Annotated in this window: 52 protein-coding genes and 1 riboswitch (1 of these 53 only partly in view); of the genes, 31 read left to right on the top strand and 21 right to left on the bottom strand. The window is 52.0% G+C overall.

All coding sequences use genetic code 11. From position 1 onward, the window contains the following. Positions 1–611, bottom strand: partial view of a glycerophosphodiester phosphodiesterase family protein gene (locus AZF00_RS16995; RefSeq protein WP_008252465.1) — the 5' portion only. It extends 148 nt beyond the left edge of the window; the window shows 611 of its 759 coding nt (coding positions 1–611); it begins with the start codon at positions 609–611; its stop codon lies off the left edge, out of view. A 631-nt stretch (positions 612–1,242) separates the two neighbouring features. Next, the gene (locus AZF00_RS16990; protein WP_062384374.1) at positions 1,243–3,132 is read right to left on the bottom strand and encodes a VacB/RNase II family 3'-5' exoribonuclease; all 1,890 of its coding nucleotides are present in this window, start codon (positions 3,130–3,132) and stop codon (positions 1,243–1,245) included. A 343-nt stretch (positions 3,133–3,475) separates the two neighbouring features. On the opposite strand from AZF00_RS16990, the gene AZF00_RS16985 reads away from it, so the two are divergent. Then, a complete protein-coding gene (locus tag AZF00_RS16985; protein ID WP_008252461.1) occupies positions 3,476–4,861 on the top strand; it encodes a PhoH family protein in 1,386 nt (461 codons plus the stop codon). Positions 4,862–4,986: 125 nt separating this feature from the next. Continuing rightward, positions 4,987–5,235 carry a hypothetical protein gene (locus tag AZF00_RS16980; RefSeq protein ID WP_062384371.1) on the top strand — a complete coding sequence of 83 codons (249 nt, stop codon included), beginning with the start codon at positions 4,987–4,989 and terminating at the stop codon, positions 5,233–5,235. 13 nt (positions 5,236–5,248) lie between these two features. Here the strand turns inward: AZF00_RS16980 and AZF00_RS16975 are convergent, their stop codons facing one another. From AZF00_RS16975 to argS, 5 genes are all read right to left on the bottom strand, one after another. Continuing rightward, positions 5,249–5,632 carry a gamma-butyrobetaine hydroxylase family protein gene (locus tag AZF00_RS16975; RefSeq protein WP_062384368.1) on the bottom strand — a complete coding sequence of 128 codons (384 nt, stop codon included), beginning with the start codon at positions 5,630–5,632 and terminating at the stop codon, positions 5,249–5,251. A 93-nt stretch (positions 5,633–5,725) separates the two neighbouring features. After that, positions 5,726–7,045 carry an ATP-dependent protease ATPase subunit HslU gene (gene hslU, locus AZF00_RS16970; RefSeq protein ID WP_062384365.1) on the bottom strand — a complete coding sequence of 440 codons (1,320 nt, stop codon included), beginning with the start codon at positions 7,043–7,045 and terminating at the stop codon, positions 5,726–5,728. 26 nt (positions 7,046–7,071) lie between these two features. Continuing rightward, a complete protein-coding gene (hslV, locus tag AZF00_RS16965; RefSeq protein WP_008252455.1) occupies positions 7,072–7,611 on the bottom strand; it encodes an ATP-dependent protease subunit HslV in 540 nt (179 codons plus the stop codon). Between the two features lie 93 nt (positions 7,612–7,704). Further along, positions 7,705–8,307, bottom strand: a complete 603-nt coding sequence (locus tag AZF00_RS16960) for an SPOR domain-containing protein (RefSeq protein ID WP_008252454.1) — start codon at positions 8,305–8,307, stop codon at positions 7,705–7,707. Positions 8,308–8,310: 3 nt separating this feature from the next. Then, positions 8,311–10,065, bottom strand: a complete 1,755-nt coding sequence (argS, locus tag AZF00_RS16955; RefSeq protein WP_008252453.1) for an arginine--tRNA ligase — start codon at positions 10,063–10,065, stop codon at positions 8,311–8,313. Positions 10,066–11,119: 1,054 nt separating this feature from the next. Here argS and AZF00_RS16950 point away from each other — a divergent pair. Beyond that, the gene (locus tag AZF00_RS16950; RefSeq protein WP_143829474.1) at positions 11,120–12,652 is read left to right on the top strand and encodes a hypothetical protein; all 1,533 of its coding nucleotides are present in this window, start codon (positions 11,120–11,122) and stop codon (positions 12,650–12,652) included. 720 nt (positions 12,653–13,372) lie between these two features. On the opposite strand, the gene AZF00_RS16940 is transcribed toward AZF00_RS16950, so the two are convergent. Beyond that, positions 13,373–15,556 carry a primosomal protein N' gene (locus tag AZF00_RS16940; protein ID WP_062384358.1) on the bottom strand — a complete coding sequence of 728 codons (2,184 nt, stop codon included), beginning with the start codon at positions 15,554–15,556 and terminating at the stop codon, positions 13,373–13,375. Between the two features lie 212 nt (positions 15,557–15,768). Here AZF00_RS16940 and rpmE point away from each other — a divergent pair, with 212 nt between their 5' ends. Together rpmE and AZF00_RS16925 are read left to right on the top strand one after the other, a co-directional pair. After that, complete coding sequence (gene rpmE / locus AZF00_RS16930) at positions 15,769–15,996, top strand: 50S ribosomal protein L31 (protein ID WP_008252447.1); 228 nt, start codon at positions 15,769–15,771, stop codon at positions 15,994–15,996. A 286-nt stretch (positions 15,997–16,282) separates the two neighbouring features. Beyond that, complete coding sequence (locus AZF00_RS16925; RefSeq protein ID WP_008252446.1) at positions 16,283–17,530, top strand: malic enzyme-like NAD(P)-binding protein; 1,248 nt, start codon at positions 16,283–16,285, stop codon at positions 17,528–17,530. A gap of 76 nt (positions 17,531–17,606) precedes the next feature. Here the strand turns inward: AZF00_RS16925 and AZF00_RS16920 are convergent, their stop codons facing one another. Further along, positions 17,607–18,509, bottom strand: a complete 903-nt coding sequence (locus AZF00_RS16920; RefSeq protein ID WP_008252440.1) for a LysR family transcriptional regulator — start codon at positions 18,507–18,509, stop codon at positions 17,607–17,609. A 113-nt stretch (positions 18,510–18,622) separates the two neighbouring features. On the opposite strand from AZF00_RS16920, the gene AZF00_RS16915 reads away from it, so the two are divergent. From AZF00_RS16915 to AZF00_RS16895, 5 genes are read left to right on the top strand one after another with little or no spacing between them, the layout of a single operon-like run. Continuing rightward, positions 18,623–19,843: an acyl-CoA dehydrogenase family protein gene (locus AZF00_RS16915; RefSeq protein WP_008252438.1), complete on the top strand. Its 1,221-nt coding sequence runs from the start codon at positions 18,623–18,625 to the stop codon at positions 19,841–19,843. Between the two features lie 55 nt (positions 19,844–19,898). After that, complete coding sequence (locus tag AZF00_RS16910) at positions 19,899–20,717, top strand: SDR family oxidoreductase (RefSeq protein ID WP_008252436.1); 819 nt, start codon at positions 19,899–19,901, stop codon at positions 20,715–20,717. Further along, positions 20,704–21,777, top strand: a complete 1,074-nt coding sequence (locus AZF00_RS16905; RefSeq protein ID WP_008252434.1) for a phosphotransferase family protein — start codon at positions 20,704–20,706, stop codon at positions 21,775–21,777. Before AZF00_RS16910 ends, AZF00_RS16905 begins: the two co-directional genes overlap by 14 nt. Then, positions 21,777–22,472, top strand: coding sequence for a histidine phosphatase family protein (locus tag AZF00_RS16900; RefSeq protein ID WP_008252433.1), 696 nt, complete (start codon positions 21,777–21,779; stop codon positions 22,470–22,472). Before AZF00_RS16905 ends, AZF00_RS16900 begins: the two co-directional genes overlap by 1 nt. Positions 22,473–22,486: 14 nt before the next feature. Further along, positions 22,487–23,233: an SDR family oxidoreductase gene (locus AZF00_RS16895; protein WP_008252432.1), complete on the top strand. Its 747-nt coding sequence runs from the start codon at positions 22,487–22,489 to the stop codon at positions 23,231–23,233. 157 nt (positions 23,234–23,390) lie between these two features. Here AZF00_RS16895 and ettA read toward each other — a convergent pair whose 3' ends face one another. Continuing rightward, positions 23,391–25,052 (bottom strand): energy-dependent translational throttle protein EttA, encoded by a 1,662-nt coding sequence (ettA, locus tag AZF00_RS16890; protein ID WP_008252431.1) that lies wholly within the window; start codon positions 25,050–25,052, stop codon positions 23,391–23,393. A 393-nt stretch (positions 25,053–25,445) separates the two neighbouring features. On the opposite strand from ettA, the gene AZF00_RS16885 reads away from it, so the two are divergent. The 11 genes from AZF00_RS16885 to purT all read left to right on the top strand — a co-directional run bounded on the left by AZF00_RS16885 (position 25,446) and on the right by purT (position 34,510). Beyond that, entirely contained in the window at positions 25,446–25,655 is a 210-nt protein-coding gene (locus AZF00_RS16885; protein ID WP_008252430.1) for a hypothetical protein, read from the top strand. A 212-nt stretch (positions 25,656–25,867) separates the two neighbouring features. Next, the gene (gene glyA, locus AZF00_RS16880) at positions 25,868–27,130 is read left to right on the top strand and encodes a serine hydroxymethyltransferase (RefSeq protein ID WP_008252429.1); all 1,263 of its coding nucleotides are present in this window, start codon (positions 25,868–25,870) and stop codon (positions 27,128–27,130) included. Positions 27,131–27,264: 134 nt separating this feature from the next. After that, positions 27,265–27,741 carry a transcriptional regulator NrdR gene (nrdR, locus tag AZF00_RS16875; protein WP_008252428.1) on the top strand — a complete coding sequence of 159 codons (477 nt, stop codon included), beginning with the start codon at positions 27,265–27,267 and terminating at the stop codon, positions 27,739–27,741. Then, positions 27,741–28,871: a bifunctional diaminohydroxyphosphoribosylaminopyrimidine deaminase/5-amino-6-(5-phosphoribosylamino)uracil reductase RibD gene (ribD, locus tag AZF00_RS16870; protein ID WP_008252427.1), complete on the top strand. Its 1,131-nt coding sequence runs from the start codon at positions 27,741–27,743 to the stop codon at positions 28,869–28,871. Before nrdR ends, ribD begins: the two co-directional genes overlap by 1 nt. Then, on the top strand, positions 28,872–29,546 hold the full coding sequence (locus AZF00_RS16865) for a riboflavin synthase (protein WP_008252426.1): 675 nt from the start codon (positions 28,872–28,874) through the stop codon (positions 29,544–29,546). A gap of 24 nt (positions 29,547–29,570) precedes the next feature. Next, entirely contained in the window at positions 29,571–30,701 is a 1,131-nt protein-coding gene (ribBA, locus tag AZF00_RS16860) for a bifunctional 3,4-dihydroxy-2-butanone-4-phosphate synthase/GTP cyclohydrolase II (RefSeq protein WP_008252424.1), read from the top strand. A 25-nt stretch (positions 30,702–30,726) separates the two neighbouring features. After that, a complete protein-coding gene (gene ribH / locus AZF00_RS16855; protein WP_008252422.1) occupies positions 30,727–31,188 on the top strand; it encodes a 6,7-dimethyl-8-ribityllumazine synthase in 462 nt (153 codons plus the stop codon). 113 nt (positions 31,189–31,301) lie between these two features. Next, entirely contained in the window at positions 31,302–31,799 is a 498-nt protein-coding gene (nusB, locus tag AZF00_RS16850; RefSeq protein WP_008252420.1) for a transcription antitermination factor NusB, read from the top strand. Positions 31,800–31,819: 20 nt separating this feature from the next. Beyond that, entirely contained in the window at positions 31,820–32,794 is a 975-nt protein-coding gene (thiL, locus tag AZF00_RS16845; RefSeq protein WP_008252418.1) for a thiamine-phosphate kinase, read from the top strand. A 12-nt stretch (positions 32,795–32,806) separates the two neighbouring features. Next, positions 32,807–33,277, top strand: a complete 471-nt coding sequence (locus AZF00_RS16840) for a phosphatidylglycerophosphatase A family protein (protein WP_008252416.1) — start codon at positions 32,807–32,809, stop codon at positions 33,275–33,277. A 33-nt stretch (positions 33,278–33,310) separates the two neighbouring features. Next, on the top strand, positions 33,311–34,510 hold the full coding sequence (gene purT, locus AZF00_RS16835; RefSeq protein ID WP_008252413.1) for a formate-dependent phosphoribosylglycinamide formyltransferase: 1,200 nt from the start codon (positions 33,311–33,313) through the stop codon (positions 34,508–34,510). A gap of 194 nt (positions 34,511–34,704) precedes the next feature. Here the strand turns inward: purT and AZF00_RS16830 are convergent, their stop codons facing one another. The 4 genes from AZF00_RS16830 to AZF00_RS16815 form a co-directional block, all read right to left on the bottom strand. Beyond that, positions 34,705–35,322: a hypothetical protein gene (locus AZF00_RS16830; protein ID WP_008252411.1), complete on the bottom strand. Its 618-nt coding sequence runs from the start codon at positions 35,320–35,322 to the stop codon at positions 34,705–34,707. Positions 35,323–35,326: 4 nt separating this feature from the next. Further along, positions 35,327–36,052 (bottom strand): hypothetical protein, encoded by a 726-nt coding sequence (locus AZF00_RS16825; protein ID WP_008252409.1) that lies wholly within the window; start codon positions 36,050–36,052, stop codon positions 35,327–35,329. 564 nt (positions 36,053–36,616) lie between these two features. Further along, the gene (locus tag AZF00_RS19830; protein ID WP_414730017.1) at positions 36,617–36,892 is read right to left on the bottom strand and encodes an Ig-like domain-containing protein; all 276 of its coding nucleotides are present in this window, start codon (positions 36,890–36,892) and stop codon (positions 36,617–36,619) included. 384 nt (positions 36,893–37,276) lie between these two features. Further along, a complete protein-coding gene (locus AZF00_RS16815) occupies positions 37,277–37,519 on the bottom strand; it encodes a hypothetical protein (RefSeq protein ID WP_008252407.1) in 243 nt (80 codons plus the stop codon). Positions 37,520–38,067: 548 nt separating this feature from the next. Then, a riboswitch (TPP riboswitch) is annotated at positions 38,068–38,178 on the top strand. 115 nt (positions 38,179–38,293) lie between these two features. On the opposite strand from AZF00_RS16815, the gene thiC reads away from it, so the two are divergent. The 4 genes from thiC (at position 38,294) to AZF00_RS16795 (ending at position 42,636) form a co-directional block, all read left to right on the top strand. Further along, complete coding sequence (gene thiC, locus AZF00_RS16810) at positions 38,294–40,189, top strand: phosphomethylpyrimidine synthase ThiC (RefSeq protein WP_008252405.1); 1,896 nt, start codon at positions 38,294–38,296, stop codon at positions 40,187–40,189. Between the two features lie 241 nt (positions 40,190–40,430). Continuing rightward, entirely contained in the window at positions 40,431–41,495 is a 1,065-nt protein-coding gene (thiO, locus tag AZF00_RS16805; protein WP_062384352.1) for a glycine oxidase ThiO, read from the top strand. 28 nt (positions 41,496–41,523) lie between these two features. After that, a complete protein-coding gene (thiS, locus tag AZF00_RS16800) occupies positions 41,524–41,727 on the top strand; it encodes a sulfur carrier protein ThiS (protein ID WP_062384349.1) in 204 nt (67 codons plus the stop codon). Positions 41,728–41,838: 111 nt separating this feature from the next. Further along, positions 41,839–42,636, top strand: a complete 798-nt coding sequence (locus AZF00_RS16795) for a thiazole synthase (protein ID WP_062384348.1) — start codon at positions 41,839–41,841, stop codon at positions 42,634–42,636. A gap of 22 nt (positions 42,637–42,658) precedes the next feature. On the opposite strand, the gene AZF00_RS16790 is transcribed toward AZF00_RS16795, so the two are convergent. From AZF00_RS16790 to AZF00_RS16775, 4 genes are all read right to left on the bottom strand, one after another. Next, positions 42,659–43,555 (bottom strand): tyrosine-protein phosphatase, encoded by an 897-nt coding sequence (locus AZF00_RS16790; RefSeq protein WP_062384345.1) that lies wholly within the window; start codon positions 43,553–43,555, stop codon positions 42,659–42,661. An 81-nt stretch (positions 43,556–43,636) separates the two neighbouring features. Continuing rightward, positions 43,637–46,102, bottom strand: a complete 2,466-nt coding sequence (locus tag AZF00_RS16785) for a TonB-dependent receptor (RefSeq protein ID WP_062384342.1) — start codon at positions 46,100–46,102, stop codon at positions 43,637–43,639. Positions 46,103–46,299: 197 nt separating this feature from the next. Beyond that, on the bottom strand, positions 46,300–47,529 hold the full coding sequence (locus tag AZF00_RS16780; protein ID WP_062384340.1) for a hypothetical protein: 1,230 nt from the start codon (positions 47,527–47,529) through the stop codon (positions 46,300–46,302). After that, positions 47,526–48,416 carry a substrate-binding domain-containing protein gene (locus tag AZF00_RS16775; RefSeq protein ID WP_156474873.1) on the bottom strand — a complete coding sequence of 297 codons (891 nt, stop codon included), beginning with the start codon at positions 48,414–48,416 and terminating at the stop codon, positions 47,526–47,528. The genes AZF00_RS16780 and AZF00_RS16775 overlap by 4 nt, the downstream gene beginning before the upstream one ends. 214 nt (positions 48,417–48,630) lie before the next feature. On the opposite strand from AZF00_RS16775, the gene AZF00_RS16770 reads away from it, so the two are divergent. The 4 genes from AZF00_RS16770 to AZF00_RS16755 all read left to right on the top strand — a co-directional run bounded on the left by AZF00_RS16770 (position 48,631) and on the right by AZF00_RS16755 (position 53,133). Continuing rightward, positions 48,631–49,461, top strand: coding sequence for an LLM class F420-dependent oxidoreductase (locus tag AZF00_RS16770; protein ID WP_231856170.1), 831 nt, complete (start codon positions 48,631–48,633; stop codon positions 49,459–49,461). A 60-nt stretch (positions 49,462–49,521) separates the two neighbouring features. Next, a complete protein-coding gene (locus AZF00_RS16765; RefSeq protein WP_062384331.1) occupies positions 49,522–50,457 on the top strand; it encodes a pirin family protein in 936 nt (311 codons plus the stop codon). A 124-nt stretch (positions 50,458–50,581) separates the two neighbouring features. Further along, positions 50,582–52,381 carry a monovalent cation:proton antiporter-2 (CPA2) family protein gene (locus tag AZF00_RS16760; RefSeq protein ID WP_008252385.1) on the top strand — a complete coding sequence of 600 codons (1,800 nt, stop codon included), beginning with the start codon at positions 50,582–50,584 and terminating at the stop codon, positions 52,379–52,381. Next, the gene (locus tag AZF00_RS16755; protein ID WP_062384328.1) at positions 52,378–53,133 is read left to right on the top strand and encodes a sulfite exporter TauE/SafE family protein; all 756 of its coding nucleotides are present in this window, start codon (positions 52,378–52,380) and stop codon (positions 53,131–53,133) included. Before AZF00_RS16760 ends, AZF00_RS16755 begins: the two co-directional genes overlap by 4 nt. Positions 53,134–53,170: 37 nt before the next feature. On the opposite strand, the gene AZF00_RS16750 is transcribed toward AZF00_RS16755, so the two are convergent. The 3 genes from AZF00_RS16750 to AZF00_RS16740 form a co-directional block, all read right to left on the bottom strand. Beyond that, positions 53,171–53,578 (bottom strand): PaaI family thioesterase, encoded by a 408-nt coding sequence (locus AZF00_RS16750; RefSeq protein WP_040804316.1) that lies wholly within the window; start codon positions 53,576–53,578, stop codon positions 53,171–53,173. Between the two features lie 83 nt (positions 53,579–53,661). Further along, positions 53,662–54,144: an STAS domain-containing protein gene (locus AZF00_RS16745; protein ID WP_008252379.1), complete on the bottom strand. Its 483-nt coding sequence runs from the start codon at positions 54,142–54,144 to the stop codon at positions 53,662–53,664. A 6-nt stretch (positions 54,145–54,150) separates the two neighbouring features. Continuing rightward, a complete protein-coding gene (locus AZF00_RS16740) occupies positions 54,151–55,344 on the bottom strand; it encodes a SpoIIE family protein phosphatase (protein WP_008252375.1) in 1,194 nt (397 codons plus the stop codon). 157 nt (positions 55,345–55,501) lie between these two features. On the opposite strand from AZF00_RS16740, the gene thiE reads away from it, so the two are divergent. Continuing rightward, the gene (gene thiE, locus AZF00_RS16735; RefSeq protein ID WP_008252373.1) at positions 55,502–56,989 is read left to right on the top strand and encodes a thiamine phosphate synthase; all 1,488 of its coding nucleotides are present in this window, start codon (positions 55,502–55,504) and stop codon (positions 56,987–56,989) included. Further along, the gene (locus AZF00_RS16730; protein WP_008252371.1) at positions 56,986–57,627 is read left to right on the top strand and encodes a retropepsin-like aspartic protease family protein; all 642 of its coding nucleotides are present in this window, start codon (positions 56,986–56,988) and stop codon (positions 57,625–57,627) included. Before thiE ends, AZF00_RS16730 begins: the two co-directional genes overlap by 4 nt. Positions 57,628–57,671 lie beyond the last annotated feature (44 nt).

The raw sequence follows: 57,671 nt of genomic DNA, 5'->3' as shown, positions 1-57,671 counted from the left end.
GGCAGGCAGCGCAAATCTGCCTCGGGTGGTACACAGTGCTTATCGCAAAAAATAACTTCGGGCTTGAGTGCGGCGAGGGTGGCCAGCTGCCAGTCTGGCCAATAATCAAAGACGGCCGCAAAGCGCTGCCAACCCGCTTGTTGGGCATAAATTAAGGCATCAAGCTCAAAGCTAATGAGTAGGCAGCGGTCGGCCACTGGCCTGAGTACCTTAATGACGGCATCGACTACCTTAGCGGTACCAAAATGATTGAGACTTTCGGCCTTTATTTCAACGTAGGCATTTGCGTTGGGGTAGGTGCGTAATAAGTCGACGATGTCCGCTAGCAAGCACATTGGGTTATTGTGAAATTTGTCGCCAAGGCGTTCTGCTTCTGCGGCATTTAAACTGAGTAAGGCCTCGGCGCTAAAATCCCAAATCAAGCCTTCGCAGCCACACATCCGGTCTAAGTTAGGGTCGTGGAATACAAAGGGTACACCGTCGGCGCTGAGCTGAACGTCTAGCTCAATATTGAGCGCACCAACGGCAAGCGCCTCTTGGAAGGCAATTAGCGTGTTCTCGGGGTAGTGTTGGCGCCAGCCGCGATGGGCAATAAAATTAGTGGCCTGCATAGGATCCCCATTGATGTGCCATAACGATGGCTAATGGTTTTTACTGTAGCGCTAAATCGCGCTTTGTGGGAGGGCATTTTGGGCGTTGTCGCCCTGTTAATAAACAAAGAATGTACTGATGCTCGGTATGACCGTAGCAGCCGATCATGGCATCGTTACATTCTGTTTTTATTAGGTAAAGGTCTGCTGGAGAAGTAGCTATTAAATGCGTGCTGGCCGCCGAAGTGATTCCAAGGGTTTGGAGTAGTAAAAGATCGAACAGATGGCGTAGATCGTAGCCCTGCGGAGGCAGGGGTAGGAGCGGGGTGAATACGTTTGGCGCAGGCGTCTAAGCCCAAGCTTCTTAGGCGGAAATAGACTCCTGCCTGCGCAGGAGTGACGTTCAATTATGGTGCGGGTGATGTCCAATTAGGGTGCGGGTGATGTCCAATTAGGGTGAGGGTGACGTCCAATTAGAGTGAGGGTGGCGTTCAATCTTCGCAGGAGTGGTGCGCAGGCGGCCGATAAGGTCGGATATCGGTGCTGCCGTCCCTGCGCGTCATCTCTGAGTAGACCGGGACGGCTATCCTGCTAGACCTTCGACTTCAGACATTCTCTTGCGCGAATATCTTGGCATTTTACTAACTTTCGCTCAGGCCAGGATAAACATCAACTTACGCTGAAAATCATCGAGCTCAGATACCTTTACATTCACGATCTGCTCTAGCTGATAATTGCTGTGGGCACTGTGCAGGCGCAGGGTGTCGGCGTCGAAGCTTAATTTTTCGGTAATGGTGCGGGCCTCAACAAAGCCGCTAATACCGTAATCTACCAATTCTACGGTGAAACCACCGCCATTGACGTGGGCAATGCGGGCCGGGTAAACCGTGTCGCTAGTGTTCGTGGCAAGGTACTGGTATTGCAGCCACTGCTCCATCTGATTGCTGGCTTGACGGCCGTTGCGCAGGGCTTCTTGTAAGCTCGTTGCGGTTTCTTCATCTGGGCGCTGAATGCTTTCGCCGCGAAGCTTGGCGCGAATACAGCGCTGTACTATAAGGTCGCTGTATTTGCGCAGTGGCGAGGTAAACGTGCTGTAGCGTTCTAGGCCAAGGCCGAAATGGGGCTTTGGCTCAGCACTAATGCTGCCGGGCTGAAGCATGCGGGCAAATATACTGCGCAGTGGGAGGCTGGATTCGCTCGCGTCACAGGCTTTAATGAGGGCTTTATAACCCTCTAGGCTGCTTATGTCGCAATCAATCAGCTCAGGTAATTCTTTGGCGATCACTTTGCGTACATTGTCGAGACGGTCTTCACGCAAACCCGCGTGGCTTACGAACAGTGCTGGGGCGTCGCCTAACCATTCCGCCACACTGCGGTTAGCGGCAAGCATGCACTCCTCCACCAATCGGTGGGCGTCGTTGCGCTCAACTTTAATAATGGCTTCGATTTTACGGTGCTCGTTGAGCTGAAAATGGAAGTCTGCTTGTTCTGGCATCACAATGTGATGTTCGCGGCGATAGCGGTTTAAGGCTTGGCTGGCGGCGTAAAGCTCGTTTAGTGCTGGGTAGCCTAAATCCATTTTGCCGTGAATATGGGCGTGTACATCGGTGTAACTTAGCTTGGCGTGGGAACGGATCAGCGCCTCGCTAAATTGAATGTCACTAATATCGCCATCAATACCAACCTGCAGGGTGCAGACAATCGCGGCGCGATCTTCGTCAGCGAGCAGTGAGCAGGCGCCCTGCGAAATGCTATTGGGTATCATCGGCTGGGTAAAGCCTGGCAGGTAAACGCTGCTGGCGCGTTGTTTGGCGGCGATATCAGTCGGGCTGCCCGGCGCTATTACCGCGCCAGGATCGGCAACGGCAACTTTTAGCAACCAGCCTTGCGCATTGCTTTGAGCCCATAGCGCGTCGTCTAGGTCACGGGTTTCTGCCGAGTCGATGGTGACAAACGGTAAATCCCGCAGATCTTCGCGGCCGTCTAAGTACTTATCTTCGGTTATACCGCAGCTCGCGGGCCAGTCTCTAGGCAGTTTGAATTTGCGCTGAGTGTATTTGCCTTCGATACCGGGTTGATCGGGACTGCCGATATTTTCAAGTACCTTTACTTGGGATTTGCCGTCTTTAAAGGGGTGCTGTGCCACTTGGCAGTACAGGAGATCGCCTTCGGCGCATTTTTTCCGCTGTGAAGGCGGAATAAACAGCAATTTGTTAAAGCGCGGCAAGTCGGGTTCTACAAAATGGCCCTGGCCCCGCACCACATAACGACCGGTGAAACAGTCCAGTGGGCTGTCGATCAGTTTTTCCAGCTCGGCTTTAAATTTGCCCTTGTCGTCGGTGTGCACCGTAATCTTTACGCGATCACCGGGAAATACCCGCTGCATATCGTCTGGCGCCAGAAATACATCGCGGTTGTCGTCGAGGCGAACAAAACCGAAGCGGCGTTGACTGCCGCGAACTTCGCCCTCACCTTGGTCTTTGGTTTCAACAATATGAGTTTTGAGTTGGCGGAGTTGCTGCAGGGCATTTTTGTCGAGCATGGAGGCCTGGTACCTGTATTCGGGTCGCTAAAAAGGGGTACAGGGTAGCGGAAATGCGCTGCTGAGTCTTCCGATATCAAAGTAATAACGGTTGACATTGATGGCCATCGCTTTTAATAATCAAGCTACGCTGTGTTGTATGGAGCGGGCTGTTGCCGCCAAACTCTTATAGCCTACGGGCTGACAGTAACAAACCTTTCGCGCTTCGCGTCTACGCTGCGCCGTCGCTACCGTTTTACACCCTTCTTTTTGATGCCCTTGTTTATTCCCGGCCCCATTGTGCTCAAGCTTCGAAGACGATGATGTGCCGATTTTTCGCTATGTTGCCAACAGAGAGTCCCCTATGGAAAAAATCTTTGTTCTTGATACCAATGTTCTATTGCATGACCCGATGGCGCTAAGCGCCTTTCAAGAGCATCGGGTCGTTATCCCGATGACAGTGCTGGAGGAACTCGATCACATCAAGGACAGGCGCGACAAGGATGTGAGTCGCGAAGCGCGAATTGCCATTAACGCTATAGATAAAATTTTATTCAACGCCAGCCCCAAGGCAATACAAGAAGGGGTGCCCATTCCCTCTGCCCGTAATAACGACTTGAATGGCAGCCTGGCTATATTTCCAGATCAATTGATTAACCACGACACTGGTGCGCCCTATCTCGATGGCAGTGAACATCAGGCCAACGATAACCGGATTATAAATGTTGCCCTGTATTTGCAGTTAAAAGCTCCTGAAGCCTATGTTTGCTTGGTCACCAAAGACATCAATATGCGCCTCAAGGCCAAAGGCTCCGGCTTGGAGAACGTCGAGGACTACCGTAAAGATCGAGTGTTAGAAGACATTCAGTATATGGCCAAGGGCTATGAGCATTTGGCGGGAACATTGTGGGAGTCAGTCGATAAGGTCGACACTCTGCGGGAGGGCAGTCAAACCATCCATGTGCTCAACCGGGAGCTGTTGCCGAAGGCGCATATTAATCAGTTTGTTTACGACGACAATGATTTTGTCGGCATGGTGCGCTCACTTGATGAGCATAAGCTAGAGCTGCTCGATCTCAGTCGTGATCAGTTGATGCACCAGCGCATGTGGGGCTTGAGTCCGCGCAATTTTGAACAGGCCATGGCGTTTTTTCTCATCGCGCAAAGTCATATTGATATGACGGTGATGACGGGCCCTGCTGGTTCCGGTAAAACGCTAATCGCGCTCGCGTATGGTTTGCACGCCATTTTAGAAGAAAAACGCTATGACAAAATGATTGTGGCGCGCTCTACGCCGCCGATGGCTGAAGACATAGGTTTCTTGCCTGGTACTGAAGAAGAGAAAATGGCGCCTTGGCTGGCGGCCTTTGAGGATAATTTGGAGGTTTTACACGGCAGCGATGAATCGCCTTACAGTAGCATTGAGTACGTAAAAGACAAGGCGAATATTCAATTTAAGTCACTGAATTTTATGCGAGGCCGCTCCTTTAATAATGCCTATATTGTCATTGATGAGGCTCAGAGCCTCACGCAGTTTCAATTAAAATCCATTATTACCCGGGTGGGGGTGAACTCAAAAATCGTGGTCTTGGGCAATTTAGCGCAGATCGACAACAAATATATTTCGCCGTTGACCTCGGGGCTTACGTATCTTGTTGAAAAATGTAAGAATTTCGAACATGCGGGAATAATGCACGTCAACGGCATTGAGCGCTCGCGACTGGCGGCATTCGCTGAAGAAAATCTCTAAGCCTGGGGCGCGGCTAATGCGTTTGTTGGGGTTTTAATAATGTCAATACGGTGAATCCGAGCTAGAGCTTGACGCGACTTAAGACTAACGTTAACTCGCTAAAGACTGAAACTTGGAGGGCGTTTATGGACATGACACACGATAAGCGTAAAGCAGCCCCCGGGGTGCCCGATAATGCCTTGAGCATGCTGACAGATTTGCAAAAAATCGCTTTGCGGCGCATCGAAAATTTCGGTTGGCAGTTGAAGTTTATCCGCCATCCGAGCTTTGAGCCGCCATTAGTGGTGGTTGAGAACTCGACCGGTGTCAATATTGGCGTTTTAGAAGAAGACGGTGGGGTAAACTTAAATCCGCAAATTATCTTGCGCGACTAATCCCTGTTATCGCTTAACCAAAAAACTTAACCACCTGCTGGTCGGGGTCACGGCTGGCCTTGGCATCGTGAAGCTTTTGTAAATATGCTTCCCACTTAGCCTCTTTGGTTTCGCACAGCTCCCGCAAATAAGCCCAAGAAAAAATACCACTGTCGTGGCCGTCGCTGAACACCAGCTGCAACGCGTAATTGCCCACCGGAATTAGCTCAGTAATCTTCACGTGCATTTTGCCGGTTTGCAGCGTCTCCTGTCCCGCGCCATGACCCCGCACCTCAGCCGAGGGCGAATGCACCCGCAAAAACTCAGCGTCCAAAGCAAACTGCTCACCGCTGGCGTAAGTGAGTTCCAGCTGCTGGGACTGCTTGCGAAATTTAATGTCGGTAGGCGCTTGGCTCATGGTGGTGTCCGTTGGTGGCTAGATGCTGGACGGGAGACGGGAGACGCAAATTCAGTAACAGCGTTTTCCGTCTCCCGTGGCGCGTTTTGCGTATCAGAGAATAAAGCGGCTCAAATCCTCATCCTTCGCCAATTCACCCAATTGCTCATTAACGTAATCGGCATCAATTTTTACTGGGTCTTTGATGTCGCCAGCGTCAAAGGAGATTGATTCCAGTAGGCGTTCGAGCATGGTATGGAGGCGGCGAGCGCCGATGTTCTCAGTGCGCTCGTTCACTTCCCACGCGGTTTCGGCTATGCGGCGAATACCATCGGCGGTGAATTCAATGCTCAAGCCTTCGGTTCCTAGCAATGCCTGATATTGCTCAGTCAATGAGGCGTGGGGCTCGGTGAGAATGCGCTCAAAATCTTCAGGTGTTAATGCTGAAAGCTCTACCCGAATCGGCAAGCGGCCCTGCAGTTCTGGGATTAGGTCCGATGGCTTGCTGAGATGGAAGGCGCCTGAAGCGACAAACAAAATATGGTCGGTGCGAATGACGCCGTGCTTGGTGCTGACCGTACAGCCTTCAATGAGCGGCAATAAATCCCGCTGTACACCTTCGCGAGACACATCGGCGCCACCGGTTTCTTGGCGCTTGGCGACCTTGTCTATTTCATCAATAAAGACAATGCCGTTTTGCTCGGCGGCTTCTACCGCACGGGCTTTCAGTTCCTCTTCATTGATTAGCTTGGCGGCTTCTTCGTCTTGGAGCTGTTTGGCGGCGGCTTTAACGGTTAGGCGACGAGTTTTTTTGCGGTCACCGCCCATTTTGGAGAACATGCCTTGTAGCTGATTGGTCATTTCTTCCATGCCCGGCGGGGCCATGATTTCTACGCCTATCGGTGCCATATTGAGTTCTATTTCAATTTCTCGGTCGTCGAGTTCGCCTTCTCGAAGTTTTTTGCGGAATAGTTGGCGAGTAGTGGTATTGCGCTCTTCGTCAGTGGCCTCGCCACGGGCAGCTGGCAATAAGGCGTCGAGAATGCGCTCTTCGGCGGCGTCAGCGGCGCGGTGGGCCACTTGCTCCATCGCCTGTTCGCGATACAGCTTAATCGACACATCAACTAGATCGCGGATAATGGATTCCACGTCTCGACCGACATAACCTACTTCGGTGAATTTGGTGGCTTCAACCTTAATGAACGGCGCGTTGGCGAGTTTGGCCAGACGGCGGGCAATTTCAGTTTTGCCGACACCGGTGGGGCCAATCATTAAAATGTTCTTGGGGGTGATTTCGTCGCGCAGCTCTTCATTAAGCTGCATGCGTCGCCAGCGATTGCGCAGGGCAATGGCCACCGCGCGCTTGGCATCACTCTGACCAACAATGTGTTTATCTAATTCGTGAACAATTTCACGGGGTGTCATGGTCGACATGGAGACTCCGAAGGCGCCCTTGGGCGCTAGTATTCCAAAGATTCAATGGTGCGGCTGTGGTTGGTGTAAATACAGATATCACCAGCAATGGTCAGGCCTTTTTCAACAATATCACCGGCGCTAAGCTCGGTGTTGTCCATGAGTGCCCGGGCCGCCGCGGTGGCAAAGGAGCCGCCGGAGCCAATGGCAATCATATTGTCTTCGGGTTCGATGACGTCACCATTGCCGCTGATAACCAGGGTGGTTTCTTTGTCGGCGACAATCAGCAGGGCTTCGAGTTGGCGCAGAGAGCGCTCGCTGCGCCAGGCCTTGGCGAGTTCAACAGCGGCCTTGGTGAGCTTGCCGGAGTGTTTTTCGAGTTGAACTTCGAAGAGCTCAAACAGGGTAAAAGCATCGGCGGTGCCGCCAGCGAAGCCAGCCAGCACTTGCTCTTTGTACAGGCGGCGGACTTTGCGGGCGTTGCCCTTCATCACAGTGTTGCCCATGGTGACTTGACCGTCGCCGCCGATAACGACCTGATTATTCCGGCGAACCGAGAGTATTGTGGTGCCGCGAAACTGTTCCACGCGGGACTCCTTATAATTGATAGGGAAAAGCGAGTGTGAACAGAGTTAGTGGGGTTGGCCCTTGAGGTTTTCAAGGGCGCGGGGAGCTTATACTTAGTTCTTTTGGCGAATAACCAGGGTATCAATACTCTCGTTAATCAGCTTGCTGCGGGCATCACTCAAGGTGTTGTGCGATTGGAAGGGGCCAACATAAACGCGGTGCCAGCGCTCGCCGTTTGCTTCAACTGATTCTACTTTGGCATCGAGGCCGAGTAGCAGAATCTGGGCGCGGCGCCGATCTGCATCAGCGCCTTGGCGGAAGGAGCCGGCCTGCAGAATATACTTTTCCATATTGGGGTCAGGCTTGGCATCAACCGGTGGGCGGTCGTTTTTGGGTGCGCTTGCCGCCGCGACCGGCTTGGGTGCAGGGCGCTCGTCATTGACAATGACTTCGCGCTCAGGGAGCAATGTGAAGAAATCGAATTTGGTGTTTGTGGTCACTTCTTTGCGGTCAGCTTTGACCTTGGCCTCGGCGGCGCTCTTGGCGGCAGCTACCTTAACGTCATTATTGGGTTGTTTGCTCAGTGCGCTGAATACCAAAACCGAGCAAATTACCCCGGCGATAAAGCCTGTGCCGAGCAATACCGACGCAGGCAGGCCGCTGCTGGCGGGGCTGCGAGTGGCGCCGCGACTGGTTTTTTTGGGAGCTTGTGCCATGCCTTACATTTCCTCTGGTGCCGACACGCCTAATAAGCTCAGGCCGTTGCGCAAGACTTGTTGTACTGCGCAGGCCAAGGCAAGTCGGGCGTCGCGCACAGCGACATCTTCGCCGAGCATTTTGTGTGCGTTGTAATAGGTGTGAAAGTCGCCAGCCAATTCTCGTAAATAATGTGCCAAGCTGTGGGGCTCAAAGTGCTCGGCGGCGCTGGCCAGTGTCTCAGGGTAGCGTGACAATTTTACTAACAGGTCTTTTTCGGCTTCATTATCTAGCTTGGCTAAATTGGCAAGGCCCGCCGCTGGCGTCCATGTTTCGCCCTGCTCAGCGAGTTTGCGCAGAATGCTGGCTACCCGAGCGTGGGCGTACTGAATATAGTAAACCGGATTGTCCTTGGTCTCGGACTTCGCTAATTCCAAATCGAAATCGGTGGCTTGGTCGGCCTTGCGCATAATATAGAAGAAGCGCGCGGCGTCATTGCCAACGTCTTCACGCAGCTCGCGCAGGGTCACAAACGAGCCCGAGCGGGTCGACATTTGTACTTGCTGGTCGCCGCGATACAGCGACACAAACTGCACCAGCCGCACCACGAGTTTTTCGGGATCGATGCCCATGGCTTGCAGTGCTGCTTTAACCCGGCAGATATAGCCATGGTGATCGGCGCCCCAAATATTGACCACGGTGTCGAAGCCGCGCTCAAACTTATTGAGGTGGTAGGCAATGTCGGAGGCGAAATAGGTGGTTTGACCATTGTCGCGCTTCACCACGCGGTCTTTGTCGTCGCCAAAGCGGGTCGACATAAACCACAGGGCGCCATCGCGCTCTTCAATAAAACCATTGTTCTGTAATTTGGCGATGGCGCGGGCGACCTGATCGGGGTTCTGGGTCAGGCTGCGCTCAGAAAACCACTGTTGGTATTCGATGCCGAATTCGGCCAAATCGCTGCGAATATCGCCAAGAATGGCATCTAAGCCCTTGTTAAACGTAATCTGGTAGTTGTCGCCAAGTAGCGCTTTGGCGCGGTTGATAAGGCCGTCGATATGTTTTTCTTTGTCGCCCTCGGGGGCGTCAGCGCAAACGCCAGCAAAGGCCTCAGCGGCGGAGTGGCGCAGAATTTCGCCGTGCTCGGCCAGCAGCTCGCGGCCATAGTCGGCAATATAGTCACCCTGGTAGCCATTGCTGGGGAAGGTGATGGTTTCGCCGCAGGCTTGCAAATAGCGCAGCCATACGCTGGTGCCGAGGATATCCATCTGGCGACCGGCGTCATTCACGTAATATTCACGGCACACATCGTAGCCAGCGGCTTCCAGCATATTGGCAACGCTGGCGCCGTAGGCTGCGCCGCGACCGTGGCCAACGTGCAGCGGGCCAGTCGGGTTGGCAGAGACAAACTCAACCTGCATCGATTTATTGCGGCTGGGGTGACGGCCAAACTGCTCACCCTGAGCGAAAATATCGTGTAAAACCTGATAGTTACTGGCTTCGTCAACGAAAAAGTTAATAAAGCCGGGTCCGGCGATGTCGACTTTAACAATATCGCTGGTCTCGGGCAGGGCATCGACAATGAGTTGGGCAATGGCGCGGGGGTTAGACTTTAAGGGCTTGGCCAAGGTCATCGCGATATTGCTGGCAAAATCGCCGTGGGCCTTGTCGCGGGTGTGCTCCACCTGAATATTTGCCACCAGATCTTCCGGCCAAGCGTGGGCGCTGCGCAGGGTTTGCAGGGCCTGATGGATATGTGCGGCAACTTTTTCTTTCATGGCGTGGGGCTAGCTCTCTGGCGCGAAACAAGGCCGCGTATTATCCCTGTTTACGGGCGGCGCGGCTAGTGTCCGAACCGTAGGTGGCGGCTTAATAAACAGAAGTGTATTGTTTTCGTCAAAAAAATTGGCTAATTGGCACTGCTGGGCTTGTTAAAACCCACGCTGTCGGGTCGATATTTTCTGATCAGCTCGGGCACCTGAAGTTGCCGTTATTCAGCACGCCAAAGCATACTGGTGGTAGTAGGAGAGCCGGTGATTGCTGAGCGAAATTAGTGCTTTGGCGGCATTGATTTGGCGCGAGGCGGGGCGGATGAAATTATGGGGTGGGCAGGGTGAGAAATTCTGTCAGAAGAGGTGAAGCTAAAGGAGCCAGAGAATTAAGAGATGAAATTAGGTGACAACATGAGTGGCTAATCTAAGCTATGATTTGCAGAGATGCCGTCGGAGTTGGGTGCATAAATTCAGGCGTTGATACGGTAGCAGTCTTGAAAAAACATTATTTGATGTGGTAGGGTTTTTTGGCTGCAAATTTTTAGATCTATTTAGTGACAAGGATTGTCGCAATGAGTGTCATAACGATCATAAGAAACCTTGTGGTTATACTTGCCATAATTTGGCGAATTAATCTCATTGGGTCAAGTGTAGGTAAGGGCCTAAGGTGGGTGATGGTTGCCCTCCTTGGGCAGTTAAGTGGCAATATAATTTTATTGGTTAACCTGTTTTTTCCGGACAGTGCCGATTTTTCTAATAAGTATGTCTTCGAATTATCGACTCGCTACCGTTGCGTGTTGGTCGCAATTTCTTCCTGTGCGTTAATTGGATGCGCGAGATCAATGTATTACTTCTTATCTGATTGTTGCTGGTTTCTGAGTGCCAGTGCACCCTTTTAATATTGGTGATTACCTGTCGTGGTGGGTAATGGTTTAAATAATAGTGCCTGGATTTTTGGGTGCATAATAATAGTTCAGGTTAATTTGCGTAGGCATTAAGTTTGCGCAATTATAATTTAATTAAATGGAGGGGTTATGGCTATTAAATAGGAATGGTTGGGGTGATGGATTGTAAACATTACCGCTTTTCAATTACTCATACTCAAAAGGATTTGATTATGTATAAAAAGATGATTGTGATTTTCGCGGTAGCTCTGCTGCTGTTGAAGGGATCGCTTGCGCTTTCGGCTGAAAGTGTTGAGACAGCAGCTGCCGATTATGTGGCAAATTTACTTGCTAATGATTCGGGGTATCCGATAGGCGACCCTCAGGAGCTTCAAGAGAATATAGTTAAATTATACGGAGAGTTAGAAGGAGTTGGGATTGCAACAACGGATCAAATTGATGCGTTTGTTAAATCACTTGGTGCTCGGAAGTTGCTAGATAAAAAAGTTGTAAGGAAGGCATTTTGGTCACTGATTTCTACTTCAACGGAAGGTACTTGGGGTGATAGGCAGGCACTTGCTATTTTCTTGCTGCACCCATATGCGATGGAGAGTGGGGCTTGCAGTGTTGATAAAATAAATCCAAGTGCCATCAATTGTGCCTTCGCAATTGAACCAAGGGAGGCTAGCGTCGCGCTTAAAGTCGGGGGGCAAACCTTAGAGTTAGACTCGAACTCTGACTTAGCTTACATACTAGCAATAAACCCTGATGATTCATCAGCGTCAGCTTCTAGCACCGGCTATACAAACTACAATGATGGTGACGGAAGTAGTGATTATGTCAATGTGTCAGATTGCTATAACTATGACTATTGGTGGGCTTACAGTTACAAATGGGAAAGCAATTTCGGGGGCATAAAGGCTTGGGCAGAAGCACTTGCATTTGCGAAGTTGCAATTGTTTACGAATATGGCCGATACAGCATTTTTAAATATCCCGATTGGCTTAAGGTGTAATTGGTTGTGCACGACCAGTTTTCTAGTAAATTGCCTTGACAAAGTTGTGGCAAACGATACGTCAGGAGCTGTGCAGTGTCTTGCTAGCCATGTTTCGAAGGAGGGCTTCAGTATCCATAAGTCGGGTAGCTATCATCAGCATGTTACTGCAGCGGGGCGATGTCTTGTGGAGCAGGCAACCGCGACTTCTCGGCCACACTTTAAAGCTTATCAAGAGGGTACGTTTGATGGCGATTACGAGCTCCCCCCTGAGGTGGAGGCATATATTTCTAAGGGTGATTTGAAGTTTGGAACTAACCATCAAGTTGCTGCGGCAGAGGATTTGAGTTATTCCGGTCGGAGCATTTACCCTTTGCCAACACGCGCGGCTCTCGCAAATATTGCGCTTCCGCTATATACAGCACCGCTTGCTGTGCAAGGCTATTCCACCTGGACGCATGATTTTTCAAGAATAGCTGGATGGGATTTTAATATTATATTTAATGCTCAGGATGCCCTGCCTTCCTCCTTGGATATGGCTGTGGATGGTAAGTGCGAGACGGTATGGCGACATCCAAGTGATAGTAGTCTCTACGCTCGCGGAGACCAATTTCAGATCTTTCATGGGCCTAGTTATGCGCTGGGGCAATTCGACGTGATAGTTGGGTGGCATACTTATCACCCGGTTTATGCTTGTACAGATAATTTCTTGTAAGATTTTTTGCGGCATCAAGTATGGTGCCGTTTTTTTAAAATTTGATATTCATATTGCCGTTTCTAGAAGTTTTATGGAGGTTGAGTATTTGTTTTCGGAAATGACTTGGTGATCGCGGTATCGAGGGTATTTACATGTTTCGCATTACATTTTTATTTCGCGCGCTCTGCTCGGTACTTGTGCTGACACTTGTCGCTTGTACGTCGGTAACTAATGTTAAACCCGGGGTTAATGCTTCTTTGTATTTGGCTGTTAATGAGAGGTATTTGATACGATTCAAAGATGGGTCGCTTGAAAAGGTGAAAGTTGTTAGGGTCGGAAGGTTGGACTTTAGTGACTCTAGCGGGCATACCCATTATTTTGATCAGGTATCAGAAATTAGCAGGGAAGAATTTAGTGGCTTAAAGACTGTGGGGTTTGTAATTGGAAGCTTAGTTTTATTTGCACTGATAGGCCAGTTCCTAGTTGAAGACACATTGAGGAAAAGTGAGGATTAATTCCTGTAGTTTGCCAAATAAAGAGAGTGGTTGGACGGTTTGGAGTGTTTTTTGAAAATGTTATCGGAGTGGATTGTGAGCATAAAGTAGTGCTATATTTTTGTCGCTGCTGCGAATTCCTATTTTTAAAATGGTAAAAGTGCACAGGCTAATCATTCTGTTTTGAGCGGCAAGTTTTATAGTTAGTGGTAGTGTTCAGAAGTTAGTCCTTGGTTATTGCCTACTAAAACAAATCTATCGGGTCTACATCGACCGACCAGCGCAGGCTTTTGTGCTTGGACAGTTGGTCGCCGGTGTGGCAGGCAATGGCGAGTTGGCGGTGTAGGGTGGGGCGGCGCTCAGCTTGGAGAATGAGCGCGGCGCGAAAACGTCCGGCTTTGCGGGTCATGGGTGCGGGTAGGGGGCCGACTATGCTCCAAGTGTTGTCGCTGGGGGCGAGTTCGCTGCGAATTGCGGCTAAGAAGTCTTCGGCGCAGCGCAGGCTGCTAGCGTCGGCGCGAATCACGGCGCTAAAGCTCACTGGTGGCAGGCTCAGTAATTGGCGCTCGGCCAGTAACTGTTGGGCAAAGGGTTGGTAGCCCTCGCTCACCAGTGCCAGCAGGGCAGGGTGATCTGGGCAGTGGGTTTGTATATAAACTCGGCCGGGTTTGTCGGCGCGACCCGCGCGACCGGCTACTTGTACTAGTAATTGGCCGCTGCGCTCGGGGGCGCGGAAGTCGGCGCTGAACAGGCCGCCGTCAATATCAATAATGCCGACGAGGGTGACGTCGGGGAAATGGTGGCCCTTGGCCAGCATTTGGGTGCCAACCAGTATGCTGGGGCGGCCGTCGCGAATACCATCGACTAAACTTTGCATGCTGCCCTTGGCGGAGGTGGTGTCGCGGTCGATGCGAATCACGTCAACCTCGGGGAAATGGCGTTTAAGGCTTAGCTCTAAACGCTCGGTGCCTGGCCCCTGAAAAATCAACTGGCTGTTATGGCACTGGGGGCAAATGTTCGGCAGGGCTTCGCGGGCGTCACAGTGGTGGCAGCGCAGCTCGCGGCGGCCGAAGTGGGCGGTCATTTTGGCGTCGCAAGCGTGGCAGTTGGCTACCCAGCCGCAGCCATGGCATTGCAGTAAAGGTGAAAAGCCTCGGCGGTTGAGGAAAATTAAAACCTGATTGCCTGCTTGCAGGGTGTCGTGGGCGGCGTCGAGCAGGGTTTTGCTGAGGCCTTCGTCGAGGTTTTGCTGGCGAATATCCAGAAGGCGAATATCAGGTTTGCTGGCGATGCCTGCGCGCTCGCGCAGCTCAAGTAATTGATAGCGGTCTTGGGCGGCGTTGTGCAGGCTATCGAGGCTTGGCGTGGCGCTGCCGAGCACCACGGGGCAGTTGTGGTCGGCGGCGCGCTTAACCGCGATGTCGCGGGCCGAGTAGCGCCAGCCCTCCTGCTGTTTGTAGGATGCGTCGTGCTCTTCATCGACAATGACCAGCCCGAGTTTTTGAAATGGTGTAAACACCGCCGAACGGGTGCCAAGCAGAATTCGGGCGCGGCCGCTGCTAATGTCCTGCCAGCTGCGATAGCGCTCGCCGTCGCTAAGACCTGAGTGCAGGGCGCGCACTTGGCCGGGAAAGCGGCTTTCAAAGCGCTCTAAGGTCTGCGGGGTTAGGCCAATTTCAGGAATCAGAGTGAGTACTTGCTCGCCCCGCGCCAAGCACTCGGCAATGCTGCGCAAATACACTTCGGTTTTACCACTGCCGGTGACGCCGTCAAGCAGGTAGCGCGCAAATTGGCCGAGGCTATTGCTGACGGCTGATACGGCGTGTTGCTGTTCGGCATTGAGTGCAAGTTCGGTGTTGTTTGCGTCGATACTTGGCGCGGCCGGGGTGTCGGCTTGCTGTAAATAGCCGCCATTAATCAGGGCGTTGAGTACCGCATTGCTGTAGCCAAGGTCTTTGATTTGGCGGCGAGACAGTTGTCCCGCTTGTCGAATTACCGCTAATAAGCTGATCTGCTGGTGGGCGCGAGAGGCCGGTTGCGGCAGTTCCTCCCAGTTGGCGCTGAGCTGCCAGTACTGGGCGGGCTTTTCTTTTGGGGGGCTGGCTTTGCGCAGTACTACCGGCAGCATTTGCGCAAAACAATCACCAACTGGGTGGTGATAATAGTCGGCGGCCCAGCGGCCGAGCTGGACTAATTCGGCTGCTAGGCTAGGCTGTTCGTCGAGGACTTTTAAGACGGCTTTTAATTTATTGCTGGGTATGTCGCAGATGACATCAAGCGCGATAACAACGCCCACTAATTGTTGGCGGCCGAAGGGGATGCTCACGCGCAAGCCAATTTCTGCGTCGCGCCCCAAACTCTCTGGCCATAGGTAGTCAAAACCTCGGCGCAGAGGGCAGGGGACGGCGACGGTGACGAGTTTTGACATAAAGCGGCGGCTATTTGGGCGTGTGAAAACGCCAGTGTATAAGAATTATGGCTTGGGGCGGAGCGAAGTTTTTGCGCAGCAGCGCGCTCAGCTTGCTTCTTGGGATAATTCTGTTAACATTCGCCGCCTGAATTTCAAGCTAATTTTGAAAGTAGCAGCCTGCGCGGTGCCCGGCAAACGATCGGGTGGCGGCGTCCATTGAGGAAAGACCCATGAAAGCAGATATCCATCCAAATTATGTTGCCATGAGCGTGACTTGCAGCTGTGGTAACGCCTTTGAAACGCGTTCTACTCTGGGCGATGCCCTGCACGTTGACGTTTGTTCATCCTGCCACCCGTTCTACACTGGTAAGCAGAAAATGCTTGATACCGGCGGCCGTGTTGATAAGTTCCGCAAGCGTTTTGGTTCTCGCGGCGCAGTGGCGGCACCTACCGAGTAATTTCCCGGTAGTGCTTAGTGGCTGCGCAGGCAGCCACCATAGAAATGCCCGGTGCTCATCTGACCGGGCATTTTTGTTTGTGAGCTTTGGGTTTAGGTCGAATCTCGCATTAATACGCTAAGCTTGTCGTTACCCGCGGTGACAGTAAATGTTGTCGTTGAATACAAGAATGCCTTTAAAACCCAGCTGTGACGGGCTTTGTCACATACAGTGACTTGTTACTGCAAGTTCTTTTCTATATGCTTTCTCGCCTCTCTGAGAATGCATTCATATTGGGATTAATCGAATGTCCAAAGATGTTAAGCAGGCGGCTCTGGATTACCACTCGCTCCCGACACCAGGCAAAATCGGCATTATGCTGACCAAGCCTGCCGAAACCCAGTACGACTTATCATTGGCCTACAGCCCCGGTGTGGCCGAGCCAGTGCGGGAAATTGCCCGCGATCCTGCTAATGCTTACAAATACACCAGTAAGGGAAATTTGGTTGCGGTTATTTCCAACGGTACTGCTATTTTGGGTTTGGGCGATTTAGGTCCCTTGGCCAGCAAGCCGGTAATGGAAGGCAAGGCGCTTTTGTTTAAGCGCTTTGCCGATATCGATTCGATTGATATTGAAGTTGACGCAGAAGACAGCCAAGCATTTATCGACACCGTTAAGCGTATTTCCATTACCTTCGGCGGCATTAACCTTGAAGATATCAAGGCGCCCGAGTGTTTTGAGATAGAGCGAGTTCTGAAAGAGCAGTGCGATATTCCGGTTTTCCATGACGACCAGCACGGCACCGCCATTGTGACGGCAGCCGGCATGTTGAATGCGCTGGAAATTCAGGGCAAAAACCTAGAAACCGCCAAAGTAGTTTGTCTTGGTGCAGGGTCTGCTGCTATCGCTTGCATGCGTCTGCTGGTTAGCCTTGGCGCTCGTTACGAAAATATCTTTATGATTGACCGCAGCGGCGTGATTTATCCTGGCCGCGACGGTGTTAACGAGTATAAAAAAGAGTTCCAAAACGATACTGAGGCCCGCACCCTGCAAGATGCGATTAAAGACGCCGATGTATTCGTGGGTTTGTCGGGAGCGGATCTGCTCAGTGCTGAGATGCTCTTGTCGATGGCGCCAAAGCCGATTGTGTTCGCCTGCTCTAATCCAGACCCAGAGATTCAGCCCGAGTTAGCGCTGTCAGTGCGCAGCGACTTAATTATGGCAACAGGGCGCTCCGACTACCCGAACCAGGTTAATAATGTCTTGGGTTTTCCGTTTATTTTCCGGGGTGCGTTAGATGTTCGTTCCACGGCCATTAACGAAGAAATGAAAATTGCTGCGGTGCACGCGCTTCGTGAATTGGCGAAAGAGCCGGTTCCGCAGGTTGTTATAGATGCCTGTGGCGTGACGGAATTGGCCTTTGGTCCCGATTACATTATTCCTAAGCCGGTAGACCGCCGTTTGCTAGGCAAAGTGTCGGCGGCGGTTGCGCAAGCGGCTGTTGACACTGGCGTCGCTAATTTGCCGTATCCGGCGCATTATCCGCTGAGCTAGACGTTAGATATCAGACGCTAAAACAAAGCCGCCGTAATTTAGCTTACGGCGGCTTTTTTATGGCGCTGAGTTTGGCTTAATTCTTATCGCCGTTCTGGGCGATAATCTCTTGAATACGTTCTCTTAACCATTGGTGGGCGGTGTCATTATTGGCGCTGCGATGCCAGTACATCTGCATTTCCAGTGCGGGCAGTTTTAGTGGCAGTGGGTGACTTTGCAGGGGTAAAAACTGTTGGAAACGCAGCGCCAAATGCCGTGGCAGGGTCAATAATAAATCTGACTCGGCAACGATATGGCTGGCGGAATAGTAACTTTGGCCACGTAAAATAATATTGCGATTTAGGCCCTTGCGGTTGAGAGCGGCATCTTCAATCACGCTGCCCCGGCTGCGACCAGACACCGCAATATGTTGGGCTTGCAGATAGTTTTTCAGGCTTAGCGCCGCTGCTTCCAGCGGATGCCCCTTGCGCATCATCACCCATAGATCATCTTTAAATAAGAATTGCTGTTGAATGCTGGGGTCAACGGCTTGCGGGATATCGACCGCCATTGATATTTCGCCGCTGATTAATTGGCGGCTGAGTTGATCGCGAGCTAGGCGCTGACTTTGTAAGCGTATGCCCGGCGCGTACTCCTGCAATTGCTTAATTAGGCTGGGTAGGGCGACGAACTCCATTGGGTCGCCCATACTAATAATAAAGCGGCGCTTAGACGTGGCGGGGTCGAACTGCTGGCCGCGATGCAAACTCTCTTGGAGTGAAATTAATGAATTGCTGATGTCGGCGGCAATACTGTCGGCTAGTGGGGTGGGGGCAATACTCCGGCCACGGCGAGCAAACAGTGGGTCGTCAAAATGCTCGCGCAAACGTGCAAGGGCATTGCTCACCGCCGGTTGGGTAATGTGCAGGTCTTTGGCGGCCTCGGTAAGCGAGTTGGCGCGGTAGACCGCGTCGAATACTTTGAACAGATTGAGATCCATAGGCTTAGCCGCTTAATTCATTCGCAGTAGTGATGATATAACATTTATAAAATAAATTAGACTGATATTTAAACTGGCCGTATGTTTGATGGAATAACTGAGGAGAGTACGTCATGGATTTTAGTCACAGCCCACGCTGCCAAGAATTGATCGATCAGGTGCGCGCCTTTATTAAAGATCGCGTAGAACCCTTAGAGGCTGAGCTGCTACCTGCAATGCTAGCTAGCCGTGACGGTGGCGACTGGACTAAATGGCGGGTCGATCCGAGAATTGAAGCCCTTAAAGCGGAAGCGAAAGGCTTGGGTTTGTGGAATTTCTTCTTGCACGACGCTGAGCGCGGAGCCGGTTTGTCCACCTTGGAATACGCGCCCTTAGCCGAAGAAATGGGGCGCTCGCATATTGCCGCCCAAATTTTTAATTGCAACGCCCCAGATACCGGCAATATGGAAGTGCTGTGGAAGTACGGTAGCGAAGCGCAAAAGCAGCAGTGGTTAGAACCCCTGCTCGAAGGCAAGATTCGCTCGGTATTTTTCATGACCGAGCCAGATGTCGCTTCTTCAGATGCGACCAATATGGAAGCCACCATCATTGAAGATGGCGATGACCTCATTCTCAACGGTAAAAAGTGGTGGTCGTCTGGGGTGGGTGATCCGCGCTGCGAAATTGGTATTTTTATGGGGGTGAGCAATCCGGAGGCGGCGCGTCACAGCCAGCACTCAATGGTGCTGGTGCCAATGAAAACGCCCGGCGTGGTCATTAAACGAATGTTGCCGGTGTTCAATGCCTACGATGCGCCTGAGGGACACGGTGAAGTGTGGTTTGAGAATGTACGCGTGCCCAAGAGCAATATGATCTTGGGTGCCGGGCGTGGTTTTGAAATTGCCCAAGGGCGGCTTGGGCCTGGCCGGATTCACCACTGCATGCGGGCCTTGGGCGCCGCAGAAAAAGCCTTAGAGCTCATGATTAAGCGCGGCAAGTCACGTATTGCCTTTGGTAAACCCCTCATTAATTTGGGCGGCAACCAAGAGCGCATTGCAAACTTGCGTATCGCAATCGACCAAGCGCGCCTGCTGACCCTCTATGCGGCATGGAAAATAGACAATGTTGGCGCGCTGGCCGCGCTGACTGAAATTTCTGCGATTAAAGTTGTTGCGCCCAATGTGCTGCAAGACGTGGTCGATGCCGCCATTCAAATTCACGGCGGCGCTGGGGTTTCCAACGACACACCGTTGGCGGGCATGTTTGCCATGGCTCGGGTGTTGCGTCTGGCCGATGGCCCCGATGAAGTTCATCGCGGCCTGATTGCCAGAATGGAATTAGCTAAATACAAATAGGCTGCGGCCAAAACCAAGTATTAATAACAGGGCCTCACGCGGGAGCAAGAAAAATATGGATTCAAAACGGGTTTTTATCACGGGTGGTGCGTCTGGCTTGGGCTTGGCGTTAGCTAAATGCTTTGCCGACGCCGGTTATTGGGTGTGTATTGGCGACGTAAACGACAGCCGGGGCGCAGAGGCGTTGGCCGAATTGCAGGCCAAGACTACCGCGCACTATTGCAACTGTGATGTCACCCAAGAGAGCGCATTGCAAGCCGCTGCCGACTGGCTGCTCAGTGAGTGGGGCGGTGTCGATGTGGTGGTGAATAACGCGGGCGTGGCCTCGGCGGGGGGCATTACCGAATTTCCCCTGAGCGACTGGGAGTGGATAGTTGATATTAATGTGCTGGGCGTGGTGCGCGGCTGTAAGGTTTTTGCAAAACTGATGCAGGCTCAGGGCAGTGGTCACTTGGTGAATGTTGCCTCGTTGGCGGGTTTGATTTCGCCGCCGAAAATGGCGTCCTACTGTGCGACGAAGGCGGCGGTAGTGGCGATATCTGAGGTGCTGACCTTGGAGTTAGACCCAGACAATATTGCGGTGTCGGTGGTTTGCCCGAGCTTTTTTCGCACCAATTTGGCAGAGTCAGTGCGGGCTTCAGACCCAGACTCCCAAGCAGCGACTCAGCGCCTGGTGAACAAGGCCAAGCTCAGTGCCGACGAGATCGCCAGCCGCGTCTTTGCCTCTATTGAAAAGCGCGAGTTTTATATTTTGCCTCACCCTGAAGGGCGCAAAATTTGGCGCCTAAAGCGCTGGTTACCGTTTCCGCGTTTTCGCGCCATGATGCTCAAGCAAACCAATCGCATGATGAGTAAGCGCGATGCCAGAAAATAGTGGCTTAATTGATGTTGCCGGTGGTGTGCGCAGCGGCGAGGAGCTGGATATCGCTGCGGTGGATGCCTGGCTAAAACCGCGGATTGCGAATTTAAGTGGTGAGCCCGTGGTGACGCAATACAGCGGTGGTGCGTCGAACTGGACCTACCGCCTAGAATACCCAAGTCACGATCTCATTCTGCGGCGGCCGCCCAAAGGTACCAAGGCGAAGTCTGCCCACGATATGGGACGGGAACACAAAGTGCAGGCCGCTTTGGCCCCGGTGTTTCCCTACGTGCCAGAGATGCTGGCGTTTTGTGATGACCCGGCGGTAATCGATTGCGATTTTTATGTAATGCGGCGTATTCCGGGCCTGATTCCCCGCGCCAATATGCCCAAGGGCTTGGTGCTGAGCGCAGAGCAGACTCGAGATTTATGTCTTTCCGTGGTCGACAAGCTCGTCGCGCTTCATCAAGTGGATTACCGCGCGGCGGGCTTAGAAGACTTGGGCAAGGGCGAGGGCTATTGCGAGCGGCAGGTTAAGGGCTGGAGCGGACGGTATAGCAAAGCCAAAACTTGGAATGTGCCCTCGTTTAAAAAAGTGATGAGCTGGCTGGCTGCCAACACCCCCAGCGACGTGCGCAGCTGCGTGATTCACAACGACTTCCGGTTTGACAATGTGGTGCTCGACCCCGCCAATCCGAGCTCGGTTTTGGGTATTCTCGATTGGGAAATGGCAACCCTTGGCGACCCGCTAATGGACTTGGGCAGCGCTTTAGCCTATTGGGTTCAGGCCGATGATGACCGCTTTATGCGCTCGACGCGACGCCAGCCAACGCATTTGCCTGGCATGTTAAGCCGCGACGAAGTGCTTGAATATTATAGCGACAAGATGGGCCTGAAAATCGACAATTGGGCATTTTACGAGGTGTTTGGCTTATTCCGGTTAGCGGGAATCATTCAGCAAATTTACTATCGCTACTACCATAAGCAGACGAATAACCCGGCGTTTAAAAACTTCTGGGTGGTGGTTTGGTATCTCGACCGTCGTTGCCGACGCATTATTCGAGAGCAGCGCTGATGCCCGCGCTGTATCTAATTCGCCACGGTCAGGCCTCGTTCGACGCAGAAGATTACGATCAGTTGTCCTCGCTGGGTGAGCAGCAGGCGGCGCATTTAGGTCGCGCTTTTGCGGCAACGGCGCTACGCCCTCAGCATATTGTCTGTGGCGGCATGAAGCGCCATCGGCAGACGGCAGAGCATTGTTTAGCGGGCTTGAACGGAGAGTCCGTTAGCGAGGTGGATTGGCAAATAGACCCCGACTGGAACGAGTACGATCATCTCGATTTACTGCAGGCATACACCGCCGCACCCGGGCAGGGTGAGCAGATGGTGGCCGATATGGCGGGTGAAAATCCCCGCGTCGGATTTCAGCGTCACTTTGCCAAGGCAATGCAACGCTGGGTCAGTGGTCAATACGATGATGAGTACGCCGAAAGTTGGGCGCAGTTTAGCGCCCGTATTCGTCGCGGTTTAGACGCGGCGAGTCGCAATGCCAAAGGCAATGTCTTTGTTTTTACCTCGGGTGGTGCGATCTCGGCGGTGTGTGGGCAAGTACTGGGTTTAAACGCTAACGCTAGCGCCGAGTTGAGTTGGCAATTAGCCAACGCCGCCTATAGCAAAATTCTCAGCGGCCAGTCGGGCCTCAAATTGCTCAGTATTAATGAGCACAGCCACTTCGATGGCCGTCATCGCGAACTCCTTAGTTATCGTTAACACGGAAATTTATTATGCGTAAAAATATTCTTATTACTGGCGCGAGCTCGGGCTTGGGTGAAGGTATGGCCCGTGAGTTTGCCGCCAAGGGGTGTAATCTCGCCTTGTGCGCTCGCCGTATTGAGCCCATGCAAACCTTAAAAGCGGAGCTAGAAGCTGCGCACCCCGGCGTAAAGATTTTCATTCGTGAGCTGGATGTTTGTGATTACGAAAAGGTTTTTGAGGTTTTTCGCGCCTTTCGCGACGATCTTGGCAATCTAGACCGAGTGATTGTGAACGCGGGTATGGGTAAGGGCGCATCCTTGGGTACTGGCCATTTTGCGGCGAATCGGCAAACCGCAGAAACTAATTTTATTGGCGCGCTGGCGCAGTGCGAAGCGGCGCTGGAAATATTTCGCGCCCAAAACAGTGGTCATTTAGTCACCGTGTCGTCTATGAGTGCAGTGCGCGGCGGCGCACGCGCATTAAATGTTTACGCCGCTAGTAAAGCGGGCCTGCGCAATATGACCGAAGGTATTCGCGCCGACATGATCGGCACGCCGATTAAAGTTAGCTGCATACTGCCGGGCTTTATTCTTACACCAATCAACTCGGGTCTTAAAAAAGCGCCGCTGCGGGTGGATTTAAAAACCGGTTGTAAAGCAATGGTTAAGGCCATAGAAAAAGAACCCGCCGAAGCCAAAGTGCCAGGCTGGCCCTGGGTTGCCGTGGGGTTTGCAATGAAGGTATTACCTTTGAGCGTTGTGTCGAAGATGACCTAGCGCGGCAAGATGCTTGCCCCTGCCTTCGCAGGGGTGACCGGGAGACAGTAAACGCAAAAGCAGGTTAGCGCGCTGTGAGTCATACCTGCGAAGGCAGGTATCTATGTGAGCAAAGCGAATGCAGTAGCGTTCACCGTCTCCCGTCAAGCATTCTGCATCACTTCAGCTTTTTGTATTTCACCCGCTTCGGCCCCGCATTTTTCCCTTTACGCTGCACAAAATCCTCGTGGTATTCAGCGTAATTGCCTTCAAAGAACACAATATCACTATCGCCTTCGTAGGCCAGGATGTGGGTGGCAATGCGGTCGAGGAACCAGCGATCGTGGGAAATCACCAGTGCGCAGCCTGGGAAGTCGAGTAGGGCGTCTTCCAGTGCGCGCAGGGTTTCTACGTCCAAGTCGTTGGAGGGTTCGTCGAGTAGCAAGACGTTGCCGCCTTCTTTTAGGGTGCATGCCAAATGCAGGCGGCCGCGTTCACCACCAGACAATTCACCAACCCGCTTTTGCTGATCGCTGCCTTTAAAGTTGAAGCGGCCAATGTACGCTCGCGACGGCACTTCATAGCTGCCAATGCGCAAAATATCTTGCCCTTCGGATACGGCTTCCCAAACGGTTTGCTTGTCGTCGAGATCGTCGCGCATTTGCTCAACAGACACCAGTTTAACGGTTTCGCCAATCACAATTTCGCCGCTGTCGGGCTGTTCTTTGCCGGTCATCATGCGCAACAAGGTTGATTTACCGGCGCCGTTACCGCCGATAATGCCGACAATCGCGCCCTTGGGAATGGCAAAGCTCAGGTCGTTAATTAGCAGGCGGTCGCCATAGCTTTTACTTACGCCGTTAACCTCGATCACCTTGTCGCCAAGGCGGGGTCCTGGTGGAATATAAATTTCGTTGGTTTCGCTGCGGTTTTGGAATTCCTGCGAGTTTAATTCTTCAAAGCGAGCGAGACGCGCCTTGCTCTTACTCTGGCGACCTTTGGCGTTGCTGCGCACCCACTCTAATTCGGCGGCAATGGTCTTTTTGCGCGAGGCGTCAGACTTGGCTTCTTGGGCAAGGCGGGCATCTTTGGCTTCTAGCCAGTCGGAGTAATTGCCCTCGTATGGAATACCGCGACCGCGATCCAATTCCAAAATCCAGCCAGCGGCGTTGTCGAGGAAGTAGCGGTCGTGGGTAATGGCCACTACGGTGCCGGGGAAGTCGCATAAAAAGCGTTCTAGCCAGCCAACCGATTCTGCGTCCAAGTGGTTGGTGGGCTCGTCCAGCAGGAGCATGTCGGGGTTAGATAGCAGTAGGCGACACAGGGCAACACGGCGGCGTTCACCGCCCGACAGCGTCGTTACATCGGCGTCCCAGGGTGGTAGGCGCAGGGCGTCCGCCGCCACTTCCAATTTGTGATCGAGGTTGTGGGCGTCGGTGGCTTGAATAATATCTTCGAGCTGGGCTTGGCGTTTGGCCAGGGCATCGAAGTCGGCATCGGGTTCAGCGTAGGCGGCATACACCTGATCCAACTCGGTAAGCGCATTTTTGGCTTCGGCTACGCCGTCTTCAACATTGCCGCGCACGTCTTTGGCTGGATCTAAGGCGGGCTCTTGCGACAAATAGCCTATCTTGGTGCCGGGCTGAGGGCGGGCTTCACCGTTAAACTCAGTATCAACCCCGGCCATAATCCGCAGTAGGGTGGATTTACCAGAGCCATTGAGGCCAAGCACACCGATTTTAGCGCCGGGGAAAAAGGATAGAGAGATGTCGTGCAGAATTTCGCGCTTGGGGGGCACGACCTTGCTGACACGGTTCATGGTATAGACGAATTGCGCCATGCTGACTCCTGAAAATAGCGGAAAGCCGCAGTATACGGCGGCTTAGAAACAGGGAAGAAAGGTACCGAAAGCGACGATATTGCGCAAGGTGGTATTGGCGCAGTGTAGTGGTATGTGCGGGCCGCCCTGGCAATAATATTGCTCGACAAGCTCGCTAGCGTTATTCTGCGCGGGTATCCGCTGCGACCTGTGTGCAGCGAATAGCCATGGGATGGCGCGCATACTCCTTGTTTTATATTCCGTGAGTTTTCCTGCTAGGCCCTTTATTTGTTGTTGTGCGCTATTTGCATCGCGCAATGTGGGGGGCAATTAAAGCTGCGTTTCGTGGGCTTGGTAGGGGTTCGTGCCGCTTGTATCGTGTTTGCTTGTTGGCGTGTGCCCTAGAGGAACTTGATGAAATTCAATGTCAGTGTTTGCTGTGACAAATGCGCATGTACCACCCATTGCCAGCTCGCCCTGTTTAATCGTCCGCAGCAGCCTTGGACGTTTCGCTGCGCCGCCTGTGGCGCTCAAATCGACATTACCATGGCCGCAAATGGGGATCACTCCAAGGTTGTTACCAAGGTGCAGGGTGCCAGTAAACTCCATGAGCGCTGGCTTTGAACGTATCAGCTATCGCGTAGAAATCATTTTTCGTCACCTTCGAATATAGCCCATTAATAATACTGGACTTTAATGCGCCTGCCGCGCTTTGCGCGCCGTCATTTTCAGACACGGGAATGTAATTGTTATGCCAACATTAAACGGTGCCGATAACGCGCATTTATTGTACAATGCGCGGCTTTTCAGAGCCTGTGTATGCCTCGGGGGTAGTGATGTTTAGTAAAGAGATGACAATAGCCGGATTTGACGCTGAAATTTGGTCTTCGATCCAAGAGGAAGAAGTGCGTCAGGAAGAGCATATTGAACTGATCGCGTCGGAAAACTACACCAGCCCAGCTGTAATGCAGGCGCAGGGTACGGTGCTGACCAATAAATACGCCGAAGGCTATCCCGGTAAGCGCTACTACGGTGGCTGCGAGTACGTGGATAAAGCCGAAACCTTGGCGATTGATCGCGCTAAGGCGCTGTTTGGCGCCGATTACGCTAACGTTCAGCCCCACTCCGGTTCACAGGCCAATGGCGCGGTATACCAAGCCTTAGTGCTGCCAGGTGAAACAGTATTGGGTATGAGTTTGGATGCAGGCGGTCACTTGACCCACGGTGCCAAGCCGAACTTCTCAGGCAAAACCTATAATGCGGTTCAGTACGGTCTGAACAATGAAACCGGCGAAATCGACTACGCCCAGGTTGAAGCGCTGGCGCTTGAGCACAAGCCTAAAATGATTGTGGCTGGCTTCTCTGCTTACTCCGGTATTGTTGATTGGGCAAAATTCCGCGAAATCGCCGATATGGTTGGCGCCTACCTGATGGTCGACATGGCACACGTTGCCGGTTTAGTTGCCGCTGGCATCTACCCCAACCCAATTCAGTATGCCGACGTGGTTACCACCACCACCCATAAAACCCTGCGCGGTCCACGCGGCGGTTTGATTTTGGCCAAGGCCAATCCTGAGATCGAGAAAAAGCTGAACTCAGCGGTATTCCCCGGTGGTCAGGGCGGCCCGCTGATGCATGTCATTGCGGCTAAAGCAGTTAGCTTCAAAGAGGCGATGACCCCCGAGTACGTCACCTATCAAAAGCAGGTAGTAGCCAACGCCAAGGCCATGGCCAAAACCTTTATTGGTCGCGGTATTAATATTGTGTCTGGCGGTACTGAAAACCACCTGATGCTGGTCGACCTCATCGGTAAGTCTTACACCGGTAAAGACGCCGATGCCGCACTGGGCGCCGCAAACATCACCGTTAACAAAAATGCGGTGCCAAACGACCCACGTTCACCGTTCATCACCAGTGGTTTACGCGTTGGTACGCCTGCGGTCACTACTCGCGGCTTCAAAGAAGCCGAGTGTGTAGAGCTGGCTAACTGGATGTGCGACGTACTTGAAGCGCTCGAAGCCGGCGATGCCACGGCCAAAATCGAAGAAGTGAAAGTGAAGGTTCTGGAAATCTGTAAGCGCTATCCCGTTTACGCTTAATGCTGGACGGGAGGCGGGAGACGCAAAACAGTTGCGGCGCATCGCGCCGTTTTCTTAGCGTCTTCCGTCTCCCATCAAGCCTCTCCCACACTGTGCTAAACTTCGGCAATATTAAACGCCCCTGAGGCAAAACCATGCGCTGCCCGTTCTGCAATTTTGACGACACCAAGGTAATCGATTCTCGGCTGGTTGCCGAGGGTGGACAGGTTCGTCGGCGGCGGGAGTGTTTGTCTTGTTCTGAACGTTTTACCACCTACGAAAGCGCTGAGCTCTTGATGCCCAAAATCATCAAGAGCGACGGTTCTCGCGAGCCCTTTGATGAAGCCAAAATGCGCTCTGGGGTGCTAAAGGCTTTAGAGAAACGGCCGGTCAGTGTTGAGCATATCGAGGCGGAAATTAGCGGCATCAAACGTCGTATTCAGGCAACGGGTGAGCGCGAAATTGGCAGCCGCGATGTGGGTGAGCAAGTGATGGAGGCCTTAAAAGCGCTAGATCACGTAGCCTATGTACGTTTTGCATCGGTATACCGCAGCTTTCAAGATTTAGATGAATTTCGCGCCGAGATCGACCGTTTGTCGGCCGAACCTCGGACAGGAAAATCGGACGAGTAATGAGTTTCTCAGATATAGACCGTGAGATGATGGCGCTTGCTTTGCAATTGGCAGAGCGCGGCCGTTACAGCACCAGTCCAAATCCGAGAGTAGGTTGCGTCATTGCCCTGCATGACAAAGTCATTGCGCGGGGCTGGCATATTCGTGCTGGCGATGGTCACGCCGAAGTGAATGCCCTCGCGCAAATAGCGAGCGCTGAAGATTGCACAATATATGTCACCCTTGAGCCGTGTAGCCATTTGGGGCGCACGCCACCCTGCGCCGACAGGCTGCTTGAGGCCAATGTGGCCCGCGTGGTGGTTGCCGTTGAAGACCCTAATCCGCTGGTGGCGGGGCAGGGTATCGCGCGCCTGAGAGAAGCGGGTGTTCAGGTTGATGTCGGCTTAATGGCCGAGCAGGCAATAGAAATCAACAAAGGTTTTATGCGCCGTATTAACGGTGGCCTGCCGTGGTTGCGCTTGAAATCGGCCAGCAGTTTAGACGGCCGCACCGCAATGGCCTCGGGTGAAAGCCAGTGGATTACCGGGGCCGCGGCGCGCCAAGATGTGCAGCGTCTGCGCGCACAGAGTTGCGTTATTGTCAGTGGCGTTGACACTATTTTGCACGACAATGCCCTGTTTAATGTTCGGCCCGAGAGTTTTGCCCCCGAGCAAGTGAATGAATTTTGGCGGCAGCCTTTGCGCGTTATTGTTGATTCCACGCTGCGCACTCCAGTCAACGCCAAGCTGTTTGACGAGGGTGGCGAGGTTATTATTGCTACCGTGGTGCAAGACCCTGAGCGTTATGCGCCCTTGTCTGCGGCGGGCGCGATTATCCTCAGCCTTGACGATGACGGTAATGGCCGCGTGTCGCTGCCCGCGTTGATGCGTTACTTGGCGGACCGGGGCTGTAATGAGGTCTTGCTCGAAGCGGGGCCAACATTGACGGGTTCGGCGCTGCGCGCGGGTCTAGTAGACGAGTGGTTTGTGTATATGGCGCCGAGTTTGATGGGCAGCTCAGCCAGACCCCTAGTGGATTGGCCGATGACCAAGATGGCTGGCCAGCAGGCGTTGGAAATCGTTGATATTCGCGCAGTGGGTAAAGACTGGCGTATTCACTGTCGTCTACCTGCATTATTAGAGGGGGCATAGGTGTTTACCGGGATTATTGAGGCCTGCGGTAAGATCGCCGCAACTGAACTGCGCGGTGGCGATTTACGTCTGCGCGTGCAGAGTGCTGATTTGCCCATGCGCGAGGTCAAACTTGGCGACAGTATTGCCACCAACGGTGTTTGCCTAACGGTGGTAGAATTGCTGGCTGACGGTTACTGGGCTGATGTGTCTAGAGAAACCTTGGCCCACAGTAGTTTCGCGCAGGCCAAGGTAGGGCAGGCGGTAAATTTAGAGCGGGCCATGCTGGCGAGTAGCCGGTTTGACGGCCATATTGTCAGTGGTCACGTTGACGGCGTGGGCCGGATCGTGAGCTGTGAAAAAGATGCGCGCTCGGTGCGGCTGCGGGTAGAAGCGCCAATAGAGCTTGCGCGCTATATTGCGACCAAGGGCTCAATTTGCGTCGATGGCGTGAGCCTGACCGTAAATCGTATTGAAGATCAGGTGTTTGATCTCAATATCGTGCCCCACACCGCGGCGCAAACAATTATTCAACACTACCGGCCCGGCGCCGCAGTGAATTTAGAAGTCGATGTTGTCGCCCGCTATTTGGAGCGTTTATTACAAGCGCAAAATAGCGAGGCGGGGGGCGCACGGGCACAAGGCGTGTCGATGGCCACCTTGGCAGAAAATGGGTTTTTGACAGCGCGCAAATAAAGCGCGCACATAAAGGCAATGACTATGGCGTTTAGCAAAGTAGAAGAACTGGTTCAAGACATTCGTCTGGGTAAGATGGTTATTCTCTTAGACGACGAAGACCGCGAAAACGAAGGCGATCTGGTGATGGCGGCTGAGTGTGTGCGCCCCCAAGACATCAACTTTATGGCCAAATACGGGCGCGGCTTGATTTGTATGCCAATGACCAAGGAGCGCTGTAAGCAATTGAACCTGCCCCTGATGGTTGATCGCAACGCCTCGGGTTTTGGTACCAAATTCACCCTGTCGATTGAAGCGACTAAGGGCGTGACCACCGGTATTTCGGCGGCTGACCGCGCGCACACCGTGCGCACTGCCGCAGCCCGCAATGCAGTGGCTGGCGATATTGTGCAGCCTGGCCATATTTTTCCGCTGATGTCTGAGCCGGGTGGCGTATTAAGCCGCGCCGGTCACACCGAAGCCGCCTGTGATTTGTCGCGCTTGGCCGGTTTTGAGCCAACGGGTGTGATTTGCGAAATCATGAACGAAGACGGCACCATGGCGCGCCGCGAAGATTTAGAAGTGTTTGCCGCCGAGCACGATTTAAAAATGGGCACCATTGCCGACCTCATCCACTACCAAGTGTTGAATGAGCAGACCATTGAAAAAATCAGCAGTGGCACCATCGCTACCGACTTTGGTGACTTTGAGCTGCACGCCTACAAAGACTCCGTTGCTGGCGAAATTCATTTTGCACTTCAAAAAGGCGCTATCGATGCCGCCACGCCAACGCTGGCACGAGTGCATTTGGGTTCCACCATTCGCGACTTACTGCAAACTCAACCACCGGGTTCAACTACCGGTTGGAATATGCACCGCAGTTTGGCCACCGTCGCCGCAGAAGGTGGCGTAGTGGTGTTACTCGCTCACCGCGAAACGCCAGAGTCGATATTGGCTGACCTCGGTATTGCCCAAGGTCTGACGCCGCCGCTACAGGGCGACAGTGTGCAATACCAAACCACCTACTTTAATGTCGGTTTGGGTTCGCAAATATTACGCGATGTTGGCGTGGGCAAAATTCGCCTGATGGGTGCGCCAGTTAAATACAATGCTATCTCTGGTTTCGACCTAGAAGTAGTGGAATTTGTCAGCCCCGAAGACGTTGGCCAAGCCTAATTAATTAAGACTTTAAGGAACGACTATGAAAACGATTGAAGGTACTTTCACTGCGGTTGGTGGTAATTACGCGATTGTTGTGGGCCGCTGGAATAGCTTTGTGGTTGAGAGCTTGTTGGAAGGCGCCCTAGACTCACTGCGCCGCCACGGTGTTAAAGAAGACAATATCACTATCGTGCGCGCCCCCGGCGCCTTTGAAATTCCGCTGGTATGTCAGAAAGTGGCAGACAGTAAAAATTACGACGCCATTATCGCCCTTGGCGCGGTTATTCGCGGCGGCACCCCGCACTTTGAATATGTGGCTGGCGAGTGCGTGAAAGGCTTGGCGCAGGTTTCTATGCAGTACAGCGTGCCAGTGTCTTTTGGTGTTTTGACAGTAGACAGCATTGAGCAAGCTATTGAACGCGCTGGTACTAAAGCGGGCAATAAAGGCGAAGAAGCGGCCATGTCTGCCATTGAAATGGTGAGCTTGCTTAAGCAGCTTTAAGTGTTGCATTGATCGTTTTGGTAAATGATTTTCGCGTCGCCCATTCAGTTTCTGGTAAGCGGTGGCGCGGTTTTTTAAATGTGGTTTTATCCACTGTGAATGAGTAATTTTTTGTGGCTAATCGTCAGCAAAGTCCGTCCCATAATCAGCTTGCCGCAGGTCGTCGCAAGGCCCGTCACTACGCGATGCAGGCACTGTATCAATGGCATATGGCTGGCCAAGCGCTGAGCGTTATTGAAGCTGAGTTTCAAGCTGACTACGACATGAGCAATGTCGATAAAGAATTTTTCCACGATTTGGTGCACAGCATTCCCGCCCAGCTCACCGACTTGCACGGTCTGTTTGAAAAGCACCTAGACCGCAAGCTTAGCGATCTCGACCCCATTGAATTGTGCCTGTTACGCATGGGCAGCTATGAATTGCTGCGCCGTATCGATGTGCCGTATAAAGTGGCGATAAACGAAACCATCAACCTCGGTAAACGTTTTGGTGCCACTGACGGTTACCGCTATTTAAACGGTATTCTAGACAAAGTGGCAATGGAGTGTCGCGCGGTTGAAGTCGCGGCGGAACGCGGTAAATCTCCCAAGCCAGCAAGCGACGCCGAATAAGTCGGCGCTTAGCGAAGCTTATGCCGGTATCTGAATTCCAATTAATCCAGCAGTATTTTAAGGTGGGCGTCGCTGCGGCGCAGGCCTGCCCCAATTCACCGGTACGTTGCGGTATTGGTGACGACTGTGCGGTTCTCGCATTGCCGCCAGAAGACGAGCTACTGGTGTCGGTCGACACCTTGGTGGAGTCAGTGCACTTTCCCGCCAATTACCCCTCAGACTTACTTGCCCGTCGCGCCTTAGCTGTGTGCGTTAGCGATTTGGCGGCCTGTGGTGCAACACCGCTTGGCTTTACCTTGGCTTTAACACTGCCCAAGGTGGACGAGCCGTGGCTGGCGGGCTTTGCCAATGCCTTGGCCGCCGCCGCCGCGGAATTCGGTATTGCACTGGTGGGCGGCGACACCACGCGTGGGCCGCTGTGTTTAAGTCTGCAAGTTATGGGCTCGGCGCCAGCGGGCACCGCCATTTTGCGCAGCGGAGCGCGTCCCGGTGACCTGGTGTTTGTCTCTGGCCAACTGGGCGATGCGAGAGCAGCACTGGCTTACCTAGATAAACCGCTGGCGCAGTTAAGTGCCGCAGAAACAGCTTTGCTGGCCCGCTATCACTCGCCAGAGCCACGCTTGGCCCTAGGTCAAAAGCTGCGAGGCCTCGCCAGCGCAGCCGTCGATATATCTGACGGTTTGGCCGCAGACCTTGGTCATATTCTCAAGGCCAGTGGCGTGGCGGCGGTACTGTATACCGAGTACTTAGCCTTGTCGGCGGCGCTCACTGAAACGAATCCCGAGCGCGCCATTGAGTTTGCCCTTAGCGGCGGCGACGATTACGAGCTGTGTTTTACCCTGCCCGCTGAACACCGCGAGGCAGCGCTGGCACTCGGTGCTGAATTAAATTTGCGCCTCACTGAAGTCGGTTATGTCGACGTTGGTGAAGGCCTTGCCTGCTACGCAGCCGACGGCGGTGTGATAACGCCTGCTGCTGGCTACCAACATTTTTGAGTGGTATACCCAATGAAAATACCCGTCTCATTACTTAAAAACCCAGTGCATTTATTGTCCGTCGGTTTTGGTAGCGGACTGGCGCCTAAAGCGCCGGGCACCTTCGGTACAATCGCCGCCCTGCCGTTTTGGTATGTACTGCAATTTTTGCCACCGGCCTATTATGTGGTGGTCTTGATCTTAGCCTTTATACTTGGCGTATATCTCTGTGGCGCCACTGCCGACGCCTTAGGCGTACACGATCACGGCGGTATTGTATGGGACGAGTTTGTCGGCCTGTGGATTGCCCTGTTTATGGTGCCAATGCATCTCGGTTGGATCCTTTTAGGTTTTGCATTATTTCGCTTATTTGATATTTGGAAACCCTGGCCAATACGGGTGCTGGATGCCAAGGTGCACGGCGGCTTTGGCATTATGATCGACGATGTGCTGGCCGGTGTTTACGCTTATCTAACGCTGCAATTACTGTATGTGTTGAGTTAAAAAATTAATTATTAAGCATTTGCGAGGACAATCATGGTTTCTTTAGGCACGCCGTTTAGCGACAGCGCTTGTAAGGTTTTACTGTGTGGCGCGGGCGAACTCGGCAAAGAAGTGGCCATCGAGTTGCAACGTTTAGGGGTGGAAGTCATTGCCTGCGACCGTTACGCCAATGCCCCAGCGATGCAAGTGGCTGACCGCAGTTACACCTTCTCGATGCTCGATGGCGCGGAATTGCGGCGGGTAATCGAGCTGGAAAAGCCAGACTACATCGTGCCGGAAATTGAAGCCATCGCCACCGACACCTTGATCGACTTAGAACGCGAAGGCTATAACGTAGTGCCTACCGCGCGCGCCGCCCAGCTCACCATGAACCGTGAAGGCATTCGGCGCCTGGTTGCCGAAAAGCTCGAACTGCCCACCTCAGCCTACCGCTTTGCCGACAGCAAAAACGAGTTCGATGCCGCCGTGGCGGAAATTGGCCTGCCCTGTGTGATCAAGCCCATCATGAGCTCCTCGGGCAAGGGGCAGAGCTTGGTGCGTCGCCCCGCTGAAATCGACGCGGCGTGGACCTATGCCCAAGAGGGCGGCCGTGCCGGTGCAGGCCGAGTAATTGTCGAGGGTTTTGTTGATTTCGATTACGAAATCACTTTATTAACCATTCGCCACCGCGGCGCAAATGGCGAAGATACCGCAACCAGTTACTGCGCGCCGATTGGCCATTTGCAAAAAGACGGTGACTACCAAGAATCCTGGCAGCCCCAGCCCATGTCTGATACAGCTTTACAGCGCGCCCAACAGATGGCTGAGCAAGTCACCACTGCACTAGGTGGCTGGGGTTTGTTTGGCGTAGAGCTTTTTGTAAAAGGCGACGAGGTGATCTTCAGTGAAGTATCGCCCCGTCCCCACGACACGGGTTTAGTGACCTTAATCTCTCAAGATTTATCAGAATTTGCCCTGCACGTTAGGGCTATACTCGGCTTACCTATCCCCAATATTCAGCAACACGGCCCCTCGGCATCGGCGGTTATTTTAGTTGATGGCAGCTCTCAGCGCGTTCGCTTTGGTAATCTTGACCACGCCTTAGATGTACCCGATACCCAGCTGCGTTTATTCGGTAAGCCTGAGGTGGACGGCAAACGTCGCATGGGTGCAGCCCTTGCTCGCGGCGGCAATATTGACGAGGCCCGAGCCAAGGCATTGGCAGTGGTTGAAGCTGTTACAGTGAGTTTGTAGCGCTGCGTTAATGATATTGTTTTAAGGAAGTCTGAATAAAAAAGACCCCGCATGTTTATCATGCGGAAATGTAATTGGGGTTATTAAAAATCATAAATCACAGGCCTGACTACAATATCCTTCAATAGAAAAACAGCGAGCTGGTGCTAGGTAAAATGACATAGTGGTTAGGGTATAAAGGGCATGTTGTAAATTTAAAAACGCCTACTTTCCGTATAACTTTTTGGCCATGCAAGTCGCAAAAATATTAAGATAATGCAGAACAAGATTAGCAGTGAATCTGCGCCGCCGCCGCTGCGGCCGCCACTCGGCTTCAATTCGATTGGGGGTGGCGGTGCGAATGCTTCTGGGGCTGCCGCACTTGATTCTGCAATATCTACCAGAAATAACTGCGACGTAACTCCCGCTTCCAAGGCTTTGTTGTTAAGGGTGAAGGAGAGTTGCCCCGTTTTTCCGGCGACTGTTGCTGAGTCTAGCAGCAGGGTTGCTAGTCTATCTTCGCCAGTTTCTGTTAATTCCGACAATTGCGGAAGCTCTTCAGTCACACCCGCTGTTGTAAACTGTACACGAAGCTCATTAGCGTCTGCAGCCCCTATGAAACTGTAAGCGAACTCTATGACCTCATCTTCAAAATCGAGTGATATATCAAATACGGCGACTGAAGTCTGGGTTTCTTCAGAATCAGAATTTGTATTCAATGCATAACCAATCAATGTGAATTCCGTGGCATTGTCTTGCGCATGAACTTTTGCTAACGGAAACGAAGCAAGCAAAGTAACAAGCAATACAGCCCTGATTGCGTATATCTTCATAGTCTTACCCCCGAACGCCAGTGACAGTGCTTTTCATTTTGTATGTCTTCTCACTTGGGGTGACATTTTTCGATCCATTCACCAAATACTCAAATACCAGCTGTTTTATTGTTGTAATAATTCCTGATTGTTGTTCCGCAACTTGCGGAGTCGTTTTTGATAGGCCTCGTAATGGGGCTGCATAGGAGCAGGTGTCACTTTCACTAAAAGTGCGTGAATAAACCCACGTTCCTTGAACAAGCGCCTCAGGGAGTGTTGTGATCATGCCGGTAAACCCGGCTATATCAGTAAATCCATTTTCAGGATTGTAGGTTTCGTATTTAATCCGAACGAACGCCTTCGCAATTCCAGCCTTCGCGAACTCCTTCCCCCGTTCATTGTTATTAAGCATTTTAGATTCACTGATAAATGAATGGCTCAGCGGAAAACGGCCTTGAAGAACCTCAACTTTCCCATCGGCAGGTGTAATACGCAGGAAAAAGTACGGTTCTGATTCTGTGGTGTTATTGACGTATGGTTGATCGTGCGCCTCGCATGGATCCCGGGGATTGCCCACCAGAACCCCTTGTCCGAAATGGTATACTGTGTCATTCCCTTCATAGGTAATCGATTTCACGTCGTCGCCTTCTGTAACAACGGTAACCACCGGAGTGTTATCAGCGAAGGATAAAACCGAACCGAAAATTCCGATAATAGCTAAAACGCCTTTTCCAAAAGTATTCGTTCGCATGTTTAGCCTCGTTGCTATAATCCATTATATTATTTAAAGCTCGTGATTATTCAGCACAAAAACTACGGCAGTTGATTAAAGCGAAGAAACCTTGCTAGGCCATTATTGAATGCATAGCGGCAGATTTATACTTTAATTACCACCACTGAAAACTTTAAAAACACATATTATAAGGGGGAAGTAGGTGTTTTGGCCGTCTCATCATATTCTTCCTTGGGTCTGAAACGGCTTACTTTCGACTACATACAAAAGTAAGCGCGAAAATCTAGGAGTCACCCTGCACAGATAGTAGTTCAGTGATTCGAGAATTGTCTAGTAAAATTGTCTTTCCGGCCTAATACTATTTCGGAATGAAAATACCTAAAACCATAACGAGAATCATAGGGGGTCATAATTATGGAGGGTAGGTCTTAGATTTTGGGTTTTACATAGTTTTGCTTGGTCGGCAGGACGCGATAATTGGTGTTTAAAGAAAGGGGGCAGATTTGTTTAAAGCATTTTTCAATAAAAAAGCCCCGCATAATTTATTAATGTGGGGCTTAAATTTAATGAAGCTATCGCTTTCTAGAAAGCCGTTACCATCAAGTTCGTTCTGCCCGTGATATTAGTGTTGGCATGGAAGGCGGTAATCTCCGTTGTGGTCGCGACAAATTGAAGTTTGGCGTAGGCCAAACCTTTGCTTCCTTCGTCATTGCATATTGTTGCGACGTTCGTATTGCTGGATGCCCACGTCACCTGCGTAGTCAAATTGCTAGTCGAATTGTCGGTGTACACTCCGGTCGCTGTATATTGCACCGTGGCATTACCGCTGACACTACTGTTCTCGGGGCTTAATTCAATTCGCGCTAATGACTTCGCTGCCCTCGTTAACGCCAGTTAGTAGGCCGCGAGATCCGTTTGCATTATTCACAACGGTATTGCCACTAAAGCTCGACCAAGTAACTTGGGTAGTAAGGCGCCCTTTGCTGCCGGTAGTGACATTTTGATGTCTGCCTTCTAAAAAAATACCGGTTGCAAGGTATTGTTTCGTTAAGCCTTTGGCGAGTGATGTGTCTTGGGGGCTAACTTGCAGCGCGGTTATTACTGTATCACTTACGGTTACGCCATCGTCGACGGTAGATCCGGTAATTCTCTGATACGTCGCACTAATTGTGGTTTTACCTACACTAAGACAACTGGCTAGGCCGCTCGCGTTAATGCTGGCGACGGTTGTATTGTACTGGCTCAGCTTGCAGAGTTGCTAGGGTCTAAAGTGGTGCCATTAGAAAACTGTACGATAGCGGCAAATTGTTGGCTGGTGCCCTTGGCAAATTGATTTACTTGCGGATTAATTGTTAGCGAACTCGGGGTAATCGGTGTACCAACAGAAGGACTGCTGCCACCACCACAAGCACTGAGTAGCGAGATCACACCTAGCAAAAAATAACTGACAATTGTTTTGTAATAGCAATTAGGTGTATAGCGCATGACTATGATCCTGATTTGTGCGCAGAGGTAGTTTGCCACAACGATCCTTTGCAGCGTAAATTTGTAGGAGTGCTTATGGGAGTTCCAGTGACGCCTAGGTATGGCAGTCAGCAGTGGTTTTTGTCGGGCTATGCTATTTTTAGGTTAGTTAAATAGCAATATGGCTGATTAAAAATAGTTTTGGGTGTTTTAGCCCCGCTGGATTTGCGGTTGAGAAGCCAGACTGGGCTTTGCTGTGTCTATGGGTAGTAGCGTCACTTCTTGAAAATTACTGGAATAAGGTGTTGCGAACGATTAAATCGTCTTTATCACCGATCAGTCTAAGATCGATGGTAAGAGGCATGTCGGTATAGCGCTATCTTGAGTTAGTAATATTGTTGAGCGAGAGCTAAAATTTTGGCAGTCGTTGAAGCTGTAACTGTGAGTTTGTAATGTTATTTTTAAATAATTTTTCATAAAAATACCCAAGTTCCATAAAAAATTAGGTATTTCAAATGTGAATCTAAATTTATCTTCTTGCTATCACCCTAATTTGCGTCCTACACTAGCCACTCTTGTCGGGGTGCCCGCGTATGAAATACGCAATGGCTGAGATCGTTTTCGAATCCCGTAGACCTGATCTGGATAATGCCAGCGTAGGAAACAAGATCTTCTCAGCAGGGGGCCCTCTGCGTTGTGCTGTCTGAGAGGCGATCTGATTTTCCTTCCTTGGTTTTATTTTTAAAACTGTCGATTTAAAGACTTGCGCTCTGCTGCGCGCAAAAGGGGAAAAAAATGAGTTCTGATTATCCACTGCTTCGCGATACCGCCCAAGTAGACGCCGCTTCAGTTGAGCCATTACCGGGTTCTTCAAAAATATATGTGCAGGGTAGCCGCGCCGATATTCAGGTGCCGATGCGAGAAATTAAACTGACGCCAACCCCTGTGCAGGCCCGCGATGGCAGCACCAGCCTAGAGCCAAATCCACCTGTGCGGGTTTATGATACATCGGGCGCGTATACAGATCCCAAAGCTAAAATTGATATACGTAAAGGTTTGGAGCCGATTCGCGATCAATGGATTCTCGACCGCAATGACACCGAACTACTCGCTGGTGACAGCTCCGAATACAGCCGCAAACGGGCAGCCGATTTAAGCCTGCAACAGTTACGCTTTGATCTAAAACGCAATCCGCGTCGTGCATTACCGGGTAAAAATGTGAGTCAGATGCACTACGCGCGCTTAGGCATTATTACCCCAGAAATGGAATATATCGCCATCCGCGAAAACATGGCTTTAGCCGCCGCAAAAGAAGCGGGCGAGCTGCCAGGGGACTTGGGTTTTCAGCATCCCGGTAATGCTTTCGGTGCCAGTATTCCTAAAGAAGTCACCCCAGAATTTGTTCGCGATGAAGTTGCGCGAGGTCGTGCAATTATTCCCGCCAATATTAATCACCCCGAATTAGAGCCGATGATTATTGGTCGTAATTTTCTGGTGAAGGTGAATGGCAATATCGGTAACTCGGCGCTGGGTTCCTCTATTGAAGAGGAAGTGGCCAAGCTCACTTGGGGTATTCGCTGGGGCGCAGATACCATGATGGACTTGTCCACCGGCAAAAATATTCACGAAACCCGTGAGTGGATTGTGCGCAATTCGCCGGTGCCGGTGGGCACAGTGCCGATTTATCAGGCGCTGGAAAAAGTCGACGGCGTGGCCGAAGATTTGACCTGGGAAATTTTCCGCGACACCTTAATTGAACAAGCAGAGCAGGGCGTGGATTATTTTACAATTCACGCGGGGGTGTTGCTGCGCTATGTGCCGCTGACCGCCAAGCGCGTTACCGGCATTGTGTCCCGTGGTGGCTCGATCATGGCGAAGTGGTGTTTGTCCCACCACAAAGAGAATTTTCTCTACACCCATTTTGACGACATCTGCGAGATCATGAAGGCCTATGATGTGTCCTTCTCTTTGGGGGATGGCCTGCGTCCTGGCTCGGTGGCAGACGCCAATGACGAAGCGCAGTTTGGCGAGCTACGCACTTTAGGTGAATTAACTAAACGCGCGTGGAAACATGATGTGCAAGTGATGATCGAAGGTCCCGGTCACGTGCCCATGCAAATGATTCACGAGAATATGACCGAGCAGCTCAAGCACTGTGACGAAGCGCCTTTTTACACCTTGGGGCCGCTGACCACCGATATTGCCCCTGGCTATGATCACATCACTTCGGGCATTGGCGCCGCCCAAATCGGCTGGTATGGCTGTGCGATGCTGTGCTACGTCACCCCCAAAGAACACTTGGGTCTGCCCAATAAAGATGACGTAAAAACCGGCATCATTACCTACAAAATTGCTGCCCACGCCGCAGACTTGGCCAAAGGCCATCCCGGCTCCCAATTGCGCGATAATGCCCTGAGCAAAGCCCGCTTTGAATTCCGCTGGGAAGATCAATTCAACCTTGGCCTAGACCCCGATACCGCACGCTCGTACCACGACGAAACCCTGCCCAAAGAATCGGCTAAGGTCGCGCATTTTTGCTCCATGTGCGGCCCCAAATTCTGCTCCATGAAAATTACCCAAGACGTTCGCGACTACGCCGCCAAGCTAGAAGAGGATGAACTGGAAGCCGAGATGCAGAAAAAATCTGCAGAGTTTAAAGAGCTGGGCAGTGAGATATATCAGAAGGTTTGACGCTAGACGCGTGACGGGAGACGGGAGATGCAAGACGCAAGATGCTAGACGGGAGACGGGAGATGCAAAAGACGCTAAAAGCGAAGCAGAAGATGGTAGTGAATTGCAGGCCCGCGTGGGAGCTAGTTAGAAATGATGCTTTAGCGTCTTCCGTCTCCCGTCCAGCGTTACGCGGAGTTAACGTCTCCCGTCCAGCATTACGCGGTACTAGCGTCTTCCGTCTTCCGTCCAGCATTCAGCGATGAATATCGCGGTAGCCGGTGCAGGCCTCCTCGGTCGCCTCCTCGCGTGGAAGCTCTTGCAACAAGGCCACCGCGTGAGTTTATTTGATCGTGGTAGTCGCGCTGGCGAGTTAAGTGCTGCGCGGGTGGCGGCGTCGATGTTGGCGCCTTATAGCGAAGTGGCCAGTGCCGAGCGTCAGGTGTTTGACTGGGGTTTGATGGCGCTGCGCTGGTGGCCGGAGCAGATTGCATTATTAGAACAGCAAACTGGGCAAAGCATTAGTTACGGCATGGATGGCAGTGTGGTGGTGGCTCACGATTTGGATAAATCCAGCGTGCGACATTTTGAGCAGCAGTTGCAGGCTAAAGTGCCCGATCATCGCGACAGAGTCGAGCGTATTGACCGAGCGCGCTTGCGGGATTTAGAGCCTGAATTGGCCGGACGTTATAGCTCGGGGCTGTTTCTTGCCGACGAAGGTTATCTTGATAACGGGGCCTTGTTGGCGGCATTGGAGACTGCGATTACTAAGCTGGGGGGCAAGTGGTTTGAGTATAGCGAGGTCGTCAGTCTTGCCCCCAAGCGTATTATTTTGAGCAATGAAACCTTGGCGTTTGATTGGGTGGTGGACAGCCGTGGTCTTGGTGCTAAAGCTCAGTTGCCAGGCTTGCGCGGTGTGCGCGGCGAAGTGTTGTGGGTACACGCGCCGGAAGTGAATTTACAGCGGCCGGTGCGGCTGATGCACCCGCGTTATAAATTGTATATTTCGCCGCGCCCAAACAATCGCTATGTGATTGGCGCGACGGAAATTGAAAGTGAAGCTATGCAGCCCGTTACCGTGCGCTCGACCCTAGAATTAATGTCTGCGCTTTACAGTGTGCACAGCGGTTTTGCCGAGGCGAACTTGCTTCACGCCTTTGCCCACTGCCGCCCGGCGATGCCCGATAATTTGCCAGTGCTGAACTGCGAGGCGGGCTTGTTAACGGTGAATGGCTTATACCGCCACGGCTACTTGCTTAGCCCCCAGTTAGCGGAGAATGCTTTGGCGATGCTGGCGGAACAAACCGAGACTAGCGTTGCGGTATAAGTGAAAAATTGGTGGATAGAGTGCCCAAATGATTTCAATTAGTGTGAATAACAAACGCTGTGAATGCGATGCGAATTTAGCGCTAGCTGAGCTGCTTCCGCTATGGGGTTTTGAGTGCGAGAAAATTGCGATAGCGATAAATGGCGACTTTGTTCCGCGATCACAGTATGGGGATTTACGTTTAAACTCAGGTGATCAAGTGGACGTGTTGGCGCCAGTGCAAGGCGGCTGAATGACGGGAGAAGCGTGACGGGAGATGGGAGACGCAAAGGAAACAGAATAGTGCGGGTTTTAATTTTTTAGCCTCTCCCGTCTCCCATCGAGCGTAAAGCAGGAATTAGCAATGAAGCAAAATCAAGATAACTGGACCCTCTACGGCCAAAGCTTCCACAGCCGCCTCTTAATTGGCAGCGCGCTGTATCCTTCGCCAGCAGTAATGCGCGAAGCGATTACTGCCTCGGGTTCGGAGATTATTACCGTGTCGCTGCGCAGGCAGTCGCCGAGCGAAGCCGGTGGCGAGGGTTTTTGGCAGCAGTTAAAAAGTTTGAATAAAACCTTATTGCCGAATACGGCAGGCTGCCACAGTGTGAAAGAAGCGGTGACCTTGGCGCAGATGTCGCGGGAGTTGTTTGAAACCGATTGGTTAAAATTGGAAGTGGTGGGCGATGATTATAATTTACAGCCCGACCCACTGGGCACGGTGGAGGCCGCCGAGCAGTTAATAAAACTCGGCTTTAAGGTGTTTCCCTATTGCACCGATGATTTGGTCGTTTGCCAACGGCTGCGTGATGCCGGTTGTCAGGTTTTGATGCCCTGGGGTTCGCCAATTGGCACTGGGCGGGGTTTGATGAATCCCTATAATTTACAAACCATTCGCGAGCGGATACCTGAGCTGCCGCTGATTGTCGACGCCGGTATTGGTAAACCCTCCCACGCGGTGCAGGCCTTGGAATTGGGCTACGACGGTATTCTGCTGAATACCGCCATTGCCCAGGCGGGGAATCCGGTATTGATGGCGCGGGCCTTTCGCGACGCCGTTGCGGCGGGCCGTCAAGCTACCTTGGCGGGGGCGATGCCGGAGCGACAAACCGCTTCGCCATCCACCCCAACCCTGGGTATGCCCTTCTGGCATCAGCAATAATACCGTAGCGATAAGGCAGTGATTACTGCAAATACAGCGCTTTGAGCTTGTTAATCTCGGTGGCATCTACGGCCAGCGCTTGGTCTAGATAGTTTTCCACCGAGCCGTATTTCTGTTCAATATGTGCAAAGGCGATGTTGATAAACGGTGTGCCGTCGGCAGTGATGAGTGGCATCGGGCCTTTGCTTTCTTTTTTATTGTAATGCAGCATCATTTTAGCGAAGGCATTGGTTTTGGCGGCGGCTTCTAAATCGACATCGCCCCGCTCTACGGCTGGCCGGCGGTATTGGGTAGACAGCAAATAGTCCTGAACAATCGTCTCTCGTGGCACACCCAGCGCGCTTAGCAAGAGGGCAGAGGCAAAGCCAGTGCGGTCTTGTCCTGCCGAACAATTCACCACCAATGGCGTGTTGTTGTTTAGCAATTCTTGGAAATACATTTTCATTTGCGGTTGGTATAGCTCAGCAATATTGCCGTAAAAGCCTTCAATGCCTATCGGCTTACCTGCTTCCTTTTGCGAATTGAGGTTCATGGTGGTCATGCTATAGGAATGGTTAATATAGCGAATTGACGGGTTGTGACTCACCCAGCGGTTGGGGTAAAGCGCTAGCTCTTCTTGCGAACGCAGATCAACCACGGTTTTAAAATGGCGTTTGTTTAAGGTTTTTTCGTCGGCGGACGTAAGGCTGCTCATGGTGCCAGAGCGAAATAATACGCCGCTGCGCACGGTTTTATTGTCGGCGGTGGTATAGCCGCCGAGGTCTCTAAAATTGGAACCGCCTTCGAGGGCGAGTAAGCGCGAGGAATCGTCTATTTTAGTTTGTGGCGCCGTTTGGATTTCGGCCTGTAAATATGGCGCTGTGCTGAATGTGAGTAGTGCGCTAATGGCGAGAGCAATACCGCGAGATTGGATTTTCATGGGTTGAACTCCTGAATTAATTAATGGCTTGGAAAATCAATTTTACGGTGGTGCGGTTCTGCACCACCGTTTGAACCGCACTTAAAAATGCAGGCGCACACCGAGCAAATAACGGCGGCCATAGCTTTCTGACTGATTGATGGTGCCGTTGCTGGCGTAGCGCACATCGGTTTCATTGCTTACGTTATTGGCGTTGGCGTAGACCGACATGGTGGCGCCGTCAAAGTCGAAGGGCAGTTCATAGCTCAGCGATAAATCTACCCGCTGTTGCTCGCCCCATTTTTCATTTGGGTCTTCGATGGGTGAAATCCACTCGTCACGATACTGGTAGTTGATTCGGGTCGATAGCCCGTAGTCCTCGTAAAATACCGAGAAATTGTAGAGGAGGTCCGAGGTGCCCGGCAGGTCGTGGCGGTCGCCATTTAGGGCTTGGAACTCGCTGTTGAGCACGGTTAGGTTGGCGCTAATACCAAAGCCGTGAGCGGCGTTGAACAGGTCGCTGGCGTGGCCGACAAAGTTCAATTCCACACCGTGCATTTTGCCATTGTCGCCATTTACCGAACCTTTGTATGTCCAGCTTTCGCCTGCCGCGCTAGGCAGGTAAACGCCGCCATCAATGGTACTCGTGTCGGCGTAAATCACGTTGTCGACAGTGCGATAAAAGGCGCCAGCAGAGAGGATGCTGGCCGGTGCAAAATACCACTCTAAGGAGGTGTCGATGCCAGTGGCTTCTTCGGCCTCGAGGGTTGGGTTGCCACCGGTGACTTCTTTGTTGATTAGATCCACTTTAGCGGCGGCGCGCCATTCATCGTAGGTGGGGCGGTTTAAGCCGGTTGTGGCCGAGACGCGCAGCTTGAGGTCTTCTTGCAAATTAATATTGAAGTGAACACTGGGTAGCACATTAATGAAGTCGTCGCTGACCGAGATGGGGTCGCCATTAACACTGCCTTTACTGCGGTAGTCGGTTTGCTCAATGCGGGCGCCGACCACAACATTACCCCAGTCGAGTTCAGTGGTGGTCATCACATAGGCGGCGAGTATTTCCTCATTAATGGCAATCTGGCCGTCTTCGCTAGGGGTGACTGGGCCGAGCCCGCCGGTGCTGGCCCAAGCGCCGCGCAGGCCGATATTATTGTAATAGGTGGCGCCAATAGTGTTAGTGGTATTACTGTCCCAGGGATTGCCGGTATTGTAATCGTCGATGTTTACCGAGGCTGGGAAGGATTTAATAGCGGGGGTAGCAACAAAGCCATCGGCATCGCGGGTATCGCGCTGCACGCCAGTTCTTAGCACCATGTTCTTACCAAGCCAGCTCAGTTCGCGCTCGGCGTCGGCTTTTATTTTTAAGCCATTAATTTCGAGCAATTGGCCGTAGTGAATGCCAATGGTGCTGGCGTAGTTAATTGTGGCAAGGTCGCGGTCGAGATAGAGTTTTGGATCTTCGATATCGCTCAAGTCATAGCTTGCCACCGCGCTACCACCAACACTGCGGGGAATCGGCAGGTTCATTTTAAATTCGGTGTCGGTGCCATTTACCCGCGTTTCAAGCAGCCATTCGCCCAATTGGAAATCTGCGCCAAGGGTATTCGACTCGGTTGAGTTTTCGTATTGGCCGTATTCCAGCAAGCGCTGTACGCTCACGTCTTGATTGCTGCCGCTGACGCCGGTTGCGGGGGTGTTAAACGCAAATACAAATTGATTGCGCTGCTCCTTGTCGATGAACTCGCTGTAGAGCGTGGAAATAAACAGGCGTTGCACGGTGTCGTCGCCGCGATATTCTAAGGTGCCGCCGTAGGCCGAATCTTCGCGGGTCACTTTATAACTGCGAAAATCGAGCTCATTCACAATCAGCTCACCGGTGGTGGCATCGCGTTCTAAATCGTATTCGCGGTTGTCGGTAATTTGTTCGCGGCTGTTCTCTGAGACAAAGGCGACAAAACCAAATTTTTCATTCGACCACGAGGTGCGCAAGCCGTATTTCTCAATATCACCGCCGCCGAGCTTTTGTTCACCCAAGCCGACATCGGCGGCGAAAGACCAGCCCTCATTCGCAAAGGGGCTAAAGGTTTTAATATTAATAAAACCCGCCACCGCCTCTCCTGGCATACTAGGCAGAATGGCTTTATTCACCTCTACGGTGCGGGTAATAACTGAAGGGATGCTATCGAAGCGCGGAATGCGGCCATTTTCAGCACCGGGCACATCAATGCCGTCAAAGGCGATGCTGGTATAGCGAAAGGGTGCGCCGCGTAAATTAATGTAGCGGGCTTGGCCTTGGTCGCGCTCTATTGCCAAGCCGGGTAGGCGGCCAAGGGAGTCGGCGAGGTTTTGGTCGGGGAAGCGACCGATGGTATCGGCAGAGATAATCTCTACATAATTGTCGGCAAATTTCTTAGCGTCAAAAGCCGCTTGCTGGCTGTCGCGGATAGGCGCAGCGGTGACGGTAATCATCTCAAGTTTGTTTTGCGCCAAACCGAGGCTGGGCATGCCTGCCGCTAGTCCTGTCATGAGGTAATACGATAGGCGTTTGCTGCCGAGGGAATTCATTGGCTACTCCTGTTGATGATGTAATTACGGTGTTGGTGAACGGCGCGTCAAAATGGCCACGAAAATATGTCAGGGGGATTGTCGTGGCTGCGTGTGTCGGCTTTGTGACAAAGACATCTACAGGGGTTTAGAGATATCTCTAAACGCGCCTGCTCCCTCGCAGCCCGCTATTTACGGGCACTTTGCGTGGGAATTATTTAGTTGCTTGGCGTTGCTATACGCGTTGATGTGCTCTTGGGGGCATGAATGCTTATGGCTGTAGCGGGCAGTGCTAAACGGTATTGCGAACGTGCGGTTTGCGGGTCGCGCGCAGATTCAAATAAAAAAGGCGAGGCCAGTTCTTCGCCGAATAATTGGCAGAGTTCATCTTTAATTTTGCTGCGATTCTGATCCAAGGTTTTGGCGCGCAGGCCTTTTTCACTTAAATCTTTAATGGCTTTGGCGTGCCCACCGTAGCGCTGCATTAGGGCAATTATTTCTTGATTGGCACTGCGATCGGGGCGATTGGAAGGGGGGTTGGTAAACCAGCCATCGACTGGGTTTTGGCGTCGGCGGTAGGCATACCAGAGATAGTACATAAATGGCGTAGACGACATCTTAAGCGCATAGCCATGAACGATGACGGTGCTGGTGGCGGGGCAGAGGCTAAGCTCTGCTGGGGATTCGGCGATGGCGATGGCATCGGCGATGTCCTTGGGGCGCTGCCGTAGTGCAAATTCCAACCACGCCAGCGCGCTGGGAGAGGAGTGTTTAAAGCCGCCGGTGTTTAAATGCGCAAGGTAGTGGCTGGGGTAGGGATAATTGCTGCGTAAAAACAGTGTTAAGGCCTGCTCCTGGCTCGGCGAGTAGTCGTCGGCTTTGCTGCTGAGCTGTTCGGCTTGGCGCCGATTTACACCTTGTTCGGTCAGGGCGCGAAGCAGCTGCTTTCTGCGCGGCGACAGTGGCGGGGCGACAGCGGTCCACATCAGCAAGCCCAGTAGGCTCAGGAATAATTGGCTGGCAATCAGTTTTGGCCACTGCCACTGGCAGGCGAGGCCCAGCTTCAACTCTTGAATATGGTCGTTAATTGGCCAGTGCAGGCTAATTATTCGCGCTGTATTGGCAGAGTTGGCGTATGTTTTGTTATGAATGCGCAGCACTTGGGCTTGGCATTGCTGTACCGCGCTAAATGCGCTGTTAACGTGAAGTTGAGCAAAATCGTGATTGAGGCGTTTGACTAAATAGTCGTTAAGGCTGTCGTGAAAAGACTCGTTAATACCCGCTTCAATAATCTTATTTGGCAGGGTTTCTCGCAGTTGCTGTGCCAGTGAGCGGCTGAGGTAATTAAGGCTAAGCCAGTGATTAAAGGCGATAAGGAAGATACTAGCAGCAGCCACGACCGCTAACTTGATAAGCCATTTCGGCTTAGATAGCCCCAGTGATTTCATGGGCAGTCCGCGGTTTGGGCGCTTAGTTGCTGCAGGGGGGCGAGCAAGGGCGCGTAAACCTGAAGGCCGCGGATGATTTCGCATTCTAATGCGCGATGGTGGCTGTGGTGGAGTTGGTTTTTGATAAACCACGCCCCCGACGGCACCTCGGGATTAATAAGTAAGCTGTAATACGTGCTTAAATTTAAGTTGTCTGCCTGCGAAATAGCCGTGCTGATCATGTCGACTTCGCGATTTTTAAACGCGGCGTAAAGGGCGCTGGGGTCGGTATAAAACTTTTTTTGGTCGGCGTTAAGATTAATACCCGCCTGCTTTAAGGCCGCCATGGGTTGCAGGAAATGGGTTTGGCTTTGGCTGTCGCGGGAGAAGCCGATCACCTTGCCTTGAAGGTAGTCGCTGTTTAGCTGAGGTGTGCTGTCTTGGCTAATCCAGTACAGAGCGTAGTTAGGTGTTTGCTGTAAAACACGGTAGTAATTGCTGAACTCCGGCACCAAGCCCGCCACGATATGGTGGCGATTCCAAAAGATATCGAACTCTTCGTCCAGAATATGTTGCGGGCTTAGGTAGGCCCGCGGTCGCCAGCGTATCTCAACGCCAGAATAGGATTTGGCTAACAGTGTGCTGGCGCATAAATAGTCGGCAAAGTCGGTGGCATAATTGTAAAACAAGGTGAGAATTTTAAATGTTGGTTTTGTGCTCGCGCCCTGGGTGCTGCACTGGTAGCTGCGGTAGTCGCTCAAACTAAGCGCTTGTAGGGGGCGGCTTGCCATCCACACACTAAGGGCGATGGGCAAGCTTAGAGCAAGACCCATGACGGCGCGGTACGTAGTGTGATTAGCGCTAAAAAAACGAAACGGTAGCATAGGCTCACGAATTGCTAGAGTCATAGAGGTCGGTGGGATACCTTTTGCTAGCGAGCAACGGTGTGTTTGCAATAGTCTTGATGTAGACAATAAGACACTCTGTTGACAAGTTGATGACAGTAGTGGTTTTCATCTCATCAATGTGAGGTATAGCTGCAACGACGCGCTTGCACCTAGACTAAGCGACTACACAGCAATAATAAGATAGGACGCGACTATGCATCTTGGCTTCAGTTCGATGAACACAGTAAATGATCCGGATCCGGCGGAGTTGGCTAAAACACTGGAAGACGCCGGCTTTGAGTCGTTGTGGTATGGCGAACACAGTCATATTCCGCGCTGCCGAAGCACCGCTTATCCGGCGGGGGGTGAACTGCCCGAGCCTTATAAAGAAATGATGGATCCCTATATTTCGTTGATGGCGGCGGCCGCTGCGACGACAAGGTTAAAGCTGGGTACCGGCATTGCTCTATTGATGGAGCGAGAGCTATTTTCTCAGGCGAAGACCATCGCGACCTTAGACCGTTTGTCCGGCGGGCGGGTGCTGATCGGCAGCGGCGTGGGCTGGAATCAAGAGGAATTTGAAAATGTAAGTCAGCAACCATGGCAACGTCGCTACGGGGTATTAAAGGAAACCGTGGCGGCGACACGGGCCCTGTTTGCCGATGAGGCGCCGGAATTTCACGGTGAGTTTATCGATTTTGACCCGGTGTGGTTTGAGCCCAAGCCGCTGCGCAGTCCACCAATGATTTTTGGTGCAATGGGGCCGTTGGGTATGCGCCACACGGCGGAGTGGGCCGACGGTTGGATGCCTGTGGATGTAGCGCTGCCCGATGTGAAGGCCGCCATTAAGGCGTTTCACGATTTGCTCGCTGAATTTGGTCGCAAGCCGAATGAGGTGGAGGTTACTTTGGTGGTTATGTCCGAGGTGACCCCAGATTTACTTAAATACTATCGCGATTGCGGCGTAGACCGCTGTAATATCGGCGTGGGCATGCAAAATTGGAATAAACCAGAAATTGTGATGCCAATGATTGAGCGCTTCTCTAAGATCATTGCTCAGTTGTGAGGCTTGCTGCTAGTCTTTGAGGTCTAATGCGGAAAATAGTGTCTACTTCATGGAGATATTATGAGTAATCAGCAGCATGACTCAGAGGCTTCGCAGTCTTCAGATTGCCCACGCCATATAGACCCCATTCAAAAGATTAGTGCTCGCAGCGCGGAAATTGGCGGCGGTATAACGGTCAATCGCGTTCTCCCCTCAAGACAGCGGCGCATGATCGGCGCTTGGTGTTTCCTTGATCATGCTGGCCCAGCGGTTTTCCGGGATGGCACGGGCATGAAGGTGGGCCCCCATCCCCATATCGGTTTGCAAACCTTTACCTGGATGGTGGCGGGGGAGGTCTTGCACCGCGATAGTCTTGGTAACGTGGCAGAGGTTCGTCCCGGTGAGGTCAATTTGATGACAGCGGGGCGCGGCATTAGTCACACCGAGGAGTCTTTGGCCGGTAGCGAGCAATTGCACGCCGCGCAACTCTGGATTGCGCTGCCCTATCAAGATCGAGAGTGCGAACCCGCTTTCGATCACTACCCCGAGCTGCCAGTCTGGCGGCAAGGAGATAGTCAGCTTATCTTGCTAGCCGGGCGCTATGCTGGCGAGCAGTCGCCTGCAAAAATTTACTCGCCGCTACTGGCGGTGGATATTGTCAGTGCCTCGGGCGACGAGCTTTATTTGCCTTTGGACACGCGTTTTGAGTACGGCATATTGGTGCTGCAAGGCGACATTGTGGTCTGCGGTCAGCGCTTTGTAGAGAATGATTTGGCGTATTTTAGTCCTGGTGCTAATGAGCTGCAGGTAACGCTAAGCCCCAATAGCCAAATTATCTTTTTAGGCGGTGAGCCTTTTGCGGGTGATATTACGCTGTGGTGGAATTTTGTTGGTCACAGTCGCGTCGAAATTACTCAGGCCCAGCGGGATTGGGAGGCAGGGAGTTCTCGTTTCGGCAGTATTTCCGGGTTTGACGGCGCGCCGCTCATTGCACCGCCGCTCCCGTGGCGGGAATAGTGATTAGCCGATAAAACACTTAGGACGCCAGCTTTTATCGTGTAAAAATAACGCCGTCATCAACTTGCGGCGGGGCTTTGTTATGCGACAAACCCGCACCTCGTAATTTATTCTGGAGATTTCAATGCCCCATGAAAGCAGCCTGCTCCAGGCAATGGTGGTTCTATTGTTGGCTGCCGTACTCGTAGTGCCACTGGCCAAACGTCTGCAATTGGGTGCGGTATTGGGTTATTTAATAGCCGGTGTCGCTATTGGCCCGGCGGCTCTGGAGCTGATCCACAATCCTGAAAATATCGCCCATTTTTCTGAATTTGGGGTGGTGTTGCTGCTGTTTATTATTGGCTTGGAATTGTCGCCAAAGCGCTTGTGGCTTATGCGTCGCGCGGTGTTTGGGGTGGGGTTTGCGCAGGTTGCGCTCAGTGGTCTTTTAATCGGCGCCGTAGCGTATTTTAGTTTTGATCAGCCAATTCGCACGGCAATTGTTTTAGGGCTGGGCTTGGCTTTGTCATCGACCGCGTTTGGCTTGCAGATTCTGGCTGAGCGTAAACAGCTGGGCAGTCCCCATGGGCGCTTGGCGTTTGCTATTTTATTATTTCAAGATATTGCCGCGATTCCACTCATTGCGCTGGTGCCATTGCTTAGTGGCAATAGCGGCGCAGACGGTGCCGAAACCGGTACATCGGTTGTGCGGATACTGCTGTGTATCGCGGCAGTGGTCGTCGGTGGTCGCTATTTGCTGCGACCGGTGTTTCGTATGGTGGCCAGAACGGGGCTACAGGATGTCTCGACCGCGACGGCATTGTTGGTGGTGATTGGCACTGCTTGGTTAATGGACTTGGCCGGGGTGTCGATGGCCCTAGGGGCGTTCCTCGCGGGATTGCTGCTCGCGGACTCGGAGTATCGCCATGAGTTGGAATCGCAGATCGAGCCTTTTAAGGGACTGTTACTCGGTTTGTTTTTTATCAGCGTGGGGATGACCGCCGATGTTCACCTATTGTTGCAAGAACCCCTAACGGTACTCGGCTTAAGCGCGCTGTTAATGATTATCAAACTGCCAGTACTGGCTTTGCTTGGTAAAACATTAGGGGGCTTAGACCGCAGTAGCGCCTTGAAATTGGGCATTGTGTTGGCGGCGGGGGGTGAGTTCGCCTTTGTTATTTTTCAAATTGCTCGCCAGCAGCAGTTATTCAGCGCCGAGTTGCACAGTATGCTGATTTTGGCCATTACGGTGTCGATGGCATTAACGCCATTTTTGATTATTCTCATTGCCAAGGTGTTACAACCCAAGGCCCAGCCGCAAAGCGTGCCGCCGGAATACGAAGAAATTGAGAGTGACCAGCCGAGGGTGGTTATTGTTGGTATGGGCCGCATGGGGCAAATTGTGGCGCGAATTCTGCGCGCCCAACGGGTGCCTTTTGTCGCATTGGACTTGTCGGTAGACACGATCGAACTGTCGCGCAGTATTGATAGTATGCCGGTGTTTTACGGCGACCCACTGCGCCCGGAAATATTGCGGGCGGTCGACGCCGACAAGGCCGAGTATTTTGTGCTGGCGGCGGATGACCCCGAAACCAATATTAAAATTACGGAATTGGTCAGTCGTTTATACCCCCATATTAAGTTTATTGCGCGGGCTAGAAGTCGGTTTCACGTTCACCGCTTACTGGAGCTGGGTGCGACGCCAATTCGGGAAACATTTCACTCAAGCTTGGAGATGAGTCGTATAGCTCTGATGGGGCTAGGTTTGAGTGAGGCGCGTGCGCAGGCCAGAATCAGCCGTTTTCAACAGCATGATGAAGCGTTGCTGGCCCAGCAGCACCAGGTTTTTAACGACCGTGAAGCACTGCTGCAAAGTGCCCGCGACGCTCATGATGAGTTGCAGGCGCTGTTCGATGCCGACGTAATTGAGGAGCGTGGGCTGTGATCGAAGATCCATTTTTTTACTTATGCGCCGTCCCCGCTATTTTAATTTTTGGTATGGCCAAAGGCGGGTTTGGCGGTGGTATCGCCGTGGTGTCGGTGCCGTTAATGAGCTTGGCAATATCGCCAGTTCAGGCGGCCGCAATTTTACTGCCGATATTATTGCTTATGGATGCGGTGGCGCTGTGGAGTTTTCGTGGGCAGTGGAGTAAGCCCAATTTAAAAATTATTTTGCCCGGTGCAATGATTGGCATTGTCATTGGCAGTATTGGCTTTCGCTATTTATCCGAGGACATGATTCGCATTTTAATTGGCTTTATTGCGGTCGCCTTTTGTTTGAATTATTGGTTTAAGCCCACTTCAGCAGTTCGACGTGAACCAAACAAAATTCGCGGTGGTTTTTGGGGCGCGGTCGCGGGATTTACCAGCTTTGGTATTCACGCCGGAGGGCCGCCAATTAATATTTATTTGCTGCCACAACGCTTAGAAAAATCGCTGCTGATGGGAACCATGGCGATATTTTTTGCCGTGGTCAATGTCGTGAAGTTAATACCCTATAGTCTGCAGGGTAGTTTTGATCGTACTAATTTACTTACGGCGGCAATATTAATGCCGATTGCACCGCTTGGGGTGCGGCTCGGCTTTTATCTGTTGCACAAGGTCAGTGAAGCCACAATTTATCGGATCTGTTATTTCTTTTTGTTTGTGGTTGGCGTCAAGCTTTTATTTGATGGTGGCCTTGGCGTACTTGCTTGATGTTATTCAGTAGCTCTGCGCGGGGCCGGGGTTAGACTTAGCCTCGCGGCGGAATGGCATAGGTTCCGACGGCGTGAGCGACGGCTCGGTCGTCACCCTCGGAATAGAGGGAAACTTCGCCAATAATCAGTAAACGACCAGTTTTAATCAATTTGCAAACCCCGATAATATCTTTGCCTGCTGCGGGTTTGCGTAAAAAGTTGATATTGAGATTCGTGGTGACCGCCAGTGGCACAATGCCAATTTCGCCGAGTATTGCCGCGTAAAGTCCGAGGTCTGCGGTGGTCATCAGTACTGGGCCGGACACTGTGCCACCGGGTCGCAGCGCGCTGATGTCGACTTTGTGGCGAACAACCGCAGATTGAGGGCCAATCTCATCGACCGTGCATGGACTTGCGGGAAATTCTTTGGCTAGGAAAATGGCGATTTCTTTTTGAGTTGCCACTGTTGGCTCCATATAAAGTGCATCATTGTATGCCGACCATGTTAGCGCCTAGCGTGGCGTTGCTAATCTATGTCCGGTGCTACTTATTTGCGGTGTAGTTCTTTTTCAAGTGCGGAGACCACGCCGCGAAATTCCTGCCAATTTTGTTCATTGAGCGCGGCAAGGTCGCGATGGGCATTTAAAATCATTTCCGCTGTTTCGCGGTCTGTACCAATATTTTCAGGTAATTCGCTTTCTTGAATCGCCAACTGTGGCTTTTGTTTGAGAATGATAAATATGTCACTGAAGCCGGCGGTGTCTAATGTGCGAGTAATGTCGGGATTGGTGCTGAAAATTGCAGTTTTGTGCTGAAAATTGGCTTCAATATAGTTGTTGATTTTGGCGAGTAGACCAAGCCCTGTACTGTCTATGCTAGTGGCGTCAGTGAGATCGATAAGCACATTTTTTATTTTTCCGCGCGAGAATACATTATCTAATAATGTACTTAATGGGCCGCATTGGGTGTAGCGTACCTCATTGCCGAAATGCAGTACCAGGGTGTTGTCAGTCTCCGCATAGCGAATCATGTGCTGTTACCGTTTCAGTAATAAGAATGTAATGTCGTCAGGTAAGTCGCTGCTCTCAATAGAAATGCCTAGCGTTTGAATAAGATCATCGAGATTTAGCGCTTCGCTGTCAATCATTGCGAGTAGCGCGGCTTCTTTTTCTAATAAGCTCGGCTGTGGCATGATTTCAAAAATACCATCTGAGATCAGCAACAACGCAAAGCGTTCATGCAGTACGCATTCGTGGTTTGGGTAGTTTGCTTGGCTAAATAGCCCAGCGGGTGGGCTTTTATAGCCCTCGTAACGTGCGCTACCTTGTTCAAATAGGATGGCATGGGGAAAATGACCAGCGCTGCTATAGGTCAGTTTATTCTCTGTTAAGTCAATGACGCCATAAAACATAGCGACGTGCTTGTGCAGGCCGCCTTCGAGAAAGAGATTGTTTAGTCTGCTTAAGGTTTGCTGGGGGTCGAGCAACAGATGGTCACCTTGCTGCCAGCAGTCGTTTAAAAAGCGGCCCATGGTATTTTTTAAGATGACGGTCACCAAGGCAGATGGAATACCATGGCCCGCGACATCGGCTAAGTAAAATCCAATGTGATTGCCGTCGATTCGGAAATAATCGACAAAGTCGCCGCTCAAGGTTGATGAAGATAATAAGCGGTAAAAGAATTGCAGCTGATCGAATTGCGCGCCATTCTCCGGGAGCATTTGAAATTGCAACTCCCGACCGGCTTGCTCATCCGCACTCATATGCTCGAGGGCTTGCTGTAGTTTTACATTGGCAGCCTCAAGGTTGCGTTGGTATGCGCAATTTTCCTGTATGAGCTTAGCTCGCTCGAGGCAGCGTTGCATTGCGCGCTCAAGCATTTCAATATCGATGATAGGTTTGGTCACATAATCCCAGGCGCCAAGTTTGAGCGATTGAATAACGTCGCTCATCTCGCCCTGTCCAGACAGCATCACCACAGGTAGGTTTGGGAATTCTTTTGCCATGATTGCCAGCACCTGCAATCCATTCATATTGGGCATTTGTAAATCGCAGAGCATAAGATCTGGTGGGTTTAGGCGGCAGTGTTCAATAGCCGAGATCCCATCTGCCGCCTGAAATACCCTATAGCCGCTGACCTCTAGCCACGCCGCCATTGATTCGCGCACAGCGAGATCATCGTCAACGATGAGTAATGTGGTTTGCGGATCCTGCGGCATGCTATTGGCCATGAGGCGCCCCTAGGCATTTGTGGCGATGAACTGAGTATGGTGGAGTACGCATTAAAAATCCAAAACCAGCGGTAGCTCGAGAATATGCGATTACGGTGTTGCCTTCTTTCTGTGGCGGCTATACTGCATGTTAGTTGACAAAAAATATTGAGAAATTATGGCCAGTCGTAAAAAACCAATTGTGTGGAGTATCGCGGGTTCCGATTCTGGTGGTGGTGCAGGCATTCAGGCTGATTTAGCGACATTTCATGACTTTGGTGTGCACGGCTGTACGGTTATTACGGCCATTACTGCGCAGAATAGTTTTGCTGTTGGTCATGTTTCTGTCACACCGCGGCGGACCTTGGCAGCGCAAATTAACGCGCTAGACAGTGATTTGCAGGCTGACGTCATCAAGCTCGGTATGCTCGCTGACGAAGGTGTGGTCGGCATGGTGGCGAAGTACCTGGATAGCTACCGCGGTTTTGTTGTTTGCGATCCGGTGCTGAGCTCAAGTACCGGTGGCGACTTAACGGATGGAAACCTTAGTGCCTGTTTAATCGAAAAGCTCCTGCCGCGCTGCGATTTGCTGACGCCCAATTTAAGCGAAGCGGAGTCGATATTAAATCGTCGGATCAAAGGCTTAGATGATGTTGAGCGCGCGGCGGCCGATATTGTCGCGCTCGGCGCCCGTGCGGTGCTGATTAAGGGCGGTCATCTTACTGCCCGCAATAACCAGCGCCATGATTATTGGACCGACGGTATCGACGGGTTTTGGCTCAGTGGTGCCAATGTGGATACCTTAAATACCCATGGTACCGGTTGTACCTTGTCGTCAGCCATTGCCGCAAGCTTAGCGCGTGGCTATGCCTTGCCAGATGCATTAGTGATTGCTAAAGCCTATGTTAGTCAGGGTTTGCGGATGGGGGTGCAGCTAGGAGGCGGGCCGGGTCCTGTTGCCCATGTTGGGTGGCCTCAGCAATTAATTGATTTTCCGAGTCTGAGTCGACGCCTCCCGCAAAGCGGGCCTCGGCCGGTATTTCCTTCATGCGAGGGGGAGCTTGGTTTATACCCCGTAGTCGATAGCGCCGATTGGATTAAACGTTTATTGGCCTGTGGGGTAAAAACTATCCAGTTAAGGGTTAAAGGCCTCCAGGGCGAGGCGCTTCGCAAGGAAGTGGCGCGCGCGGTGGCACTTGGCCGGGAATATAGCGCCAGAGTATTTATCAATGATTTTTGGCAGCTGGCCATTGCGGAGGGAGCCTACGGGGTTCACTTGGGGCAAGAGGATCTGGATATTGCCGATATTGAGGCAATTGCCAGCGCTGGCTTACGATTGGGTGTGAGTACCCACACTTATTATGAGGTAGCGAGGGCGCATGGTTTGCAGCCCAGTTATATTGCAATTGGGCCGGTGTACCGGACCACGAGCAAAGACATGCCCTACAGTCCCCAAGGCTTGATGCAGTTACGGCGTTGGGTGGGGGTTTTGGGGGATAATTACACACTGACTGCGATTGGCGGAATCGACATAAAGCGGGCCAAGGAAGTCTTGCTTACCGGGGTAAAAAGCATCGCAATGATCAGTGCTATTACGCAAGCTGAAAACCCTGAGGCCGTTGTCGCGGAGCTTATGGCGATGATCGACGGCGCTCCGTCGCAATGAAATTTGTACTTGCAGGTGCGCTGCTGTTTTTTGCTGCCCTCGCCTGGTCTGAGCCGGCGAATATCGTGGTGCGAGGTTTGTTTGATAAAGCGGCCTTATTCGAAATCGATGGTCGTCGGCAATTGCTGCGCAATGGCCAGCGAGACTCCTCGGGTGTGCACTTGATCTCGGCGACCCCAATGCAGGCTGTGGTCGAGATAGGGGGGCAGCGGCAGGTGCTCGGTTTGAATAAGCAGGTGGGGGCGATTTATGAGCAAACGCCGATTACCACCGTGGTACTGCGTAAAAATAGCCGCAATGAATACCGGATGAAGATCAGTATCAATGGCCGTGGGGTTGATGCGCTTATAGATACTGGCGCGACAATTTTGGCAATGAGTTCTCAAGAGGCGCTGCGGCTGGGGGTTGCCTATAAGCAGGGCGTGCCGACCGTCGTTGCTACCGCGAGCGGAATGAGCGATGGCTACGCCGTAACACTGAATAAAGTGCAGCTGGGTGAGATTGCCGTTCCCCATGTCAATGCGGTCGTTATCGAAGGTCACTACCCCCACGTAGTACTGCTAGGAATGAGCTTTTTAGAGCATGTAAACCTGCAGGAATACAATAATATTCTGACTCTGACCCCTCGTCATCACTGAATACGCCAACAATGGTCGCCTCGGGAGCATCCTGCTGGTAAAAT

The organism is Zhongshania aliphaticivorans (genome assembly GCF_001586255.1).
Classification (GTDB): Bacteria; Pseudomonadota; Gammaproteobacteria; order Pseudomonadales; family Spongiibacteraceae; genus Spongiibacter; species Spongiibacter aliphaticivorans.
This window is presented reverse-complemented; position numbering and strand designations above follow the sequence as displayed.

Coding starts and splice junctions, on each gene's coding strand:
- AZF00_RS16990 (WP_062384374.1), bottom strand. CDS start 3,132: ATGCTCGACAAAAATGCCCTGCAGCAACTCCGCCAACTCAAAACTCAT.
- AZF00_RS16985 (WP_008252461.1), top strand. CDS start 3,476: ATGGAAAAAATCTTTGTTCTTGATACCAATGTTCTATTGCATGACCCG.
- AZF00_RS16980 (WP_062384371.1), top strand. CDS start 4,987: ATGGACATGACACACGATAAGCGTAAAGCAGCCCCCGGGGTGCCCGAT.
- AZF00_RS16975 (WP_062384368.1), bottom strand. CDS start 5,632: ATGAGCCAAGCGCCTACCGACATTAAATTTCGCAAGCAGTCCCAGCAG.
- hslU (WP_062384365.1), bottom strand. CDS start 7,045: ATGTCGACCATGACACCCCGTGAAATTGTTCACGAATTAGATAAACAC.
- AZF00_RS16960 (WP_008252454.1), bottom strand. CDS start 8,307: ATGGCACAAGCTCCCAAAAAAACCAGTCGCGGCGCCACTCGCAGCCCC.
- argS (WP_008252453.1), bottom strand. CDS start 10,065: ATGAAAGAAAAAGTTGCCGCACATATCCATCAGGCCCTGCAAACCCTG.
- AZF00_RS16940 (WP_062384358.1), bottom strand. CDS start 15,556: ATGTCAAAACTCGTCACCGTCGCCGTCCCCTGCCCTCTGCGCCGAGGT.
- rpmE (WP_008252447.1), top strand. CDS start 15,769: ATGAAAGCAGATATCCATCCAAATTATGTTGCCATGAGCGTGACTTGC.
- AZF00_RS16925 (WP_008252446.1), top strand. CDS start 16,283: ATGTCCAAAGATGTTAAGCAGGCGGCTCTGGATTACCACTCGCTCCCG.
- AZF00_RS16920 (WP_008252440.1), bottom strand. CDS start 18,509: ATGGATCTCAATCTGTTCAAAGTATTCGACGCGGTCTACCGCGCCAAC.
- AZF00_RS16915 (WP_008252438.1), top strand. CDS start 18,623: ATGGATTTTAGTCACAGCCCACGCTGCCAAGAATTGATCGATCAGGTG.
- AZF00_RS16910 (WP_008252436.1), top strand. CDS start 19,899: ATGGATTCAAAACGGGTTTTTATCACGGGTGGTGCGTCTGGCTTGGGC.
- AZF00_RS16905 (WP_008252434.1), top strand. CDS start 20,704: ATGCCAGAAAATAGTGGCTTAATTGATGTTGCCGGTGGTGTGCGCAGC.
- AZF00_RS16900 (WP_008252433.1), top strand. CDS start 21,777: ATGCCCGCGCTGTATCTAATTCGCCACGGTCAGGCCTCGTTCGACGCA.
- AZF00_RS16895 (WP_008252432.1), top strand. CDS start 22,487: ATGCGTAAAAATATTCTTATTACTGGCGCGAGCTCGGGCTTGGGTGAA.
- ettA (WP_008252431.1), bottom strand. CDS start 25,052: ATGGCGCAATTCGTCTATACCATGAACCGTGTCAGCAAGGTCGTGCCC.
- AZF00_RS16885 (WP_008252430.1), top strand. CDS start 25,446: ATGAAATTCAATGTCAGTGTTTGCTGTGACAAATGCGCATGTACCACC.
- glyA (WP_008252429.1), top strand. CDS start 25,868: ATGTTTAGTAAAGAGATGACAATAGCCGGATTTGACGCTGAAATTTGG.
- nrdR (WP_008252428.1), top strand. CDS start 27,265: ATGCGCTGCCCGTTCTGCAATTTTGACGACACCAAGGTAATCGATTCT.
- ribD (WP_008252427.1), top strand. CDS start 27,741: ATGAGTTTCTCAGATATAGACCGTGAGATGATGGCGCTTGCTTTGCAA.
- ribBA (WP_008252424.1), top strand. CDS start 29,571: ATGGCGTTTAGCAAAGTAGAAGAACTGGTTCAAGACATTCGTCTGGGT.
- ribH (WP_008252422.1), top strand. CDS start 30,727: ATGAAAACGATTGAAGGTACTTTCACTGCGGTTGGTGGTAATTACGCG.
- thiL (WP_008252418.1), top strand. CDS start 31,820: ATGCCGGTATCTGAATTCCAATTAATCCAGCAGTATTTTAAGGTGGGC.
- AZF00_RS16840 (WP_008252416.1), top strand. CDS start 32,807: ATGAAAATACCCGTCTCATTACTTAAAAACCCAGTGCATTTATTGTCC.
- purT (WP_008252413.1), top strand. CDS start 33,311: ATGGTTTCTTTAGGCACGCCGTTTAGCGACAGCGCTTGTAAGGTTTTA.
- AZF00_RS16830 (WP_008252411.1), bottom strand. CDS start 35,322: ATGAAGATATACGCAATCAGGGCTGTATTGCTTGTTACTTTGCTTGCT.
- AZF00_RS16825 (WP_008252409.1), bottom strand. CDS start 36,052: ATGCGAACGAATACTTTTGGAAAAGGCGTTTTAGCTATTATCGGAATT.
- AZF00_RS16815 (WP_008252407.1), bottom strand. CDS start 37,519: ATGCGCTATACACCTAATTGCTATTACAAAACAATTGTCAGTTATTTT.
- thiC (WP_008252405.1), top strand. CDS start 38,294: ATGAGTTCTGATTATCCACTGCTTCGCGATACCGCCCAAGTAGACGCC.
- thiO (WP_062384352.1), top strand. CDS start 40,431: ATGAATATCGCGGTAGCCGGTGCAGGCCTCCTCGGTCGCCTCCTCGCG.
- thiS (WP_062384349.1), top strand. CDS start 41,524: ATGATTTCAATTAGTGTGAATAACAAACGCTGTGAATGCGATGCGAAT.
- AZF00_RS16795 (WP_062384348.1), top strand. CDS start 41,839: ATGAAGCAAAATCAAGATAACTGGACCCTCTACGGCCAAAGCTTCCAC.
- AZF00_RS16790 (WP_062384345.1), bottom strand. CDS start 43,555: ATGAAAATCCAATCTCGCGGTATTGCTCTCGCCATTAGCGCACTACTC.
- AZF00_RS16785 (WP_062384342.1), bottom strand. CDS start 46,102: ATGAATTCCCTCGGCAGCAAACGCCTATCGTATTACCTCATGACAGGA.
- AZF00_RS16780 (WP_062384340.1), bottom strand. CDS start 47,529: ATGAAATCACTGGGGCTATCTAAGCCGAAATGGCTTATCAAGTTAGCG.
- AZF00_RS16775 (WP_156474873.1), bottom strand. CDS start 48,416: ATGACTCTAGCAATTCGTGAGCCTATGCTACCGTTTCGTTTTTTTAGC.
- AZF00_RS16770 (WP_231856170.1), top strand. CDS start 48,631: ATGAACACAGTAAATGATCCGGATCCGGCGGAGTTGGCTAAAACACTG.
- AZF00_RS16765 (WP_062384331.1), top strand. CDS start 49,522: ATGAGTAATCAGCAGCATGACTCAGAGGCTTCGCAGTCTTCAGATTGC.
- AZF00_RS16760 (WP_008252385.1), top strand. CDS start 50,582: ATGCCCCATGAAAGCAGCCTGCTCCAGGCAATGGTGGTTCTATTGTTG.
- AZF00_RS16745 (WP_008252379.1), bottom strand. CDS start 54,144: ATGATTCGCTATGCGGAGACTGACAACACCCTGGTACTGCATTTCGGC.
- AZF00_RS16740 (WP_008252375.1), bottom strand. CDS start 55,344: ATGGCCAATAGCATGCCGCAGGATCCGCAAACCACATTACTCATCGTT.
- thiE (WP_008252373.1), top strand. CDS start 55,502: ATGGCCAGTCGTAAAAAACCAATTGTGTGGAGTATCGCGGGTTCCGAT.
- AZF00_RS16730 (WP_008252371.1), top strand. CDS start 56,986: ATGAAATTTGTACTTGCAGGTGCGCTGCTGTTTTTTGCTGCCCTCGCC.